At 67.6% G+C, this 57250-nt stretch carries 48 protein-coding genes, 1 tRNA gene and 5 pseudogenes (1 of these 54 cut by a window edge); 34 read left to right on the top strand and 20 right to left on the bottom strand.

Annotation, left to right across the window (positions count from 1 at the left end; genetic code table 11):
* Together AB0M67_RS34455 and AB0M67_RS34450 are read right to left on the bottom strand one after the other, a co-directional pair.
* A protein-coding gene (locus AB0M67_RS34455; RefSeq protein ID WP_365751509.1) for a right-handed parallel beta-helix repeat-containing protein crosses the window boundary here: on the bottom strand, nt 1-505 show its beginning. The gene continues 689 nt to the left of window position 1, outside the view; the window shows 505 of its 1194 coding nt (coding positions 1-505); the start codon lies at nt 503-505; its stop codon lies off the left edge, out of view.
* Nucleotides 506-1198: 693 nt separating this feature from the next.
* Nucleotides 1199-1396, bottom strand: a pseudogene (locus AB0M67_RS34450) (DUF3631 domain-containing protein); the annotation flags it as partial.
* 82 nt (nt 1397-1478) lie between these two features.
* Between AB0M67_RS34450 and AB0M67_RS34445 the strand changes: the two are divergent.
* Nucleotides 1479-2718 (top strand): annotated as a pseudogene (locus tag AB0M67_RS34445) (tyrosine-type recombinase/integrase).
* A gap of 251 nt (nt 2719-2969) precedes the next feature.
* Here the strand turns inward: AB0M67_RS34445 and AB0M67_RS34440 are convergent.
* Nucleotides 2970-3185, bottom strand: a complete 216-nt coding sequence (locus AB0M67_RS34440; RefSeq protein WP_365751508.1) for a DUF6243 family protein — start codon at nt 3183-3185, stop codon at nt 2970-2972.
* A gap of 496 nt (nt 3186-3681) precedes the next feature.
* On the opposite strand from AB0M67_RS34440, the gene AB0M67_RS34435 reads away from it, so the two are divergent.
* From AB0M67_RS34435 to AB0M67_RS34425, 3 genes and pseudogenes are all read left to right on the top strand, one after another.
* Complete coding sequence (locus AB0M67_RS34435) at nt 3682-5100, top strand: DEAD/DEAH box helicase (RefSeq protein ID WP_365751507.1); 1419 nt, start codon at nt 3682-3684, stop codon at nt 5098-5100.
* A gap of 81 nt (nt 5101-5181) precedes the next feature.
* Nucleotides 5182-5520 (top strand): thioredoxin domain-containing protein, encoded by a 339-nt coding sequence (locus tag AB0M67_RS34430; RefSeq protein WP_365751506.1) that lies wholly within the window; start codon nt 5182-5184, stop codon nt 5518-5520.
* Nucleotides 5521-6656: 1136 nt separating this feature from the next.
* Nucleotides 6657-6841 (top strand): annotated as a pseudogene (locus AB0M67_RS34425) (hypothetical protein); the annotation flags it as partial.
* Nucleotides 6842-7214: 373 nt separating this feature from the next.
* Here AB0M67_RS34425 and AB0M67_RS34420 read toward each other — a convergent pair.
* Together AB0M67_RS34420 and AB0M67_RS34415 are read right to left on the bottom strand one after the other, a co-directional pair.
* Nucleotides 7215-8096, bottom strand: coding sequence for a hypothetical protein (locus tag AB0M67_RS34420; RefSeq protein ID WP_365751505.1), 882 nt, complete (start codon nt 8094-8096; stop codon nt 7215-7217).
* Between the two features lie 183 nt (nt 8097-8279).
* The gene (locus AB0M67_RS34415; RefSeq protein ID WP_365751504.1) at nt 8280-8453 is read right to left on the bottom strand and encodes an HNH endonuclease signature motif containing protein; all 174 of its coding nucleotides are present in this window, start codon (nt 8451-8453) and stop codon (nt 8280-8282) included.
* Nucleotides 8454-9524: 1071 nt separating this feature from the next.
* Between AB0M67_RS34415 and AB0M67_RS34410 the strand changes: the two genes are divergently transcribed.
* From AB0M67_RS34410 to AB0M67_RS34385, 6 genes and pseudogenes are all read left to right on the top strand, one after another.
* A complete protein-coding gene (locus AB0M67_RS34410; RefSeq protein ID WP_365751503.1) occupies nt 9525-10625 on the top strand; it encodes a hypothetical protein in 1101 nt (366 codons plus the stop codon).
* 163 nt (nt 10626-10788) lie between these two features.
* Nucleotides 10789-11007 (top strand): annotated as a pseudogene (locus tag AB0M67_RS34405) (hypothetical protein); the annotation flags it as partial.
* A 401-nt stretch (nt 11008-11408) separates the two neighbouring features.
* Nucleotides 11409-12179 carry an HNH endonuclease gene (locus AB0M67_RS34400; RefSeq protein ID WP_365751502.1) on the top strand — a complete coding sequence of 257 codons (771 nt, stop codon included), beginning with the start codon at nt 11409-11411 and terminating at the stop codon, nt 12177-12179.
* Between the two features lie 712 nt (nt 12180-12891).
* Nucleotides 12892-14958: a GNAT family N-acetyltransferase gene (locus AB0M67_RS34395; protein ID WP_365751501.1), complete on the top strand. Its 2067-nt coding sequence runs from the start codon at nt 12892-12894 to the stop codon at nt 14956-14958.
* Nucleotides 14955-15434, top strand: coding sequence for an ASCH domain-containing protein (locus tag AB0M67_RS34390; RefSeq protein WP_365751500.1), 480 nt, complete (start codon nt 14955-14957; stop codon nt 15432-15434). Before AB0M67_RS34395 ends, AB0M67_RS34390 begins: the two co-directional genes overlap by 4 nt.
* A gap of 528 nt (nt 15435-15962) precedes the next feature.
* Nucleotides 15963-16418, top strand: coding sequence for an ATP-binding protein (locus tag AB0M67_RS34385; protein ID WP_365751499.1), 456 nt, complete (start codon nt 15963-15965; stop codon nt 16416-16418).
* 883 nt (nt 16419-17301) lie between these two features.
* On the opposite strand, the gene AB0M67_RS34380 is transcribed toward AB0M67_RS34385, so the two are convergent.
* Complete coding sequence (locus AB0M67_RS34380; protein WP_365751498.1) at nt 17302-17778, bottom strand: TrmO family methyltransferase; 477 nt, start codon at nt 17776-17778, stop codon at nt 17302-17304.
* A 34-nt stretch (nt 17779-17812) separates the two neighbouring features.
* A complete protein-coding gene (locus AB0M67_RS34375) occupies nt 17813-19204 on the bottom strand; it encodes a Tat pathway signal protein (protein ID WP_365751550.1) in 1392 nt (463 codons plus the stop codon).
* Nucleotides 19205-20005: 801 nt separating this feature from the next.
* On the opposite strand from AB0M67_RS34375, the gene AB0M67_RS34370 reads away from it, so the two are divergent.
* The 6 genes from AB0M67_RS34370 (at nt 20006) to AB0M67_RS34345 (ending at nt 24763) form a co-directional block, all read left to right on the top strand.
* On the top strand, nt 20006-20479 hold the full coding sequence (locus AB0M67_RS34370) for a hypothetical protein (protein ID WP_365751497.1): 474 nt from the start codon (nt 20006-20008) through the stop codon (nt 20477-20479).
* Nucleotides 20480-20607: 128 nt separating this feature from the next.
* Nucleotides 20608-21042 carry an ATP-binding protein gene (locus AB0M67_RS34365; RefSeq protein ID WP_365751496.1) on the top strand — a complete coding sequence of 145 codons (435 nt, stop codon included), beginning with the start codon at nt 20608-20610 and terminating at the stop codon, nt 21040-21042.
* An 8-nt stretch (nt 21043-21050) separates the two neighbouring features.
* A complete protein-coding gene (locus AB0M67_RS34360; RefSeq protein WP_365751494.1) occupies nt 21051-21455 on the top strand; it encodes a hypothetical protein in 405 nt (134 codons plus the stop codon).
* A gap of 195 nt (nt 21456-21650) precedes the next feature.
* On the top strand, nt 21651-22118 hold the full coding sequence (locus tag AB0M67_RS34355) for a LuxR C-terminal-related transcriptional regulator (protein WP_365751493.1): 468 nt from the start codon (nt 21651-21653) through the stop codon (nt 22116-22118).
* A complete protein-coding gene (locus AB0M67_RS34350; protein WP_365751492.1) occupies nt 22106-22549 on the top strand; it encodes a DUF6415 family natural product biosynthesis protein in 444 nt (147 codons plus the stop codon). The genes AB0M67_RS34355 and AB0M67_RS34350 overlap by 13 nt, the downstream gene beginning before the upstream one ends.
* Before the next feature lie 54 nt (nt 22550-22603).
* The gene (locus AB0M67_RS34345; RefSeq protein WP_365751491.1) at nt 22604-24763 is read left to right on the top strand and encodes a radical SAM protein; all 2160 of its coding nucleotides are present in this window, start codon (nt 22604-22606) and stop codon (nt 24761-24763) included.
* 58 nt (nt 24764-24821) lie between these two features.
* Here AB0M67_RS34345 and AB0M67_RS34340 read toward each other — a convergent pair whose 3' ends face one another.
* On the bottom strand, nt 24822-25442 hold the full coding sequence (locus tag AB0M67_RS34340) for a hypothetical protein (RefSeq protein ID WP_365751490.1): 621 nt from the start codon (nt 25440-25442) through the stop codon (nt 24822-24824).
* A gap of 75 nt (nt 25443-25517) precedes the next feature.
* Here AB0M67_RS34340 and AB0M67_RS34335 point away from each other — a divergent pair, with 75 nt between their 5' ends.
* The gene (locus AB0M67_RS34335) at nt 25518-26618 is read left to right on the top strand and encodes an aldo/keto reductase (RefSeq protein WP_365751489.1); all 1101 of its coding nucleotides are present in this window, start codon (nt 25518-25520) and stop codon (nt 26616-26618) included.
* Nucleotides 26618-27445 (top strand): endonuclease/exonuclease/phosphatase family protein, encoded by an 828-nt coding sequence (locus tag AB0M67_RS34330; protein WP_365751488.1) that lies wholly within the window; start codon nt 26618-26620, stop codon nt 27443-27445. The genes AB0M67_RS34335 and AB0M67_RS34330 overlap by 1 nt, the downstream gene beginning before the upstream one ends.
* Nucleotides 27446-27475: 30 nt before the next feature.
* Here the strand turns inward: AB0M67_RS34330 and AB0M67_RS34325 are convergent, their stop codons facing one another.
* Both AB0M67_RS34325 and mobC read right to left on the bottom strand, forming a co-directional pair.
* Nucleotides 27476-29194, bottom strand: coding sequence for a mobilization protein (locus AB0M67_RS34325; protein WP_365751487.1), 1719 nt, complete (start codon nt 29192-29194; stop codon nt 27476-27478).
* On the bottom strand, nt 29191-29706 hold the full coding sequence (gene mobC / locus AB0M67_RS34320; protein WP_365751486.1) for a plasmid mobilization relaxosome protein MobC: 516 nt from the start codon (nt 29704-29706) through the stop codon (nt 29191-29193). The genes AB0M67_RS34325 and mobC overlap by 4 nt, the downstream gene beginning before the upstream one ends.
* A gap of 256 nt (nt 29707-29962) precedes the next feature.
* On the opposite strand from mobC, the gene AB0M67_RS34315 reads away from it, so the two are divergent.
* A complete protein-coding gene (locus AB0M67_RS34315) occupies nt 29963-30334 on the top strand; it encodes a hypothetical protein (RefSeq protein ID WP_365751485.1) in 372 nt (123 codons plus the stop codon).
* A 287-nt stretch (nt 30335-30621) separates the two neighbouring features.
* Here the strand turns inward: AB0M67_RS34315 and AB0M67_RS34310 are convergent, their stop codons facing one another.
* Nucleotides 30622-31446: a winged helix-turn-helix domain-containing protein gene (locus AB0M67_RS34310; protein WP_365751484.1), complete on the bottom strand. Its 825-nt coding sequence runs from the start codon at nt 31444-31446 to the stop codon at nt 30622-30624.
* Nucleotides 31447-32059: 613 nt separating this feature from the next.
* Here AB0M67_RS34310 and AB0M67_RS34305 point away from each other — a divergent pair.
* A complete protein-coding gene (locus AB0M67_RS34305; RefSeq protein WP_365751483.1) occupies nt 32060-32272 on the top strand; it encodes an excisionase family DNA-binding protein in 213 nt (70 codons plus the stop codon).
* Nucleotides 32272-33366, top strand: a pseudogene (locus AB0M67_RS34300) (tyrosine-type recombinase/integrase); the annotation flags it as partial. The gene AB0M67_RS34305 and the pseudogene AB0M67_RS34300, both read left to right, overlap by 1 nt.
* A 332-nt stretch (nt 33367-33698) precedes the next feature.
* Here the strand turns inward: AB0M67_RS34300 and AB0M67_RS34295 are convergent.
* Nucleotides 33699-33769 (bottom strand) — tRNA-Gly (locus tag AB0M67_RS34295).
* Nucleotides 33770-34013: 244 nt separating this feature from the next.
* Between AB0M67_RS34295 and AB0M67_RS34290 the strand changes: the two genes are divergently transcribed.
* The 3 genes from AB0M67_RS34290 (at nt 34014) to AB0M67_RS34280 (ending at nt 35347) form a co-directional block, all read left to right on the top strand.
* A complete protein-coding gene (locus AB0M67_RS34290) occupies nt 34014-34196 on the top strand; it encodes a hypothetical protein (protein ID WP_249953161.1) in 183 nt (60 codons plus the stop codon).
* A gap of 70 nt (nt 34197-34266) precedes the next feature.
* Entirely contained in the window at nt 34267-34842 is a 576-nt protein-coding gene (dcd, locus tag AB0M67_RS34285; protein WP_365751482.1) for a dCTP deaminase, read from the top strand.
* A 7-nt stretch (nt 34843-34849) separates the two neighbouring features.
* Nucleotides 34850-35347 carry a phosphoribosyltransferase gene (locus AB0M67_RS34280; RefSeq protein WP_351394142.1) on the top strand — a complete coding sequence of 166 codons (498 nt, stop codon included), beginning with the start codon at nt 34850-34852 and terminating at the stop codon, nt 35345-35347.
* Nucleotides 35348-35460: 113 nt separating this feature from the next.
* Here the strand turns inward: AB0M67_RS34280 and AB0M67_RS34275 are convergent, their stop codons facing one another.
* The 4 genes from AB0M67_RS34275 to AB0M67_RS34260 form a co-directional block, all read right to left on the bottom strand.
* Entirely contained in the window at nt 35461-36486 is a 1026-nt protein-coding gene (locus AB0M67_RS34275; RefSeq protein ID WP_365751481.1) for a Yip1 family protein, read from the bottom strand.
* Between the two features lie 150 nt (nt 36487-36636).
* The gene (locus AB0M67_RS34270) at nt 36637-37860 is read right to left on the bottom strand and encodes a VCBS repeat-containing protein (RefSeq protein WP_365751480.1); all 1224 of its coding nucleotides are present in this window, start codon (nt 37858-37860) and stop codon (nt 36637-36639) included.
* A gap of 269 nt (nt 37861-38129) precedes the next feature.
* Nucleotides 38130-40433 (bottom strand): (Fe-S)-binding protein, encoded by a 2304-nt coding sequence (locus AB0M67_RS34265; protein WP_365751479.1) that lies wholly within the window; start codon nt 40431-40433, stop codon nt 38130-38132.
* Between the two features lie 232 nt (nt 40434-40665).
* A complete protein-coding gene (locus AB0M67_RS34260; RefSeq protein ID WP_365751478.1) occupies nt 40666-41178 on the bottom strand; it encodes a sugar transferase in 513 nt (170 codons plus the stop codon).
* Between the two features lie 262 nt (nt 41179-41440).
* Here AB0M67_RS34260 and dnaK point away from each other — a divergent pair, with 262 nt between their 5' ends.
* The 4 genes from dnaK to AB0M67_RS34240 are packed head-to-tail and all read left to right on the top strand — an operon-like array spanning nt 41441 to nt 45664.
* The gene (gene dnaK, locus AB0M67_RS34255) at nt 41441-43300 is read left to right on the top strand and encodes a molecular chaperone DnaK (protein WP_365751477.1); all 1860 of its coding nucleotides are present in this window, start codon (nt 41441-41443) and stop codon (nt 43298-43300) included.
* Entirely contained in the window at nt 43297-43959 is a 663-nt protein-coding gene (gene grpE / locus AB0M67_RS34250; RefSeq protein WP_365751476.1) for a nucleotide exchange factor GrpE, read from the top strand. Before dnaK ends, grpE begins: the two co-directional genes overlap by 4 nt.
* A gap of 48 nt (nt 43960-44007) precedes the next feature.
* Nucleotides 44008-45195 (top strand): molecular chaperone DnaJ, encoded by a 1188-nt coding sequence (gene dnaJ / locus AB0M67_RS34245; RefSeq protein ID WP_365751475.1) that lies wholly within the window; start codon nt 44008-44010, stop codon nt 45193-45195.
* Between the two features lie 4 nt (nt 45196-45199).
* Nucleotides 45200-45664, top strand: coding sequence for a helix-turn-helix domain-containing protein (locus AB0M67_RS34240; RefSeq protein WP_030353175.1), 465 nt, complete (start codon nt 45200-45202; stop codon nt 45662-45664).
* A gap of 86 nt (nt 45665-45750) precedes the next feature.
* On the opposite strand, the gene AB0M67_RS34235 is transcribed toward AB0M67_RS34240, so the two are convergent.
* Together AB0M67_RS34235 and AB0M67_RS34230 are read right to left on the bottom strand one after the other, a co-directional pair.
* A complete protein-coding gene (locus AB0M67_RS34235) occupies nt 45751-46728 on the bottom strand; it encodes a LuxR C-terminal-related transcriptional regulator (RefSeq protein ID WP_365751474.1) in 978 nt (325 codons plus the stop codon).
* A gap of 185 nt (nt 46729-46913) precedes the next feature.
* Nucleotides 46914-47933, bottom strand: a complete 1020-nt coding sequence (locus AB0M67_RS34230; RefSeq protein ID WP_326611189.1) for a helix-turn-helix transcriptional regulator — start codon at nt 47931-47933, stop codon at nt 46914-46916.
* A gap of 434 nt (nt 47934-48367) precedes the next feature.
* Between AB0M67_RS34230 and AB0M67_RS34225 the strand changes: the two genes are divergently transcribed.
* Entirely contained in the window at nt 48368-48688 is a 321-nt protein-coding gene (locus tag AB0M67_RS34225; RefSeq protein WP_030353182.1) for a hypothetical protein, read from the top strand.
* Nucleotides 48689-48875: 187 nt separating this feature from the next.
* Here the strand turns inward: AB0M67_RS34225 and AB0M67_RS34220 are convergent, their stop codons facing one another.
* Nucleotides 48876-49280 (bottom strand): TIGR03618 family F420-dependent PPOX class oxidoreductase, encoded by a 405-nt coding sequence (locus tag AB0M67_RS34220; RefSeq protein WP_365751473.1) that lies wholly within the window; start codon nt 49278-49280, stop codon nt 48876-48878.
* Between the two features lie 165 nt (nt 49281-49445).
* On the opposite strand from AB0M67_RS34220, the gene clpB reads away from it, so the two are divergent.
* Both clpB and AB0M67_RS34210 read left to right on the top strand, forming a co-directional pair.
* Nucleotides 49446-52079 carry an ATP-dependent chaperone ClpB gene (clpB, locus tag AB0M67_RS34215; RefSeq protein WP_365751472.1) on the top strand — a complete coding sequence of 878 codons (2634 nt, stop codon included), beginning with the start codon at nt 49446-49448 and terminating at the stop codon, nt 52077-52079.
* Nucleotides 52080-52232: 153 nt separating this feature from the next.
* Nucleotides 52233-52760 carry a YbjN domain-containing protein gene (locus AB0M67_RS34210; RefSeq protein ID WP_365751471.1) on the top strand — a complete coding sequence of 176 codons (528 nt, stop codon included), beginning with the start codon at nt 52233-52235 and terminating at the stop codon, nt 52758-52760.
* A gap of 89 nt (nt 52761-52849) precedes the next feature.
* Here AB0M67_RS34210 and AB0M67_RS34205 read toward each other — a convergent pair whose 3' ends face one another.
* Nucleotides 52850-53995 carry a pyridoxal phosphate-dependent aminotransferase gene (locus AB0M67_RS34205; protein ID WP_365751470.1) on the bottom strand — a complete coding sequence of 382 codons (1146 nt, stop codon included), beginning with the start codon at nt 53993-53995 and terminating at the stop codon, nt 52850-52852.
* A 185-nt stretch (nt 53996-54180) separates the two neighbouring features.
* Here AB0M67_RS34205 and AB0M67_RS34200 point away from each other — a divergent pair, with 185 nt between their 5' ends.
* From AB0M67_RS34200 to AB0M67_RS34190, 3 genes are all read left to right on the top strand, one after another.
* Entirely contained in the window at nt 54181-54474 is a 294-nt protein-coding gene (locus AB0M67_RS34200) for a hypothetical protein (protein WP_365751469.1), read from the top strand.
* A 345-nt stretch (nt 54475-54819) separates the two neighbouring features.
* Entirely contained in the window at nt 54820-55338 is a 519-nt protein-coding gene (locus AB0M67_RS34195; RefSeq protein WP_249953143.1) for a DUF2617 family protein, read from the top strand.
* A 54-nt stretch (nt 55339-55392) separates the two neighbouring features.
* A complete protein-coding gene (locus tag AB0M67_RS34190; protein WP_365751468.1) occupies nt 55393-57009 on the top strand; it encodes a polyamine aminopropyltransferase in 1617 nt (538 codons plus the stop codon).
* Nucleotides 57010-57250 lie beyond the last annotated feature (241 nt).

Genomic DNA, 57250 nt, shown 5'->3' with positions numbered 1-57250 from the left:
CGGTGTCGCGGTTGAAGCGCGTCACCGTGCGCTCGAACACGTTGCCACTGCCGCCGACGAAGATTCCGTTGTCCCCGGCGCGCTCGACGACGATTCCCTTGACGTGCCAGTACGACCCGTTGACGGCGAGCCCGCGGTTCGACGGACTCTCCGACTGGGCCGCGAAGTTCAGTACCGGCGTCTCGCCCGGATAGGCGGTCAGTTCGGTGCGGTCGCCCGAGGTGCCATCGGCGCCCTGCGGGATGGTGACGGTCTGCGAGTAACGGTACGTGCCGCCCCGCAAGTAGATCGTTCCGCCGGGTGTGATCCTTGCGATCGCCGAGGTGAGGGTCGTCGGGGCGGACTGCGTGCCCGCCGCGCTGTCGGTGCCGTTCGGCGACACGTACAGCGCGGCGGCGGACAACGCCTCGTGAGGTGCGGATACAGCCTGCGCGGTGGTGCCGGGGAGGATGAAGAGCGTGCAGGTCAGCAGGCTGACGCACGCCATGAGGGGCTTCACTTGCATCGGGTCTCCAGGTGGTTTGGGTCTGGTCAGGACTCAGCGGAGGTACCGGAGAAAGCGCTTGGTCAGGAACGGTAGGGACGCTCCATGGACACGTCAATGACCGTGTACATGATTATTGTTCAGTATCATGAACGGGCGGAGGCCGCTCACCTAGCTGGGGCCTGTCCGGATCTGGAGCCCGCCCACGAGGACCCGGGGGCCGCCCCTGTCAGTGGCGGCGTTGCAGCGTCCGCTCCAAGCGGCGCCGCTCCGGGCTCTCCCGTGCCCCGTCCGGCGGCTCGTCCGCCAGGATCCGGGCCGACGCCCCGACCGCCCGCAGGTCCTGACGAAATCGCCTGACCGATGGCACGTATCCGCCCAGCAGTGTCAACGGCCATGTCGTTCTCCCCGTAGGCGGCCAGGAGTTCGCCCCGCTGGCGGCCGGCGCGGATCGCGGCGCTTCCGGGTGTGGGTATCGGGGCGGTGGGTGTGGCTGGGGACAAGCGGAAGTACTCCGGGAAGGGGGTGCGCGCGGGTGCCGGCGGGCGTGGGGGTGTCGGTTGGCCGCTGGTGGGGCGGTGACTCGTACCACTCGTCACGTGCCTGTTCAGGGCAGGTCCGGGTGGAGTGGTGATGTCGGGTTGACTCGTTGTGGGTGCCGCACTCGTCCCCGTGCTGACCTGCGCGGGGACGGGTGCGACGAGTGGCGACGGGTTATGGGCCGGTCGTGGCGGAGGCGGGTGCCGGTTCCTGTGCGGGGCAGTAGCGGGCCCAGGCATCGAGGAACTGGTTGCGGGTGAACCCCTTGGCCTGGGCACCGCTGGGGAAACGGTGGTTGGCCGAGCTGATGCCGTAGTCCTTCAGCAGCAGTCGCAGGCCGCGCGGCGTGAGCCCATGGGTGCTGTATTCGGAGCGTGCTTGACGCGTTCATCGAGACCAACACCGTCCAGCCCGCCGTCCGCCGGGCCCGCGCCCACTACGGGAGGGCGGTTTGATGGCGAGGAGGAAGGCGGCGAAGCGCCGCTTCGGAGCAGTGCGGCAGTACGCGTCGGGGCGTTGGACGGCCGGCTACGTCGACCCCACCGGGCTGCGGCGGCGCGCGCCGGAGACCTTCGCGACCAAGACGGACGCGGACATCTGGCTGTCCCAGATCGAGGCGGATCTCACCCGAGGTGACTGGACCGACCCGGATACCGGGGCCGTCAACTTCGAAGAGTACGCCTTGCGCTGGGTCGACGAGCGCAAGCTCGCGGCCACCACGGACGAGCTGTACCGCCGCTTGCTGCGGCTGCACAACCTGCCGACCTTCCGGCGATGGGACCTTGACGAGATCACTCCTCCTCGGGTCCGTGCCTGGCGAGCCGAACGTCTGGAGACCATCGAGGCAGACACGACGGTCGCGAAGGCGTACAGGCTCGTGAAGGCGATTCCGCAGACGGCGACTGACGATGAGCTGATCCGGCGTAACCCGTGCCGGATCGAGGGGGCGGGCAAGGAGTCCGCCGACGAGCGGCCGGTGGCCACCGTGGAGCAGGTGGACGCCCTCGCCGACGCGATGGGTCCACGCTGGCGGATGATGGTCTACTTCGCCGCCTACGCCAGCCTCCGGCCGGAGGAGCGGGCCGAATTGCGGCGGCCCGACGTGGACCTCCCCGACGAGCCCGACCCATGCAGGCGGCGGGACGCCGCGCAGCACGAGCCCGTCCTGCTGCGCATCAGCCGGGCCGCGCCCGAACTGACCACCGGCCGCCGGGTGACCGGTGACACGAAGTCCGAGGCAGGGAAGCGCGCCGTCGTGCTGCCAGGCTTCTTGTACGTGGATGTACGGCGGCACCTCGACTGGTTTGCCGCCAAGGAGCCTGACGGACTGCTGTTCGTCGGCGAGCGGGGCGCCCCCTTCCGCCGCTCCACCTTTGGCCGGAAGTGGCGCAAGGCCCGGGACAAGGTCGGGCTGCCGCCCAACTTCCGCTTCTACGACCTACGGCACACCGGCAACACCCTCGTCGCCCAGTCCGGCGGCACGCTCAAGGACGTCATGGTGCCGCGCCGGCCAGTCGTCGGAGAAGGCGGCGCTGATCTACCAGCACTCGCCCATGGACCGGCAGAAGGAAGTCGCACAGGGTCTCGACGCCCGCGCACGGGCCGCGCGGAAGGACGCCGCGAGCAACCGCGGCGACGGGCGCCCGGACTCGGACAGCGACTCAAGTGGTGCGCCAGTGGTGTGCCACGCCTGACCCCCTCCGACACCCGCCTCGGGGGGCCGACACAGTGCCGTGTTGGCTGACCGCTGTTCACCATCCTGACGGGCACGTAGTGGCACGCCCATCCCCGGGTGGTCGGCTGAGACGCTGGTGGTCGGCCGAGAGCTGAGCGGGAGCGGCCGCGTTCGGTACGGCCGCAGACCCCCGGTACCGCAGCCGGGCCCGGACCGTGTGTCGCGGCCCTGGCCCTGCCCTGTGTGGTGCCGCCCTGCGACAGTGGTGCGTCAGCTCTGCGCGGTGTCATCGCCCGTCTGCCCGGCGTCCTCGGCTGCGCCTGCCTTCTCGCGGATCTTGCGCACCAGCTCCGCCTTCCGGTCGGCCGCTCCCTGGCGGTCGAGGTTGCGGTGCGGACCATTATTCTGCCGTTCGGCGCGGGACAGCCTTTTGCGCTGGCCGCCGCCCATGCCCACAGGGTTGTTGATGTTCTTGCTCACGGTCATAGGTTCTCCCGAAATGATGTGAAGTGATCTACGGATTCATCGGTGGGGGACGGGCGTGGCGACGTCGAGGGACGTCAGCAGGGGCCCATCACGCTCTCACTCGTAAATCGGCGTCCTGGCCTTCGGCCGAGTATGCGCCGTGCACGGACATGCTGGTCATGTATCAGTGCAAGCGTGAGACATCGATCCCGAACTCCCCGATCGCCCGGGCCCCGACCGTGCCCGCCATGCTCTCCAGCCGCGGGGCAATCGCGTCCAGCGCCCGGCCACCTACGGCAGGAACCCTTGTACCGCTCGGCAAGAGCATCCCGGATGTCGAGGGGCTTACCGGCCTTCAGCGCGTGACGAACCCCGGGCCGGGTGCCCGGCCGGGCCGCGGCACGGCCGGCGTGAGGCCCGCACTGGTAAGGTCGGGGCACGCTTGCGGAGAGCCTGGGCCCGTGCCGGACAAGGCACGGGCCCAGGTCCGTTCAGGGCGCCGAAACGAGGAACCCCCATGAAGGCGAAGCAATCGACCTCCGGTCGCTCCGGACCCGGCAGGTCCGACCAGGGGAGGGCCCCGCGGGGCGAGCTCTCGGTGCCGGGGACACTGGCGCCCGGCCTCCCGCCGGCCGGGTCCTTCGCGGAGCTGGCAATGCCGGTCGAGCTGATGGGGGTGCTGGCGGGGCTCGGGGTACGGGAGCCGTTCCCGATCCAGGCGGCCATCCTGCCGAGCGCGCTGGCCGGCCGGGACGTCCTCGGCCGCGCGCGGACCGGCTCGGGAAAGACCCTCGCCTTCGGGCTTGCGCTCCTCGCACGTACGGCGGGCCGGCGCGCCGAACCGAAGCGCCCTCTCGCGCTGGTCCTGGTGCCGACAAGGGAACTCGCGCAGCAGGTAAGCGAGGCGCTGACTCCCTACGCGGAGGCGCTCGGGCTACGCTCGGTGACTGTGGTCGGCGGGCTCGCGATCAGCCGGCAGGTGGCGGCGCTCCGGGCGGGTGCCGAGGTCGTGGTGGCGACGCCGGGACGGCTGGCCGATCTCGTCGCCCGGCGGGACTGCCACCTGGACCGGGTGCGGATCGCGGTGCTGGACGAGGCGGACCAGATGTGCGGCATGGGTTTCCTGCCGCAGGTCTCGGAGACCCTGGACCTGATGCCCCCCGGCGGGCAGCGGATGCTGTTCTCCGCGACGCTCGACCACAACGTCGATCAACTGGTCAGGCAATATCTGAGTGAGCCGGTGTTCGCCACGGTCGACCGGGCGGAGGGCTCGGTCGCGACGATGGAGCACCACGTACTGAACGTCCATCCCGCCGACAAGTACGCGACAGCTACCGAGATCGCGGCTCGGGACGGGCGGGTGCTGATGTTCCTGGACACCAAGCACGGTGTGGACCAGTTCACCCGCCACTTGCGGAGCAGCGGCATACAGGCGGGAGCTCTGCACAGCGGGAAGTCGCAGCCGCAGCGCACGCACACGCTGGCCCAGTTCAAGGACGGCGAGATCACGGTGCTGGTGGCCACCAACGTCGCTGCCCGTGGCATCCACGTCGAGCACCTGGACCTCGTCGTCAACGTGGATCCGCCCTCCGACCCCAAGGACTACCTTCACCGCGGCGGGCGCACCGCGCGTGCCGGGGAGTCCGGCAGCGTGGTCACGCTGGTCACGCCCGGCCAGCGCCGGGACGTGAACCGGATGATGTCGGACGCCGGGATCCGGCCCACGGTCGCTCAGATTCGCTCAGGCGAGGAGAGACTGACCAGCATCACAGGCGCGAAGCGCCCACCGGTGCAGGACGGGGCGAAGACCGGCAACGCGGCGTTCCGGGGTCTGGGTACCCGCGCGGGCCGCCCCCCGAAGGAATCCCGCAAGGCCGCGGAGGCGCGCACGATGGCGGAGGCCCGCAAGGCCGCCCGAGCGCGCAGGGCCCACTGACGGGCGGTACGCGCCGCCGCGGTCGGGAGACACAAGGAGGCACTTACTGCCTCGCATCGAGTGGAGCGTCAAGGAGTGCCGATGGCGAACGGAGTCCAACGACCCCAGGAGGACGCCGAGTTCGAGTTCATCCTGGCGAGGGCGGACGTGCCGGTGCTCGCGTACTTCTACGGGGTGTGGCCCAAGGCCGCTGCAGCGTGCAAGGAAATGGATGCCCTGGTGCGGGAGGTGGCCGACGTCTACCAGGGCCGACTGATCGTCGTTCGGGCCGACATCGCAAGGTGTCCCGGCCCCGTACGGCGGTACGGCGTCACCGGCGCGCCCTCCTTCGTGCTGATCGATCGGGGCGAGGCGATGGCGGCCGGGAGCGGTCCGATGTCCAGGACAGCGCTCGGGGAGTTCCTGGACGCCCACCTGTGAGCAGGCCGCATACTGGCCGACGAGGTTGTGCCCGCGGCGACCGGCCGGGGCACCATCGTGGCCGCAGATGTACGACTCTTCACCAAACCGGTGAGTGCCCTGGTGAGGTCTTGGTTCTTGGACTAGACAACAAACAACCCCCGGGCCACTGGCCTGGGGGTTTGTCGTGGAGCGGGTGACGAGAATCGAACTCGCGCTCTGAGCTTGGGAAGCAACGAGCCCTTGATCGCAAGTAATAACTCTGACCAGCGAAAACGCGGTACAGATGTGCTCCTGGTCAGCGGCCGGATGACGCCTGTGGTGACCGCTGTTTACCCCTATGAATGGCACGTAGTGGCACGCCAGCCCGGTAGAGGCGTGGGGCGGTGTCTTGCGAGCGGTATGCCGACGGCCGCCTCTACGGCTGTCGGTCCGTCGCGGCACCGGGCACCTGTCGGTCGAGATCACCAGCAGTGCGGGCGGGTGAACCATTGCCAGCTCGCGCACTCCGTCGGCTGTACCGGCATCTCCGCGGGCTTCGCCTGTTTCATCCGCCTCGGGGTCCAGAATTTGACGACCGCCACGGGGGACGCCGTCTCATGGTGCTTTTCCACGTCGTCGGAGCCCGCCGCGTCGGGGACCGTGGCCGACACAGCCGCGCCGGAGAGTGCGATCAACCCTACGGACGCCGCGATCACGATCCATGCACGGTGCTGCAGCGTGGCACGGCGTTGCGGCACTTATCGGGTCACCCTGCGCGGTAGAGCAGCGGCCTCAGCCTCGCGGCCTCACGTATGCGTTCGCCACATCTGACTCGCCAACAGTCCCATTGTGAGTGGCAGTTGGCGATTCTCCGTCCCTCGTCAACATGGCCAACATCCGGGGCATCTCGGCACCTACACTGACCCTGCTGACGTGCAGGTATGGGGGCGCGGTGCGGTCGATGGCTGGGCCAGTGGTGGTGACTCGCGCGGTTATGCCGATTCTCAGATCCCTTTCGAAGCCATATCACTTGGTCCCTGTACCCGCCGCCGTACGTGATCACTTGCTTTCCGGGTCCGGGGCTGTGGAACCGCTGCGTCGTGAAGTGCGTCGTGTCCTAGTGTGTTTCTGGGATGCGACTGACGCTGTCGCAAGGGGATCCGGTGACCGACGGGATGGCGCTACCGGAGCGGATCGCTGAGCAGCGGGCGGGGCTGGGGGATCTGCGTGCGCTGGTCGGGCAGTTGCGGTGCTCTCTGGTACTCGTGCCTTCCATGACGGCGGATTGTGGACCGCGGAGCTGAGCGGCGTGCGCTGGATCTGCGGGTTCACGGATGAGGACGCACTGGCTCGGTTCGCGCGGGCGCAGGACCACGGCGACGGGCGGGGCACCGGCCTGGGTCGCGATCAATATCGCGGATCCGGAATGGAGCGATGCTGTTTCCGCCGGTGACGATGTCGACGTTTCCAGGGCAAGCCTTTGCCGTCCCCTTGCTATCGGTTGGCTGGCTTCTTGTTGAGCTGGCGGAGTCTGTCTACGGGGGCGCCTCGGCGGCCTGACTTCTTCTTCCCGTAGATCCCGTTGGCTCCTCTGCGTTGGAGCAACGGGGCCTACGCATGGCTCCTGTGCTGGGGTTGTTTGCCCTGCGGCCCGGCCGGGACCGACGCCCCAGCGCCGCAGCACGGACGAGCTGCAGAGGAAAAAGTAATGCTTGTTAGGCGTCTGTCGGATCTCAGCTTGAACTGCTCTCAGGCTCATCGCCAGGCATAGCACTGAAATGCCAACGCCTTTGAGTCGAATTCCAGGACGAGTAGAGGGCGGCCCTGTTTTTAGTTCCTTGGGCTCGCCACAGTTGAGCATCACACGACCATATAATGTACGGGGGTGAATCGTATTCATTTATTAAAATAGTGAAGTCAAGATTGAAAAGTTCAGCCACCGCTTCTAGGGGGATGTATGCGTCGAGTAGTACCTTACAGCCTTTCTCTTCGGTCAATTGGAGGGTTGGGACTGGAATTCCTGGGCGTCGCCCTGGCTCCACGATTCCCGTTCCGGCCCCGGTCTGGATTTCTCGCCTGATAATTCGGCGGAGTCGAAAACGTGCCCATAGTCCAATTCTCTCAGCTGCCTGATTCCCGTAGGTTGTGGAAATCGCCTGGAGGAATGGGCTAAGGGAAGCCCCGATCAGGAGAGTTGGCCAGTCGAATGCTGCCCTCTCTACTTCTACTCGCTCATTTGTGTGGCGTGTGGGACGTTTCGGAGGATCACCCAGGATGTCTGAAAATAGATCCCCAATGTCTTCCGTTTGGCGACTGCGTCGCATCTGTTCTATAGAGTTTTGTCCCGATTGGCAGCGTTGTCGACCTATGCGATCTTGTGCATAGCGATGAAACCCTTCCGGGAAGCAGTCGGCGTTAACGGTGAAGAAATCCCTGAGTGTTCTAAGTGACTTTTGGTAGTTGAGTGCTTCGATTGTGCCTTTTTTTGTTACAAGCTTGTCGGTGACTTGATCCCAAGAGGAGAGGAGCTGCTCGGCTTTCGGCATTAGGGCCTTGCGCTTGCTTCGTTCCTTAATTGACATTTCAAAACCGAGCTCTTGCATCAGGTCGCGCACGGTGCACCTCTCTTCTGGTCCTGCAAGCATATTATGCCCGCCACTGATGCGCGAAGACTTGCCGCGTCTCGTGAAGATCCTGAGCCTGTATGCTGTGGTGATCTAGGAAGCACGGGGTTTTCTTTGACTGTTTGAGATCAGTCATCTTTCCCTGGGCGCGTCGGGGTATCGAGGACCATGCAGCTACGTGACTGGGAAGACATCCTGTGTGGCCTTCGCATCGATTTCGGTGTGCTCCTGAGCGCACAGCAGCATCAGGTTGTCCGCCTCGTCCCGCAGCGTCTCTTCCAGCGGATCCGCGCCTCGCGGTGAGCGCTCATGCGTGCTCTGCCCGACGATGTGCGCAATCTCGCCCAAGCGCACCGTCCGCCCTGACATTGGCCCGTCCAGCAAGTATGTGTTGCACAGCACGCAGCGGCCCCCACTGCGAACCCACACCTCCAGAGCCACCTGCTGGGCGGACCGGCCTCCTCTGCGCACCCTGCTGCCCGCGCTCATCGCTGCCACTTTCGTTCGCCCTCGTCCATCGGATCAGACGCTAGGTGACGTTCGCTCTCCTGGTGGAGCAACTTGACAAGAACGGGGCGATGCTCATAAGGCCACCGAGCAAAGAGCCATAGGAAGGACGACGGGTACGAAACCGTCCGCAGGGATGTGATCGGTGGCCCGCGCGAAGGACAGCGTCTTCTGCATTGGCGGGTGCGAGTCCCTCCAGCAGCGGCCCTCGCTCATGTGGTCGACGCGCTGACGCTCCAGGCGTTCATATCTATTTGGGCCTTTGCAGAAGCTGTGGAGGGCTGCGCTCAAGCCTATACGGAGGTGTCGCGTCGGCGTCCGGACTGTCTCTCGCGCGATTCTGGGCGCACGAGCCTCACGCAGGTCGGTTCCATGGAGGTCGAGGCGGCGTCCTGCGCTCAAATCCCATGCCCGACTGGCAGTCGGCATGCTGCGCGCAGTCGAGCAGGAGGTCCTTGAGAGGTTTAGACAACAAAGAAGCCCCCGGCCGCCGGCCTGGGGCTTTTTCATGGAGCGGGTGACGAGAATCGAACTCGCGCTCTGAGCTTGGGAATCACCCGGCACTCGGGCAGGAGTACTGCCTCTGACCTGCGAGAAAGTCTTTTGATGGATCTTCCCTGAACGCCTCCGGCGAACCCGTTATGACCGCTGTTCACCGTCTCTACTGGCACGTTGTGGCACGGCCCCGCGTGCAGTGCCAGGGAAGGCGCGCCCTGCGTCCGGATGTCGCCGTGCCGTCCAGCGTCGACGGAACCAGTCACCACGTCAGGTATGTCGCCTGCGACGGAGAGTGCCCCGTGCGCCGCCGTGCTGACAAACGTGGTGTTTAAGCCTGGTTCTCCGGCCCACGTCACGGGCTCGCCGGCGCAGCCTCTCGTCCCCAGTACGGGAAACCTTGATTACATCGCGCGGATGGCTGGCTACGATCTCTGCATGCTTAGCAGTGGGGAAACGTTCGACGCTGACATGTTCTATGCCTCGTCGAGGCGCTGGATGCACGAGGCTCTGCGGCACGCCTCAGCCGAGCCGCCTGCGTACGATCTTGCTGTTCATCATGCGCAAGTTGCGGCTGAACACCTGCTCAAGGGTTTTCTTCTCAACGTGCATCCCGCACTTATCGCAGACAACACCACGCTGCTCCTTCATGTGACGGGCGTGGTCAAGCATCGGACACGGCATGCTGGAGAGCGCAGTATAGAAACAGGCGCTTCTATTACCGCGAAAGACTCTCTAGAGTTGGCGCGAGAATTCACAAAGCGACTTGACCGGATCAGCGGTCAGCGATGGAATTCTGTGCTTCGAGCGCGAAATGGGGTAGCGCACCTTGGGATTATTAACGGGCCTACGGCCGAGGCCAACCTGGTCACATGCTTCGATATCGTCGATGCACTACTAGCAGAGCTAGATAAATCTACAGATGATTACTGGTCTACGTGGATTGGAGTTCGGGGCAGTCTGGGGAAGACTCACCTGGATGAGGTTACTCGTCGCATGCGTGCGCGATTGGCCAGGGCACGCGCGCGGGATGCGGAGAACTATGGAGGCCGGTACCCCGGCACGCGCAGGGAGCCACTGCAGTGGGATCAGAGAGGAATCTTCGGCCCGGGGAAGAGCGGTTACGGCATTCCGTGCCCCGCCGGAGGACACAATGGGATGCTGGTAGGGCACTCGATACAGCCGGGGGATGGAGGTACGAACGACATTCGTGACATCTTTGTGGCGCATTCATACTTTTGTCAAATCTGCGGCTTGACTGCCGACGTCGAGGAGTTTGAACCGTTGAGTCTCCCAATCAGTCTCGATGTTGGCGCGAAAGGACTAGTGGCCCCTCCGGTTGATCGCGACCCGCTTGAATGGGAAGCGAGCCTGGCTAGAGAAAGAGGGATTGCGGAAGATAAGCTTCGTGAAGAAATTTCCATGGGGCTCTGGTGTGGGTTCCCTGGCCTTGAATGTCCTTGTGGCAAGGGCGGACCCATGCCGGACCTGTGCCTTAAGCGTGACGCGCAGATCTGAGGTCGGCGGAATCTCAATTACCGAGTCAAACTCTGAGCGATCTTGGAAAACGTGGTTCACCGGGGCTTTCCGTTCGAACGGGTACGGATGGGGCGCAATCTCAGCTGATGATGTCAGTGGCCCTCGCTACTCTTGCCAGAACTTGGAGCGAGACTGGGTGGGGCTGAACGCGACCATGAAACGCGAGACACTCCAGGGCGGGAAACTGCGTAACGGGGCCCGTGAGGCCCGGCTCACGGCCTTCCGGTGGGCGACCCGCTACAACAAGACCCGACGAAGGCACTCCAGCCTCGGCCAGATCAGCCCCATCACCTACGAACAGCGATCATTGCGCTGGCCACCGCCGCATGACACCGAGTGTCCACGATCCCTCCTTGCGTAGCCCGGGCGCGGGGGGACCTGCGGTCGCGGACTCACGGTTGGTTCTGAAAGTTGGCGAACCTGCGGAGATGGAAGGCGGGCACCGCGTGGTGCCCTGCTTCCACCTGCTGGCTCGGATCAGCGTTCTCTGGGGCCCACTCGTCCGTGCCGTGAGCGTCGCACGAGGCGCTGGCATTCAGCCGATGAGTCAGATCGTGGCTGTGTGGGACCGCAAGCACTGCAGGGCGTCCATGCAGACTCGGCGCCACCCTTGCTCGCGCCCTCAGTCGTATTCCGGCCACAGTCTTAAAATGATCAGTGCGCGCAGGAATGATCTCCCGAAATGAGTGGCATACCTGTGGTGCGAAACCCTAGAATCAAATTTCCATGGATGGGCTAGATTATAGGGTTTAAGGGGGAGTAATGTTATGCCTTTTCTGCAAGAAGGAATCTCAAGGATCGCGTAGCATCGAGCATGTTGTGCCAGAATCGCTAGGCAACACCACTATGACGCTGCCTGCAGGTGTGGTCTGCGATAAATGCAATAACTATTTTGCGGTTAAGGTTGAGAAGCCGTTCTTGGAGTTGCCTGAGATTGTTGCTCTGCGTTTCCATCAGGCCATACCGAGCAAAAAGCGCCGCATCCCTCCCCTGGAAGGGACGATTGGCCCCCACCTCCCTGCGACGGTCTATCGATATACTGGTGGTGTTGTCGGCGGAGTGATTGACGTGCCGTGGGACGCCGTGCCCTACTTGCCCTACGGAGGCAAAGCTGTACTCAGTATTCCAGGGTCAAACGATGAGTGGCGAGTAGCGGAAGTTTCTCGGTTTATGGCGAAGGCTGCTCTTGAGTCGATGGCCGCGCGCTTGCTGAATGATCCTGTCGGCAGGCACTCTTTGGTTACCGATGTTCAGCTAGATCCTATCCGAGACTATGCGCGTTACGGTAAAGGGAAGCTTTGGCCGATTCATTCCCGTCGCATATATGGTGCCGATAAGTCTTGGGTTCTGCCCACAGGTGAGACTGTGCAACGTGTGTGGGAGTCGGATTTTCTTTATACTTCACGAGGTGAGGTCTATTACGTCCTTGTCGTTTTCGGTCTTGAGTTGGTTATTAATATACTTGGGCCGGTTTTGCGCGGATATCAAGCATGGCTTGGTGAGAATCATGGCGTGAGCCCCTTATATCATTAAGAATGCCTGATTTGGTGATGTGTGTGCTCGGTCAGTAGCGTCAGGTATGCGCATGAATCAAAGTGCTATCACTCACTGACAGGATCGGATTTACGGCCCGGGGAGGTCCGTCAGCCGGACTTCACTTTGAGATCGCCGACTTGGCGGATGGCGCCGATAACCGGGTCGTGCGTCGCCGGTCAAGAGCGGTCGCGAGCACTGTGGCCAGTACGTATAGCACGGGGCCATGCCGGTCTTGTGCGTCGTTACCACCCAGGCGAAAGTTTGGTCGTCAGCACGGTCCGGGTGTCGAACAGAGCTCTCGTGGCTGCGAGACGTCGGGCCCAACGCACCAAATTCGACGCCGACACCGGCGCCAAACTGAAGGACCTCACAGTCCGCGCTGGCTAGTCCTTGGAGCGGCTCCAGCTGATCTACCAGCACTCAACGGCGAAGCGTCAGCGGAGGCTCGCCCGGGGCATCGGCACCGAGGCCGGGCAGCAACTGCGCCAGGCAGAGGCGGAGGAAAGGCCGGCCGCAGAAGCGTGACGACACGGTGGCGTAGCGAACCCGATCGGGTTCGCTACGCCTGTAGCCGTGTTGGGACTACCGCTACAGCACTATGCGCCCTCGTGCCCCCTTGAAGGACGGCTTCCGTTGAGATCAGCTTTCCCTGTATGTACTGGCAGGGGAGTTGAGGCTGGTCTCGGTCGGCCCTTCTGGAGGGGGAGTAGTGGCGATCAAGTTGCTGTCAGTTGCGCCTGCGCAGAACGAGTTGATCGACAAGGCCATCACGCTGGGCAATCGCTACACCAAGACGTTAGGGCTCTTGAAGCCTCCCGCGTACAGCAAAGCAGCGGAAGACGGTGGACTACTCGTAGCCGTTGAAGCGGACGAGGTGATCGGCTACGCACTGTTCGGGCTCCCGAAGAGGAGTGCGCACATTCGCCTGGCCCACCTGTGCGTGGCGGAAGAGCAGCGCGGCAAGAGCATCGCGCGGCGACTGGTGGAAGAGATCAAGCAGAGGTATCCACAACGGCTCGGCATCAAGGCCAAGTGCCGTCGGGACTACAACCTCAGCGCCATGTGGACGAGCCTGGGGTTCCTACCACATGGCGAGGTACGGGGACGCGGCCGGGATGGAGAGATCCTCGACGGATGGTGGCTGGATCTCGGGCACCCCAACCTATTCACCGAGGTGGAGAGTGACGCCCTGTTGGTGGTGGCGATCGACCACGCGGTGTTCGCTGATCTCCGCGGACTCACCTATACAACCGATGTAGAAGAATCCCGCGCGCTGGAAGCGGGCTGGATGACGGACCTTGTCGAGCTCGCCTACACGCCGCAACTGGTCCATCAGATCCGCGATATCGCCGACACTGCCGAGCGCCAGCACCAGAGGGCGGCGCTGCCCGGACTGCGTCAGCTCACTCCCGCCTCTGCGGCCGTGGCTGAACGAACGGCTGAGTTGCTCAGCGCGGCGACGGATTCGCTGCCGGACCTGCCCGACAACGGGGCACTCCGTCGCTGCGCGCAGTACGTGGCTGAGACCTCGTGCGCTGGCCTCCGAGTGCTGGCTACTCGAAACCCTCTCCTGTCCCGCCTGGCGGACGTGGCTTGGGAGGTTGCCAGGGTTCGTGTCGTATCGCCCTCCACCGTGACGCTGCACGTGGACGAGCTTCGGCAGGCCCAGGTGTACCGCCCGGCCGACCTGATGGGCACGGACTTCCGGTCCACGGAGGTGTCCCCAGGCGCGGAGGATGAACTAGTCGCCTTCTTCAATCAGTCCGGCGGGGACGACGGATCGGCCTTCGCTGAACGCTTGCGTTCTCTGACCGCGGACACGGTCGTATGGCGCCGCGAGCTGCTGCGGGACGGGGAGGGGCACCCCGTCGCCCTCTATGCGTGGGCTTTGGACGGGCGGACGCTGATTGTCCCCGTGCTCCGCACCGCAGAGCACGCGCTCGAAGAGACCCTGGCCAGGCAACTTCTCTTCCTGCTCAAGCGCCTTGGGCGTGACTTCGGCGCGGAGATCATACGGATCACTGATCCGCATCCCTCCGCGGTCGCCAAGGCAGCTGCTGGGGACGACGGCTTCTTCGAGCACGACGGCAGGCTCGTGGCTCTGCTGGTGAATGCGTGCGGTACGGCAGCTGAGGTGGAGGCAGTGGCCGGCGGCCTCGCTCGTGAGCTGACCATAGAGGCAGCTACGCTGCAGGAGGGGATGCCTGCCGAGGTTGCCGCTGTGGTGGAGCGCGCCTGGTGGCCGGCGAAGGTCATCGACTCCGGGCTGCCATCCTTCCTGTTGCCGATCAAACCGCGTTGGTCCACCGAACTGTTCAACTTCCCGGCCATGCTCCTACCGCGTAGCCACGTCCTGGGCATCAGCAGGGAGCACGTCTATTACCGCACCTCAGGGCACCGAGGCGAGAGCGTTCCCGGTCGCCTCCTCTGGTACGTCAGCGAGGGTCCTTCCAGCGTGGAAAGCCAGATGATCGTGGGCAGTTCGCGGTTGGACGAGGTGCTCATCGACACACCCGGCACCCTCTTCTCGAAATTCGAACACCTGGGCGTATATGGTCGAGCTGAGGTACACGGAGCCGCTGACGCCTCCGGTCGTGCCATGGCGCTGAGGTTCTCGGACACCGAGATTTTTCCCGAGCCGGTAACGCTACGGCGATTGGCCTCGCTGGCCAGGGAGCTGGGACTACCTTGGTCGTCGAACTCGCTGATCTCGCTGTCGAAGATCAGTAACAAGCTGTTCCAGGCGGTCTACAAAGAGGGGCACCGAAAGACGTGAACGATCCGGAACGCGCGATGCTGCTGTCCGTCCACCCGCGCTTCGCCATCGCGATCCTGGCCGGCAGTAAGACGGTGGAGGTCCGCCGCCAACGCGTCGCCGCGCCTCCCGGAACACCAGTCCTGCTCTACGCGACCGCGCCCACCATGGCCCTGGTGGGCATGGCGCGCATCGCCTCAGTCCACGTGGCCTCTCCCAAGGAGGTCTGGTCGGCACATCGTGCTCAGACGGGGATCACTCGACGCGAGTACGACGCCTACATGAGCGGCGCCGCCCAGGCGAGTGGCCTCACGCTGGCGGATCCCGTGTCCTTCTACGAGCCAGTAACGCTCAGCGCGTTGCGTGCGAAGGGAAGTTTCCATCCTCCGCAGAGCTACCGCTACATGAAGGGCGATGACCTGCGGCAGGTAGCCGAAGCCGGACCCGTGGTGGTGACGGCCCTTCGTGAGGCGCTGGGTGATCTGGCGCCCGCTTAGTGGTCGGCTCCGGAAGTCCTTCGATGGGTCGGCTCTCGAACAACGGCCAGGGGGAACGCATGGCATGCGGCCGTGCGGGCTTCACTCCGCGGCAGGCTTCGGCGATGCCTTCGAGTCAGTCGCGGATTGTGCCTTGCTGCTCGAACTCGTGCTCGGAGCTAAGGAATCAACCTACCCTTGATTGTGGCTCAGCGAATGAACAGCGAGAACGCTGCCCAGGTGGATGTTTGGGCCTCCATGCCTGTGGCCCGAACTGATCGTTCTTGGCCCTTGGGAATGGCGCGTAGCGGCAAGGGGGGCTCCAAGGCCGCCGTGCGGGGGGCTCGTGGTGGCCCAGTCCCGCTTGCGGCGAGCAAGCATCGGCGCCGACGGTGACGTGAGCCTGCAGGCCCGCGTCCCTGCCTATCGCCACAGAGGGAGCAATTGTCAAATCCTGTGGATGAGGTGGTGTGACTGGATGACCGGGCCGGGGATGCCTGCCTGCCCGGTTCTGGCCTTGATGGCGGTTGGGGGTGCGGGGGTGTCGTCATGTTGATCGTGATGGCGGGGTTGCCCGGCGCGGGGAAGAGTTCGGTGGCCGAGACGTTGGGGCGGAGGCTGGCTGCTCCGGTCGTCTCTGTCGACCCGATCGAGGCAGCGATATGGCGTGCGGGGGTGGCGCGTGACCAGCCCACCGGTCTGGCGGCGTATGTCGTGGCCGAAGCCGTGGCCGGCGGTGTGCTCGCCCTTGGCCAGACGGTGATCGCCGACGCGGTCAACGCAGTGGAAGCGGCGCGGGAGCAGTGGCGGTCGCTGGCGCGTCGTCATGGCGTGCCGGTGGCGTTCATCGAGGTGGTGTGTTCGGATCCGGTAGTGCACTGCCAACGTTGGAAGGCCGCTCCCGCGGGATCGATGGCTTCTTGGAACCGAGGTGGGCGGCGGTGGAAAGGCTGCGGGAGGAGTTCGCCCCGTGGACCGATCACCGCTTGGTGCTGGAGGCTGTGATCGACGTGTCGTCCAACGTGGCCGCGGCTCTTGAGTTCCTGGCGGCGGTTTCCTGACCTGTGTGGGCTCAGGGCAGGATCGTGGGTGCGTCAGGCGGCAGTGGCCTGCCCTTGCTCGACCAGGACGCCGTTCTCGAACCGGGCGCTGGCCCGGACCACGGGGGACCAGGTGGGCTCCGGTGATCGCGCGCCAGCGGTCCTGGGCGGACTCGACGAGCTTGAACACCATCGCGAGGGCGGCGGCCGGGACTCGGTGGTGCCGTCGGCGGTGACTACGCTGAGCACGGGCGTGCCTTTCCGACCCGCGCGCCAACGCGGGCCTGCTCGGTGACCATCACAGGGATCAGTCGGCAAGGTACGCCCTCCGCATCCTGCCGGAGCTGATCCACAGGTCTTGAGCATTGCTCCGTCCAAGACCGCCCCTGCCCCGTCCAACTCGTTCTGCGCGAGGGCACCCCGTAGCTGCTTGCCCACCGACTCCGCGCAGATGAAGGGGCGTCCCAGCCACCGCTCTCTACCAATCGGTGAACACTGGCCTTCGAGCGCGGCGGGCGTTGAGGTGCAGCATGTGCCCCAGTGACGCGCACAGCGGGTCACGCCGAGCCGCCGACGAGCGCTTCATCACCTCCGTGCCGGCCCCGGCCGCGGGGTGGCTCTCCCGCTGGCTGGAGGCGAGCATTAGGTGATCCGCGATCTCGACGGCCTTGTTCTCGATCCCCCACGTTCCGCCGACCTGCGAGTCATCGCGAAGGAGTTCGGCGTACTCCTGGTGAAACCGGTCCGAGTCTGGCTGTCCCGGCCGCGAGCGTGGCGTTGGTCCTCAGTCGGTACACATCCGGCATGCGCTTCCCCACTTCGGTCTGCCCCGAAGCCGGATGAGACCCCTAGTGAGTCGCGGTGGTCCAGTAGTCCGTCAGCATCTCGCCGGGCCAAGCGGGCTCATGGATCGGGCCGCGCGGCCCCATTTCTTCGAAGTATGGCGAGAGGTCGTAGATTTTCGTGCCGACCACGGCATCCAGGTCGGCCACGTGCAGGCTGAGCCCGTCGATCTTGAGAAGTCGCGGGAAGCTCTGCGCGAGCTGGTTGGGACGCCGGTGGTTGCGGTGGGCGAACGTCCCCGTGGCCGGCCACTGCGTGTTTCCTCGAGGGCTACGGGCGTGGTACTCGATGTCGGCGGGCGATGCCTGGTCGAAATGCCACACGACCACCAGGTGGGAGAAGGCTTCCAGTCCCTGGACGGAGTCGAGGGGAAATGCGTCCTCATCGAGCTGGATCACTGACTCGATGCCGCCCCAGTAGTCATCGGCGACGTCGGTGCGGCCCGCGACAACTTCCCCGATCGGCTTGATCTCCAATGCCATGGCCTCAACCTTCGGCTCGGTCTTAACGATGTGGTCAATCTACTTGGGCGAGATACGAAGCCGCGCGGGCGTCGAGCACGCCCACTGCCGGGATGCCGCGCTTGCGGTAGGGCGACAGCAGGTGCCGCATGTCGACAACCCTTTGCCGAGCCCGGCCGGAGTAGATCCCGTCTTCCATCGCGTCCAGGACGCTGGACCACGTTGCACACGCTTCTTCGACACTGCCCTGGGCAATCTGCGTGGCGCCCATGTACCCGAGAGTGACGGCATGCGTGCGCCGGAAAGCGGCTCCGCGCGTACGCACGGAGCGCCGGAACTCCTTGACGGCCCCCTGGTGATCACCAAGGTCCCGTAGGGTGCACGCGGTCTCGTGCGCCAAGGACGCCTCGCCGAAAAAGAAGGTCCGACTCGGCTCCCTGATCCCGTCATGGGCGTTCGACAGGTCATCCTCAGCTCGCAGCAGCGCCTGTGCTGCCTGCGGCTTGTGGCCGTTCGCGGCAAGGGTGCGCGCATGTACCACGCCGAGAAGTGCACGCTCGCGGGGTGTGGCTGCCGCGTACCGCTCGCCGTGCACCGAGACCCGCGCGATCTGGAGAGCTTCACGGCGAAATCCAAGGTCAAGCGCTTGGTGCGCCATGGCGCGCAGGACGTGCCCGCTCAAGGGGGCGTCGCCCGACCGAGCAGCGAGCTTCACCGCGGTATTGAAGCGAAGGAGCGCGATGGCGTGCTCACTGTTGTCGAAGGCCATCCAGCCCGACGCATAAGCGAGTTCGGCAGCGGCCGAAAACATCCCGCGTCGTGTCGCCTCGTCGACGAACCGTCCCCGGAGGAAGTCGCGGACTTCGTGCTTCAGATACTCATCGACCGCCCGCCTGCCGTGGCCGCCGCCACGCCGCTGGTCCATCCGGGAGAAAGCCAGGGTGAGCTCTCGTACGGTGTCGACGTCTCCATGACCGACACGTTTTCCCGTCGAAGGCTCCTCGGCCGGAGGCCGCAACATGGTGTCCCACCATGCCTCGTCCGGCAGGATGAGGGCCGCTGCGGAGTACACCCCACCTGCCAGTAGCCGACGCCGATCCGTGTCAACGCTACTCCCCAAGTCGTTCAGCGCGATCAAAGGATCGACACGCCAGTCCAAGACCCCCGGTCTTGGTGAGATGGAAGTTGTGAACCCGGCCTCCTGTGCCGTGATCTCACGCTTCAACCGACGAGACAATGCCTGGCACAAGATAGCGGGCGCGACCCCCGTCGGCTGCACGCCTCCCACCCACATGCTCACGTGGGAGCGCCCGATCTTGGAGTTCTCCCGCACTTCGCCGTTCAGCGTCTCAGCGGCAACCCTGTTGTACGAGGCCGCCGCCTGGGCTCGCGACCAGCATGCTTCTTCCAGCAGTGCGGCCAGCCGCTCGTTCCTCTCACGCGCCATGCTGTGCCCCCGCCGCTGAAAGCAGTCCTTGACCACTTTGACCAGACCTGCACCCGTCAGCATCTCGGGAACGGGTGCAGATCCAAAGTAGTGCTCAACTGACCTGTAGTGCGGATGAAGTGGTGGCAAGTCACCTGCGAAGCGGTGTCCAATCGGTAGAAGGCCGTGCCGAGCTGCAGGAGAGAGTCCCCGCAATGGCGGTCAATCCTGCTGGCATCTCACGCGCTTGAGCATGACGGCGGTCAGTAGGAAGTCGGCGGACGGATTGGCCTCGTCTGCGGCGAGGTAGCTGTGCGGCCGGGCGGTGGCAAGGCCCCGGAGGCAAGAGTCACCAGCCACACCGAGGCATCCGGCACTTTCCCCTTCAACTGCCCTCCCCTTCGCAGTGCGCTTGATCTATGCCAAGTGCACGGAGTTGACGAGGAATGGGCCACACGGACCCATCCCGCGTACGTCGGCGGCAGACAGCGATCTTTGACCACCTTGACCACCTCCGGGCCCTTGACCCCATTCCAGCCACGACGAATTGGGGGTTCGCTCTTGTAGCCGGCTACTCGACGAGCGGGAGCACCCCTTATGAACTCCTCAACTGGCACATCCGGCGGCGTAAGCGCCTGGCGCCTGGCCGCCGTTGAGCACCGCCAGAGCCGTAGGGCCCTGAGGGGGAGGCCGTATATGCATCTTCCTCTCGCCTACCGGTTGACCGAGTTCCTGGACAGAGCGCAGCACGTTTATGGCTGGCCGTCATACCCGTCAACGGAATCCTGGAGTCCGGCCCGGTCCCGCAAGTCGCCTGACTGGATGGACGCCGAGCGGCGGCTCGACGAGTGGTGGCACCCTGACCGCGTCCGCATCACGCCGGACCCGCTCGTACGACTCGGGACAGCGCGCAAGAGGGTCCTCAATCTGCGTCTGGCGTATCTCGAAGCCCACGGCCGGATTCCGCGCGTGTGCCTCTACGCCCTCGCCCCGCTCCGGGGGCAGCCAGCATGCTCATTCGCCATTGCCCGTGAGTACGCCGATGGCATGGGGTGGCGGGTCAGCGCCGAGGGCTGCATCACGGACCGGCTCAGCACGCCGGCCCCGATACGCCGGCCCGGATGGACCTGGGCGCTGCGCATGGTCCGCGCCGGACACGCAGACGGAGTCGTGGCCCTGACGCATACGGCCGTCAGCCGACATCTGGCCGAGTACGAATTCAACCTTGACCTGATGGACTTTTACGGCGGTTTCGTCGCCCTCGTGACGCCGGAGACCGCGGGGACGAAGCGGTGAGGCCGCACGTGGCGACCGTCCCCGAGCGATCAGGCCGAGGAGCCGAACACGAGGCGGAAGGCACCGCGGGACAGACCAGTACCGCGTGCCGCACGCTCCGCGGTACCAGTCCTCTGGGAGATCCACCGATGAGCCCTGCCACCGTTGCCGCCTCGGAGACCGCGAAGCCGAGGCCAGTGACGCCGCGCTGCTTCGACGTAGCGATGAGCCCAGCGCGGGCCCGCGCCTCCCAGGCACGGCGGCTCACCATAGCTTTCATGCGGCTGTGGGGCCTCCCCGAGTCGCTTGGGGACGACGTGCGGGTGGTCGTCTCCGAGCTGGTCACGAACGGGATCGAGCACGGGTACGGAACCGTCGGTCTGCGCGTGCGGCACACCGACGACGAACTTCGTATCGAGGTCACTGACGAGAACTCGGCCCCCGCCCGGCTTCAGGATGCTGACGGCGAGGATGTGTGTGGCCGAGGGCTGGTCCTCGTCGCTTCTCTGGCCGATGCGTGGGGCGTCAGTGACAACGGCCGCACCACCTGGGCGGCATCCACCCTGGCAGGTAAATCGTGGTGACCGCCGTCATGCACGAGACCCCACGGCTGAGCGGCGACTTCTCCAACGACGACGCGACAGCCAACAGGCTCTTCCTCGGGCTGCGGCGCTCCCTGGCCGCCGAGGCGATCACCGACGAGCTGTACGAAAACCTGGAAGCCGTGCTCGGGGAGTACGCCGTCCGTCCTTCCCTTGCAGAAGGCGAAGTCATCGCGAATCGGCTGAGGGAGACGGCCACGAAGCTCGTAGAGGTGGTCCCGCGCCTCATCAGGCCGTACTCCGTGGGCCAGCAGCGCGACGCAATAGACCAGTTGTGCGCCGTGATCGACCTGAGCGCCGAGCAACCCGTCCGGGAAGACGCGCACGGTCACCTCGTGCGCTTCGCGAGCTGCATCCTCACCCTGCTCGACCAGATGGGAGACGTGGCCTCATGACGCGTCTCCTCCCCTCACGAGTCGGGCGGACACTCAGCCATTTCTTCCTCGCCCTGCCTAGCGTGCTCGTTGTCCTCGCGGTCCTGCACCGGGCGCGACGCCGACGCCCCGTTATGCACCGCCAAATGGCCGCCGACGAGGTGCGGTGCGCCGCGCTGTGCCAGCAGATCATCCACCCAAGCGAGGAGTTGAACCGTGACCACCGCGAGCGTTGCCAGAGTCGTCCTCGCGCCCCGCGAGCGACAGGTTCTTGAGGGCCTGGCCGACGGCAGCACGATTGCCGTGGTCGCCCTGGACCTCAAGATCCGCGAGAGTACCGCCAGGGGATATCTCAAACTGGCGAAGACCAAGCTGCACGGCGTAAGCGACACCACCGCCGCCCTCACCATCGGCTACGCCACCAAGGCTCTCACCCACCCGCTGCTGCTCGACCCCGACACGCTGTGCCTGCCGCGTGAGAAGCGCGACCTGGTCGCGCTGACCGCGCGGGGCATGACGCCCGCCCAGATGGCAACGAAGTTGGACCGGCCCGTTACTGACGTACGTGCGGACGGCCGCGAACTCCTCACGCTCCTCGGTGCCCGCAACCGAACCCACCTGGTCACCCGCGCCTGGCAGTTCCAGATCCTCTCCACCGACCTGGTGGCCACATGGCTGCGCTGACCCCCACCGGCCCCGACAAGGTCGAGGTCCTGGCGAATATCGACCTGACGCTCGCCTGGAACTTGGAGGGCCCCGACCTCCCAGCCGTCGATATCGCGTTGAGCCTGATCGAGCAGTTCACCGAGTACGGCCGGACCGTTGCCGACGAACTCCGCACGCTGCTCCTCGGCATCCCCGCAGACTCGGACGCGGTGATCAGCGCGCGGGCCGCCCTCGGCGAAGCCTCCCGGCGGCTTCACCTCCCGCCCCCGTCCAGCACGCCACACGCGGCCGGGCAGCGGGCCCAGAACCTTGCCCGCCTCGTTCAAGGGCTGGTCCGGGCAGCCGGGCGGGTCGCCGAGGAACAGGCGCGCGTCCGCAGGCCCCGGCCGACTCCGTGGGGGAGCCGGCTGCCGGCCCGCTCAACCACCTGTCCGCCGGACGGTGCGTAACAGCGCCGGACATTCAGCGGCGCTGGAATCATTTCCTTCTGAAAGGCGAGAAGCATGACCGACGAACGCCCCATCACCTCCCAGGCCCGGCGCCTGGCCGACGCCTTACGATTAGTGGCCCCGTCGCTCCACCCTGACGCCGACGCGGCATCGGCTCTGGAACCCCTGCTGATCACCCCGAACAAGCTGAGGGAGTGGCTGGAGGAGCACTGCGCTCCGTACTCCGGACGGATTCGCGTCACCGGTTCGCTGGACCGGCGGCTCGTGTGTGTTGAGCGGCCCGACGGCCGGTGGGTCGTCGCGGACCTCTCCGGCCGGCCGCACGACTCGCGAGCCTGGCCCGCCTGGGCTCAGCGGCACATCGCCCTCGAAACTCCGGCGGAGTGGCTCTCTCTGGCCGACATCGCCCCGGAGGCTGTCTACCGGCTGTCGCGGCCACGCGTGCTGCTGGCCGCTCTCTACCACCCGGAGTACTTCCCCCTGCCCCGCTTCCCGCTCGGCATCAGCGATGTCGCCCGCGCCGCGAGGCTTGCCCTGATGGGTGAGGTGACCCTCGCTGACATGCAGCTCGGCACCACGCTCACCGACCTGGTCAAGCGGGTCAGCGAGGATACGCCCGATATCCTCGGCGTCTCCGCGACGTTCGGGCAGCACGACCTGATGACCGAACTTCTCGACGCGGCGTACTCACTCGCCGAGCCGCCGCTCGTCGTCGCCGGGGGCAGCCTCACCGCCCGCAACGAGGGCCTGCTCCTGGAACGCTACCCCGAGCTGCTGATTGCCCGGGGCGCCGGGGAGGCGACCATCCAGGACCTCGTGGCGCACTGGCACGGTGACATCGCCCGCGACCAGGTCCACGGCATCGGCTACAACGGCGCGGCCCGCGGCGAGGGCACGCTCACGATCGGCCGGCGCCGTACCGCCAAGCCGGTCAGCCGCGCCCAGAGTGACTTCCTGCCCGAACTGGACCTGCTGCCCGCGACTTTCGAGCACCATGGCGTCGCCCAGCTCGAAGCCTCACGAGGCTGCACCAACTTCTGCTCCTTCTGCCCTCGCGGTCACAAGGGGCAGTGGGCAGGCGGTACACCCGGAGACTTCGGCTGGATGCTCGATCACATGGGCACGGTCTTCGACCGGTACCCGGACATCTCCCGGACCCTGTACCTCGTCGACGAGGAGTTCATCGGCCGGGGCCCGGACGCCGTCCCCCGCGCCCTGCACATGGCCGACGTGCTCCACGGCTGTGGATTCACGTGGGAGACGAGCTGCCGCATCGACCAAGTCACTCACCCCGGAAGGGACTTCGCTTGGCACGTCGAGCGGGCCGTCATGTGGCGTGCTCTGGTGAACAGGGGCCTGCGCCGCTGCCTCTTCGGTGTCGAGTCCGGCATCGACACGATCCTTCAGCGGTTCAACAAGGAGACCGGCGGCGAGCAGAACGCGCTCGCGATCCGCACCCTGTCCGCGCTCGGCGTGCCGACCCGCTTCACGTACATCACCTTCGATCACCTGATGACGTTCGAGGAGCTGAAGGCGACGTACGCCTACCAGGGCCGTACGGATCTCTTGGTGCGCCCGGTCCCGGACATGCCCGTGGAGGAGATCGTCAACGGCGTTCGCGACCCCGAATGGGTCGACGCGCACGGTGCCGGCCGGGCGTTCCACGCCGGCATCTCCTACATGCTCGTCTCCATGGAGTGCCTGATCGGCGCCGCCTACACCAAGCAGGTGCGGAAGGCCGGGCTCGCCGGGGAAGTCCGCCCTTCCATGGGGCGGCAGGACGCCGAGTTCGCGGACTGGCGCATCGGGGTGTGCAGCCGGTCGGCGCAGCTCTGGGTCGACCGGAACTTCGCCCTGGACTACACGCTCAAGTCGCTGGAGAAGATCCTCGACGGCGAGCCGCGCCTTCAGGTACGGGCTGCCCGTGTCGTCCTGAAAGATGCCGCCTACACCGTCCTCGGCGGCCTGATCACGGCGACGGAAGGCGAGCCCGCCACCCGTCTGCCGGGTCGTGCACCCGTGCTGGAGGAGAGGATCCGCGCCCTGCTGGACATCGAGATCGCCGGGTTGCGGGAACGGATGGCGCGGACCGTGTTCGACGTGGCCGGGGTGCTGCCCGCACGGCACGCGGCCACGCTGCGGCACGAGCACGGCCGGTGGGCCCGCAATGAGGAGTGGAGCCTGATCAACGCGGCGGACCCCTGTGGCACCTGACCACGGCAAGAGGGGCGGCCGCGGCCAGGCGCGCCGGGACCGCCCCTCAAGGTGTCCTTCAGGAACCGGCCTTCTCGGGGATCGGCACCCAGTTGAACTCCGGGCAGTACCGGGCGTACGTCACGAGTTTCCACTCCGCGTACGCGCGCAGGTCCCCGGTTTCGCGGAGCAGGTGCTTGACCCAGGTGTGCGCGATGCGCTCTGCGCGGGTCATCTCGGCGTCGATCTGGTCGAGCATGCGGCACGCGACCGCGAAGTCCTCGACGGTGAGCGCGCTCAGGTCGATCTCGATGCCGGCGATCTCGAAGGAGAACACGAGCCGCGTGGTGGAGAACGACGTGTACCGCTCGCCGAGGAACTTCGCGCGTCCACCGTCCACGAGGCTCCGCATCAGCCCGTCGCGGCGCTCGACGGGGAATCCGATGCCCAGGTCCAGGTCGGACATCTCCAGGTTGAGGCGGGTACCGAAACTGCCGACATCGCGAGGCGTGCAGCCGGTCCACTCCTGGATCAGGGCGGACGCCTCGCCTCGCACCTTCAGCAGGTGCTCGTCATGGACGCGCATCGACGCGTAGAACTCGGTGGCGCGCTCGAATTCCCCGGTGGGGAAGGCTGCCGGGTCGGCCCACTTCGCGGCGGTGATGGCGCTGAGGTCCAGTTCGGTATGTGGGTTCGTCACACGCGGCACCGTAGCCACAACACCCATCATTTCCCGGGACTTTGACAGTAAATGCACCGAAGAGAGGTAGCGGAGATGAGTGACATCCCGAGCACACAGCCGTACCGGACGCTGACGGGCGGGCTGACCGTCCACCCCATCGGGATCGGATGCTGGGCCATCGGCGGCCCGGACAACAACCTGGGACTGCCCATGGGATGGTCCACGGCGGACGACGACGCCTCCCTCCGCGGTCTGGAGACCGCCTACAGCCTCGGCGCGAACCTCTTCGACACCGCCGATGTCTACGGGCACGGCCGCTCCGAACGCCTCATCGGCCGACTCGTCGCCACCGTGCCGCGCGACAGCGTCGTCCTGTCCTCCAAGGTCGGCTACTTCACTGGCACCGCCGCCCACGCCTACGAGCCCCGGCACATGCACCACCAGCTCGAAACGACGCTGGAGAACCTGCGCACGGATCACCTGGACATCTACTTCCTGCACAACGCCGAATTCGGCGAGGACGACCGGTACCTCGACGGCGCCATCGATATGATGCGCACCTTCCGGAGCGCGGGCCTGATCAAGACCATCGGCATGCGCGGCCCGCACCGCTTCGCCACCGAGCGCGTCAACGTCCCCAAGGAACGGCGCGAGGACAAGCACGCCCGGTTCCGCCAGCTCTTCGACCGCGTACGACCCGACTACCTGGCCGTCCGCTTCAACGCGCTCACCCCGCCGCCGCCCGCCGGGCAGCAGGACATCTTCGCCTTCGCCGCCGAGCACGACGTCAGTGTCCTGATCAACAAGCCCCTCGCACAGGGCCTGCTCACCGGTAAGTACGACCCGGCCCGGCCACCCGCCTTCGAGGAAGGCGACCACCGGCTCCGCAAGGCATGGTTCACGCCGGGCGCCCTGCACATCATCGAGGAGGGTCTGCGGCCCCTGCACGAGCGGTTCGGCGCGTCCACCGCGGACCTGACCCACGTCGCCCTCCACTACTGTCTCCAGCACGCGGACAACGCCGCCGTCCTCGTCGGCTTCACCCACCCCGAGCAGGTCACCCAGAACCTCACGACCCCCGGAAAACCCCTCAACCGCGAGGACATCGCCTTCGTACGCGAGACGGCCGGACATCTCCAGCAGCGCCTCGACGCCGCCGGAGAGGTCTTCCTGGACGAGAAGGACGCACCCTAGTGAACGACGACGCCACCCAGCTCTCCCTGCTCGCCCCGGCAGAGCCTCGGCACACCGCGTCCACCACGCACGCTCGGATCCTCGTCTTCAACACCCAGCACGCCTCCGCCGCCCGCGCGTACCGGCAAGCCGAGTGGATCAGCCGACAGGACTCCGCGGACCTGCTCGTACTCACCGAGGTCGGCTCCGGGCCCGGCGGCACGGCGCTCGTCGAGGCGCTGCACCATTTCGGCTACCCACACGTCATCGCCCCCGTCGCGGCACAGGGCGACTACCGCACGGTGCTGGCCTCCCGCACCGTGGCACTCGAACCGGCCGACGCCGGGGTCTGCTTCCTGCCGCACCGGGCGCCGGCCGCCGTCGCCACCATCGGCCACCGGAAGGTGGGCGTCGTCGGCCTGTATGTGCCCTCGCGCGGACCGAAGGAACGCCGCAACGAGGACAAGCGGGAATTCCAGGAAGCGGTCACCGCCGCTCTGCAGGGCCTGGACAAGGTCTTCCCGGACATGCCCGTCGCCGTGGCCGGGGACCTCAACATCGTCGAGCCCGGCCATCAGCCGCCCCACAAGGTGTTCGGACGCTGGGAATACGCCTTCTACGACTCCTTCGCCTCGGCCGGATACACCGACGCCTTCCGCCACCTCCACCCCGACGCCGTCGAACACTCGTGGTTCGGCCGCAGCGGACAGGGCTTCCGCCTCGACCACGCCTTCACCACCACCACGCACGCCCCCCTGATCCAGGCGTGCGCCTACGACCAGACCCCACGGACCACGTCGCTCACCGACCATGCCGCCATGACGCTCACGTTCTCCCTGACGGCCTGAACCGCCGTCCACGCCAAGAGGCGGAGGTCTTCACCGGCGACGTCCGGCCTGCTCCGCCAGGCCGTACCTCGATGTAGAGGGCCTCGGAGGAACCGGATCCTGTGCTGCGGCAGGTACGGTCCGCGCGCTGCGGGCCAGGGCTGCCAGAGCCCGTCCACTGGGAGCGGGACGGTGCGCTCGGCGCTGGATGCGCCAAGCGAGGACCTGAGCGGGGGATCGGGCATCGTCCAGACCTCGATGGGCGGTGGCCTGTGCGAGGAGAGCGGCGGGTTCGTGTCCTGTGTTCTCGGCCTGTGCGAGGGAAGCCGCCAGGGCGGCCCAGGCGGGGTCGTCCAGGATCTGCTGCGCGTGGGCGGGAATGGCCGCGTGTACGTGCTGGGCGTACCGCTCGACCGCTGAGGTCGGCGGCTTGCGCTGGGCCATGGCGGTCAGCACCGGGGGCGCCGTCTGGTCGTACGCGGTCCGGAGGTGGATCAGGGTCTGCTGGGCGGCCATTACTTGCTGGTCGTGCCGGCGGAGCTGGTGCCAGCGGGCGGCGGCGATGACGACGAGGAGGGCCGCGTCGAGGAACATCGCCAGTGCGGCTCCGTCCTTCGGGGCGGGCTCGCGGAGCATGGCCCGCACGGCGCCCCGTAGAGCACGGGCCTGCTGGTGCTCGGCCCGGATACGGGATCGGGTGGCACGTTCGAACACGGCCGTCGCCTGGCGGAGTTGGGGCCGAACCGACCCGGGCGCGATGAGGGGGAGTACGTCCAGGGCTTCGCCGAAGGCTGCGAGATGGGCCTGGGCACTCTCGTCGTCGCCGCGCTCCAGGCGGTGGGGGATGAGTTCCGCAGCGGCGGTGGCCTGGTGCCAAGGGCCGGGCCTGTGTCGGCCCCGTGGCTGGTCGACGGAGTGTGGTTCGGTGGCGGTCAGCCGCTCCTGGATCTTGGGGAGTGACAGGTCGGGGGAGAGTACGGAGCCGGAATACCAGATGGGCTCGTCGGCGCCGTTGGTGTCGCCTTCGAGGGCGACCTTGTAGCCACGGACGTCGCCGGAGGGGAAGTGCTTGACGTCGATCAGGATGCCGTCGGTCGCGGACAGCAGATGGATGAACTCCTCGGTGCTGGCGGCTGCGGCGACGGCGGTACGGACGGTGGTACGCAGGCGTTCCCGGGCGGTCTGCTGGTGGCCCTTGCGGAGGGCCTTCTCCTGCTCGGCGCGGGTCGGCCGCTGGGCAGCGGTGCGGTCGCCTCGTACGACTTGGCGGAGGCCGTATTCCTTCTCGATGGTGGCGAGTTGGCGGTCGGCGGTCAGGTAGTCGTTCCAGTGGCGGGCGGTGCGCAGATCCGCACGGACCTTGGTGGCGGCGATGTGGACGTGGTCGGGGGCGTGACGGACGGCGACCCAGCGGCAGCCGTCGTGATCATCGGCCGGGGCGATACCGGTGGCCGCGACGACGCGGCGGGCGATGCCGGCCCATTCCTCGTCGCTGAGGATGCGGTCGGTCTCGGCGGCGCGGATCGAGCAGTGCCACACATGCTGCTCGGGAGCGCGGCCGAGCCGCTTGGCCTGCGCGACATGCAGGTCGAGGTCCGCGACGAGGAGCTTCCTGGCGGCGTCGAAGTCGTCCGCGCGGCCGGGATCGGGAGCGAAGCCGTCCCAGGAGGCGACCAGGTGCGGGTCGGTGTGGTCCTTGGCCTTCCTGGTGTCGAACAGGTAGCGGATCAGGCCGACGGTACTTCTGCCGCTGCTGATCTTCGCGATCATTCGGCCGCCTTCTTTGTGGCGGCCCGGTTCGTGGCGTCCGCGATGTGGCGCACGGAGGTGCCGACCGAGGTCAAGGTGCGCTCGGCCTGGGCCAGGAGGGCGGTGTCCCCAGGGTGTGGACAGCCGTCCGAGTTGAGCTTCTTGGCGATCTGGTTGACGTTCCGGCCGATCGCGGCGACCTGTCGGCGCAGGGCGTTGAGTTCGTCGATGTAGTCGTCGAGCTGAGTGCGCTGGCCGGGCAGGGCGAGGTCGCCGTGGATGTGGGCCATGACGACGGCGCCGACGTAGTGGGCGCCGGTGATGTTCAGAGAACGGGCCTTGGCGAGGATGTCGGTCTTCTCGTCGGTGCTGTAGCGGACGTCGACGCGCTCTTTACGCTGCTCGCCTTTGCGCTTGCGGCGGCGGGCGACGCGGTGGAGCGCGGCTTCTTCGGCGGCGCGTGGGAGTTGCGGCTCCGGGACGACGAGCTGCTTCTCCTCGGGCACCCCCTGGTGCCCGAATGCCTCCGCCACCCCCGGGGCGGAGGCTTCCCCGTGGGGCCGGACCTTGGACGGTCCAACGGGATACCTTGCTCCGCTTGGTGCTTGGGGGCGATTCATTTGCTGTCGACGTCTGCTGGGGGGTTCGTGCTGCACGCCGTGCATAGGTCTCTTTCCGAGGTGGGGAGTTGGGCGTCGAACGTTGACTGGTCGTCGGCCCTGGACGGTTGGGCTGACCGGACTCGGCCAGGGCCTTCATGGGTGAAGGGCGAACGGGGAGGATTGCTGCATGGACCACGTCGTTGACCTCGATTCGGCCGCCGCCGAGATCACCGCGCGTCTCTCTGCCTGGAGTGCGGCGGGACTCGCTCCTTGTCCCATTACCTGGCGGGACAGCCTTGCCCCTTGGCCGCAGCCGCTGGAGACCGACCGGACCCGTGTAAGCGATCCGGATTCGATCGGTCTGCGCGTCCAGGGCAGTGATGGATGGGCCGAGCTGCACCTTGTCCTGTATCGCGGAGGCTGGGCAGACCTCGACGCGCTGACCGATGACGAGGTCCGCACCGAAGGTCCCCGGATCAGCACCCCGGCGGAGTTCGGCCGTCTCCTCGACTCCGCCATCACGCGCTTCGCCGGTACGCGTTGGCAGCCACCGGCATGAAGCATGATGCTGGTTCAAGGGACCCGGGCACGGCTCGTCGCACAGGCGCCGGGATCGACTGCGTTGCATGCCCGCCCCCACTGGCCTGGTCCCGCAGCTCCGAGCTCTGAGGAGTGAGCCCGGGGACCGACCGTATGCCGTAGACGGGAAGCCCCACCAACCTGCGGATTCCATGGCTCTTCGGGGACCGGTCCCCGACTGCCCGTCAGGGGGACCGTCCCCAGGGGGCCGAGCAATGCGGGGACCGGTCCCCACTGTCCCCGCACCTCGCGGACCGGCCGAGGGCGCTACACCGTCGGGACCGGTTCATCGAGGGCTGCCAGCAGAGCTGCCAGGTGCGCCTCCGAGCGGGTCATCTTGGCGCTCGCTGACCCGCCACTGGGGCTGGCGGCTGAGTGCGGCGCTACTGGGGCGGGGCTCCGCTCGCGAGTGATCCACGCTCGCCAGTCGGCACCCCATGCGGCACCCGAGCGTGGAGACCCGCCGGTCCGGAAGGCCCGCCACTTGTCGTCCGCCACTCGTATGCCCTCTTCGCCAAGGCGGGTGAGGTGCCCCTCGCTCCGCAGCCAGGATTCGCTGCCCGCGTCGATCTGCCATTGAGAGGCGGGGATGGGTGCATTGCTGCTGTACCTACTGGTTCCTATTTGTTCACTTCTGTTCTGGGGGTCGGATTCTGCTCCCCCGATGTATCGAAATCCGGCACCCCCCGGGGTTGGATTCTGTACCCCGGGGTCGAATTTCGGCCCGTCCGCATTGCTGCTGGAGGTATCGGATTCCGGCACCTCGGGGGTTGGAATCTGGCCCTCCTGGTGAGTCGAATTTCGAACATCTTCGGTCATGAAACGGGCGGCTTCTGGGAGGCGGTAATACGTTTCCCCGCGAGGCCCTTTGCGTTCGTCGAGGCGGACTATCTCGCCGCTGGCGACCAGTTTGTCCAGCGCGTCCCGAACGGCGCTGCGCGACGCGTTCGCGCGTCGCATCAGGGCTGGGACGGAGGCATAGGCCGTGCAGGTGTGGTCGATGCAGCGATCGGCGATCAAGGTGAGGACCATGCGGGCAGTGCCTTTGCTGAGGCTGTGGTCCCATACCCAGACGCGGGCATTGTGGCTCATGGTTAGGCGGCTCCTCGAAGCAGGGGGTGGTGGCGGTGGGCTGCGAATCGCCGCGACGGCGGTGCTGCCGGCGGACGGAGCTGGCGCACCGAAGGCCGATCTGGGCGGCTTCATTTCAGCGATGGGACCAAGAAGGAAGCCACATCGCCTCGCGCAAGTCCAGGGTTACTTCGCACAAAGCGAGCAGCCGACGGCGAACGCCGGAGGAACGCGGTCCAAAAACGATAGACCCGAATCGGCCGTTCACCAAGAAGTTCATGCCGATGGCGCCCGTGACCGAGCTACCTTTGGCTTCAGGTCTGCAAAATGTGGGCCGGATCCGCAACTCCGGTACTCCCGAAATCTGCTGGGAGTCGAGGCAACATAGACGCACATCGCCGGTTAACCAAACCGGCGATGCAGAGGTATCACTACGGGACACCGAAATAGTCCCAGCGGGGGCAGTGCGATAGCTCGACGCGGTCGCGATGCCCGTACGTCTGCCTCAGTGGGCGTGCCCCCTCATGGGCGCATCGGTTGTTGACCCGCCGCCTCGTAGAAGGAACACCCTTGCCCCGACCCGCAGTGATCACCACCCCAAGGTCCGCCGACACGTGGGAGGAGGCGGTCTCGAATGGCTGACCGCCTTCTCGGCGTGGCCGAGGCAGCCGAACGCCTCGGCGTCGGTGAGCGGTTCATCCGTCGCCTCGTCTCCGAGCGCCGCATCCGGTACGTCAAGGTGGGCAAGCACGTCCGCATCCCCGACACTGCGCTGGACGCTTACGTAGAGGCGCGGACGGTCGAGCCGGTCCGCACTCGCCTCTCCGGATTCAGGACTGCGGCCTGATGCCCCGTCCGCGCCAGAAGGCTCCGCGCCGCACATTCGGCGCGATACGACAACTGCCCTCGGGGCGCTATCAGGCCCGCTATCCCAGCACGGCCGATGACACCCTGCGGCCTGCGCCGGAAACCTTCGAGACCAAGCGCGATGCGGAGGCGTTCCTCGTCCAGGTCCAAGCGGACCAGATGCGGGGCGACTGGCTCGACCCGACCGCCGGCGAGGTCTCGTTCGCCGACTACGCCACGCGCTGGATCGCGGAACGCGGCCTGGCCCCGACCACGGCTGAGTTGTACCGCCGGCTGTTCCGGCTTCACCTTGAGCCGACGTTCGGCGAGATGAGCGTCAACATGATCAGCCCCGCTCGGGTCAGAGCCTGGCGGGCGGAGCGGTTGTCCGCCACCGGTGCCACCACGGTGGCCAAGTCGTACCGGCTCCTCAAGGCCGTGATGGAGACCGCAGTCGAGGACGACATGCTGCGCAAGAACCCCTGCCGTATCCGTGGGGCAGGTCGCGAGGACGCGGACGAGCGGCCGGTAGCGACGGTCGAGTAGGTCTTCGCCGCGGCGGAGGTGATCGGTCTGCGCTGGCGCCTCATGGTTCTGCTCGGTGCCTTCGCCTCGATGCGGCCCGAGGAACTCGCCGAGCTCCGCCGACGGGATGTGGACCTCGACTCCGGCGCGCTCTGGGTTCGCCGTGCCGCACCGGAGCTCAATACAGGGCGCCGTGTGATCGGCGCTCCCAAGTCCCGGGCGGGCCGACGAGAGATCGTGCTGCCGTCATTCCTCCACGAGGACGTCCGTCGGCACCTGGAGTGGTTCGCCCACCCGGGTCCGGACGGGCTCGTCTTCGTCGGCGAGAGGGGCGCGGTACTGCGCGGCACCACGTTCGGCCGCAAGTGGCGCAGGGCCCGGGACAAGGTGGGGCTGCCCGAAGGCTTCCGCTTCTACGACCTACGGCACACGGGCAACACGCTGGCGGCCGACACCGGTGCCAAGCTCAAGGACCTCATGGTCCGAGCCGGCCAGTCCTCCGAGCGCGCGCAACTGATCTATCAGCACTCCACCAAGGAGCATCAACGCAGGCTCGCCGCCAACATCGATCGATGTGCGCCGCCAACAGTCGGCTGCAGCCTCGGGGAGTGGTGGGGCGACCGTTCACCCGCTGGTGCCGCGTCCGCCCGGACCGTCCGCCCCACGGGCTGCGCGGCGTTGATCGCGCAGGAGCAGACAGTCCGCACTGTGCGTGTGACGCAGGGCACTTGAAAGTGATCTCGCGATGCGGGACCCGGTAGTGGAGCGCTCGCCCTCAGGGGTGACGGATCCACTATTGATGCAGATGGGAGGGGCCGTTATGGCACGCGAATGGCACGAGCCCTAAAAATGGTCTAGACAATAAACAAGGCCCTGGTCTCTGACCAGGGCCTTCGTCGAAGAGCGGGTGACGAGAATCGAACTCGCGCTCTGAGCTTGGGAAGCTCATGTTCTACCATTAAACTACACCCGCGAGGCGAGCCGCTGACCGGCTTCGCATCGTCGGACACTCTACCTCATCGCGGGCCCCAGGCGTATTGCGCCATGGGGCCCCTCGCGTTCCGGGGCGGCGTGGAGGGGTGTCGGTCGTGGGGTGGATGTGGGGGTGGTGGGCGGGAGTTGGGGCGTAGGGTCGGGGGGTGGAGTGCCGTTGACGGGTGGGTCTTGTTCATCCCCTAGTGTGGGCTTTCGTCCGCGTTTGTTGGGGAAGGGACCTGATGGACTTGATGGAGCGCACCGTCGTCCGCTGTGCCGAAGGGCATGTGTTCAGTACCGCCACGTTTCCGATGCAGCAGCTCGATTCCGGACGGATCGGCCCCGGGCGGCTCATCCGGTGTCCGCGGTGTGCGCGGTTGCGGCATGCCGTGCCCGTAGAGGCCGTGGCGGTGGAGCGGCACTGACCGTAGTGGCTCAGAGCGCGCGGGGCTGCCCGATTGGGGCGGGCTCGCGCGCTCTGCGTATCCTCGGGGCGTGCTTCTCTCAGACAAGGACATCCGGGCCGAGCTCGAAACCGGACGCGTACGCCTCGAACCGTATGACGCGTCGATGGTGCAGCCCTCCAGCATCGATGTGCGGCTCGACCGGTTTTTCCGGGTGTTCGAGAATCACCGCTATCCGCATATCGATCCCGCCGTCGAGCAGGTCGATCTGACGCGCACCGTCGAGCCGGACGGGGACGAGCCGTTCATTCTGCACCCCGGGGAGTTCGTGCTCGCCTCGACGTACGAGGTCATCTCGCTTCCCGATGACATCGCCTCCCGGCTGGAGGGGAAGTCCAGCCTCGGGCGCCTCGGGCTGGTGACGCATTCGACCGCCGGCTTTATCGATCCCGGGTTCTCCGGGCATGTCACGCTCGAACTCTCGAATATGGCGACCCTCCCGATCAAGCTCTGGCCCGGCATGAAGATCGGGCAGCTGTGTCTGTTCCGGCTCAGTTCGCCGGCGGAGTTCCCGTACGGCTCCGAGCGGTACGGCTCGCGTTACCAGGGGCAGCGGGGGCCGACCGCGTCCCGCTCGTATCTCAATTTCCATCGGACACAGGTGTGATGCGGGGATGACCGAGACCCGAGAGAACCTCACGTACGAGAAGTTCGGCCGCGCCGTCCGCGAGCTGGCGCAGACGATCGCCGACGACGGGTACGAGCCCGATGTCGTGCTGAGCATCGCGCGCGGTGGTGTGTTCGTGGCCGGTGGGCTCGCCTATGCCCTGGACTGCAAGAACATCCATCTGGTCAATGTGGAGTTCTATACCGGGGTCGGGACCACGCTCGCGATGCCCGTCATGCTCGCGCCCGTTCCCAACGTGATCGACTTCTCCAACAAGAAGGTCCTCATCGCGGACGATGTCGCCGACACCGGCAAGACGCTGAAGCTGGTGCACGACTTCTGCATAGACCATGTCGCCGAGGTGCGCAGCGCCGTCATCTACGAGAAGACCCAGTCCCTCGTGAAGTGCGAGTACGTCTGGAAGCGCACCGACGACTGGATCAACTTTCCCTGGAGCGTCGAGCAGCCCGTCGTCCGGCGCGGCGGGCAGGTCCTCGACGCCTGACGCGCTGATACGGCGCGTACCCGAGGTACCCGAGGTACCCGAGGTACCCGAGGTACGGCGAAGGGGCCCGGCAGTCTCCTGTCCGGGCCCCTTACGCGTGGTGCCGGGGTCCGTTACAGCGTGCCCAGCTTCAGCAGTGACAGCAGCGCGATCAGCTGGATCGCCGACGCGCCCAGTGCCTTCGGCCACGGCAGGTCGTGCGACTTGCTCACCATCACCGTGAACAGCGCGCCCGCCCCGATCCAGGTCAGCCAGCCCAGCACCTGCACCAGCGAGTTCTCCCCGCCGAGGAAGAGCGCGAAGACCAGTCGCGGTGCGTCCGTGATCGACATGATCAGCATGGACAGACCCACGGTCGGCTGCCAGGCGCCGTCGCCGCCGAGCTGGCGGGCGAGCGTGTGGGTCACCGCGCCGAGGATCAGACCGCCGAAGACGAAGGCGATGCCGGTGGTCAGTACGTACGGAATGGCCGTGGAGAGGGTCGCGTTGATCGCGTCCTCGCGGGCCGCGTCGAAGCCGAAGATCGCCAGCAGGCCGTAGACGAACGTCACGATCAGGGCGGGGCCCCAGACCGGGTAGTCGCGCATCCGCAGGAACGTCTGGGAGGGGCGCAGTACGACGCCGCTCAGCAGTTCCTTCCAGTGCAGCCGGGGGCCCGCGGGGGCCGCCGGCGCGCCGGCGCGGTAGGCGGTGCCGTCGCCGTACGGGTCGTCGTTGACGCTGAACGCCTGCGTATGACCGGGGTCGTTGGCGTACGGGTCGCCGGGCCGGCCGCCGTGTCCACCCTGCGGGGGGTGGCCATGCTGCCCACGTGGTCCGTGCGGGTCGTGTGGGTCGTGTGGGTCGTACGGGCCCGGCTGGCCCTGCCGGCCGTACGGGTCGCCGAAGTACTCCGGTTCGCCATGACCACCGCCATGACCACCGCCGTGCCCGCCGCCGTGCCCGCCACCGCCGTATCCGTTCGGTGCGCCGCCCGCGGGAGGCCACTGCTGCCGCCCGTACGGGGGCGCGGCTTGGTGCCCGCCCCCGTAACCCGGGGGCGGCGGCGCCTGCCGTCCGTACGGCTGTTGCTGCTGCCGCTGCGGTTGTTGTTGCGGGGTGCGGTTGTCCCGGCCGCGTCCGATCCTGAATCCAGCCACGCGATCGAACGTACCCGGTCCGGGCGGGTCGGGTAGCTGAGGTGGCGTAACGGGGGGTCCTTTGCGGCCGAGCTGTGACATCCCCTAAGGGAACCCCGTGGGGACAGCCCCCGGTCCGCCGGGGAGCTCTCGCGACCTCCCCCGCCCTAATCAGAGGAAGATCGACGTACTGAACGTGATCACGGGCCGGTCGGCTCCCGACGCGTACAGCGCGATCAGATCCGTACGCTCGCCCCGGTGGGTGCGGGTCACCAGATCCTGGCGGCCGTCCCCGGTGAAGTCGGCCGCGCGGAGCAGTTCCGTCACGGCCCGGCCCGACCCCGACGGGAGCCTGGGCGCGGTCGGGAACCGTACGGCCTTGAAGCGGTACGTGCCGCCCGCGCGTCCCGGCCCCGCCGGGCCGCCGAGCAGCAGCTCGCCCTTCGCGGAGTGGCCCGGGGCGCGGGCCCGGGTCGAGTGGACGAGGTCGTCGTAGCCGTCACCGTTGACATCGGCCTTGGGCTCGGGCGCTTCGAGGACCGGGCCGCCGCCGGGGATCGGAGCGGAGGCGGCGCGCGGGGCACCGGTGCGGCTGAAGGGGCCCCGGAGATAGCTCACCTGGCCCGCGCTCGCGGTCACCGCGAGGTCCATCTCGCCGTCGCCGTCGAAGTCGCCGCAGACGGGGTGGTCGGGCCACTCGTCTCCGGCGCGGGCCTTGGCGGGGATCCGGAGGACGACCGCCCTGCCACCGTCACCGCCCGCGCCGAGGCCGTCGGGACCGCCGAAGAGGATCTGGAGCGGTACGGGCGGGGTTCCGATCCCGTCGTACGGCGGGTCGGTGGTGACGATCAGATCCCCGAACCCGTCGCCGTCCAGATCGCACGCGGCCTCGGCGTCGAACGCCGAGGGCAGCACGCCGTCGACGCGGGCGCCGTGTTCCCGCGGGCTGAGGAGCCGGCGTACGGCCGGATCAAGACCGCGGGCCGTGGCGGTGCCATAGACGATCCCGATGCCCGCGTCATCGCCGTAGATGTCGCCCGGGGCCTTGACCAGGTCGTTCAGTACGAGGTCACGGTAGCCGTCACCGTTGAAGTCGTCGGGGAGACGGCTGCCCTTGCCACGCGGTACGGGCCGACGAGGCGCGCCGGAGCGGCCGGAGAGGGGCGCGGTGTCGCCGTTCTTGCCGGCCGTCGTACCCGTACCCGTGCCGGTGCCCCGGTCCTGGCCGCCGCCTCCGCCCGGGCCCCCGGAGGCGGTGCAGCCCGTCAGCAGCAGCGCCGTACAGACGGCCGCACACAGCGCCGCACACGCGGCCGTACGGAACCCACGTCCGCGTCCGCGCCTCACCGCGGCCCCGGCCGTCACCGTCGCGGTCGCTGTCACGCGTATGCGCATGCCCCACTCACCCGTCGACCCGTCCACCCGCCGCCCGTCCACCCGCCGTCCTCCGCCTGCCCGGTACCTCTCGCCGACCTCAGTCGTCACATGGTGCCCCAGTCCTCGCCCATTCAGCGGCCGAAAGCGGAGCCGAATACCCCACACAGCGACACCCCACACCGCGACAACACACAACGACACCCCACACACCGAGCGGCCGGACCCGCCCCGAGGCAGATCCGGCCGCTCCCCTGCTCCTGCTCGTACTCCTACTCCTACCCGCTCAGCTACTTCACCGGCTGAGGTTCCGGATCCGGGTCCGGCGCGCTCTCCCGCTCCTCCGAGCCCTCCGGCCCCGCCGGCGTCCGTACCGAGTCGAGCAGCAGCTGCGCCACGTCCACGACCTGGAGGGACTCCTTCGCCCGGCCGTCATTCTTCTTGCCGTTGACCGAGTCGGTGAGCATCACCAGACAGAACGGGCAGGCCGTCGACACGATGTCCGGGTTCAGTGAAAGAGCCTCGTCCACCCGCTCGTCGTTGACGCGCTTGCCGATCCGCTCCTCCATCCACATCCGCGCGCCGCCCGCGCCACAGCAGAAGCCGCGCTCCTTGTGGCGGTGCATCTCCTCGTTCCGCAGACCGGGCACCTTCGCGATGATCTCGCGCGGCGGCGTGTAGATCTTGTTGTGCCGGCCCAGGTAGCACGGGTCGTGGTACGTGATCAGACCCTCGACCGGCGTGACCGGGACCAGCTTGCCCTCGTCCACGAGGTGCTGGAGCAGCTGCGTGTGGTGGATGACCTCGTACTCGCCGCCGAGCTGCGGGTACTCGTTCGCGATCGTGTTGAAGCAGTGCGGGCAGGTCGCGACGATCTTCTTGGCCGACTTCGGCTTCTTCGTCGAGGCGTCGTCATCGTCCTCCCCGTACGCCATGTTCAGCATCGCCACGTTCTCCTGGCCGAGCTGCTGGAACAGCGGCTCGTTGCCCAGGCGGCGGGCCGAGTCACCCGTGCACTTCTCGTCGCCGCCCATGATCGCGAACGTGACGCCCGCGATGTGCAGCAGCTCCGCGAAGGCCTTGGTGGTCTTCTTGGCCCGGTCCTCCAGCGCGCCCGCGCAGCCGACCCAGTACAGATAGTCGACCTCCGTCAGGTCCTCGACGTCCTTGCCGACGACCGGTACCTCGAAGTCGACCTCCTTCGTCCACTCCAGGCGCTGCTTCTTCGCCAGACCCCAGGGATTGCCCTTCTTCTCCAGGTTCTTGAGCATGGTCCCGGCCTCGCTCGGGAAGGCGCTCTCGATCATCACCTGGTAGCGGCGCATGTCGACGATGTGGTCGACATGCTCGATGTCCACCGGGCACTGCTCCACACACGCGCCACAGGTGGTGCAGGACCACAGCACGTCCGGGTCGATGACGCCGCCCGTGGCGAAGCCGCTCTCGGATTCGGCCTCCAGCGTCCCGATCAGCGGGCGTTCGGCCTCCGCGAGGGCCGCGGCGGGCACCCCGGCCAGCTGCTCCTCGGTGGCCTTCTCCTCGCCCTCCATCGTCTTTCCGCCGCCGGCCAGCAGATACGGCGCCTTGGCGTGGGCGTGGTCGCGCAGCGACATGATCAGGAGCTTCGGGGAGAGCGGCTTGCCCGTGTTCCAGGCCGGGCACTGCGACTGACAGCGACCGCACTCCGTACACGTGGAGAAGTCGAGGATGCCCTTCCAGGAGAAGTGCTCGATCTGGGAGACGCCGAAGACGTCGTCCTCGCCCGGGTCCTCGAAGTCGATCTCCTTGCCCGCGCTCGTCATCGGCTGAAGGGCGCCGAGGGCCGTCCCGCCGTCCGCCTCGCGCTTGAACCAGATGTTGGGGAAGGCGAGGAAACGGTGCCAGGCGACGCCCATGTCGGTCTTGAGCGCGACCGTGATCATCCAGATGAAGGACGTCGCGAGCTTGATCAGCGCGACCAGGTAGACCAGGTTCTGCAGGGTGCCGAGGCTGAGCCCGTCGAACGCCGCGACCAGCGGGTACGAGACCAGATACGCCGCCTGGTACGAGTCGACGTGGTGCAGCGCGCCCTCCAGCCCGCGCAGGACCAGGATCGCCAGGCCGATGATGAGGATGACGGCCTCGACGAAGTACGCCTGGCCGAAGTTGGAGCCCGTGAAGCGGGACTTGCGGCCGGCGCGGCTGGGGAGCGAGAGCTGCCGGATGACGATCAGGGTCAGGATGCCGAGCGTCGTGAGCAGACCGATGAGCTCGACGAAGACCTCGTACGGCGTCCAGTTCCCGATGACAGGCAGCAGCCAGTCGGCCTTGAAGAGCTGCCCGAAGGCGTTCACCAGGGTCAGTACGAGCGAGAAGAAGCCGATGGCGACGAACCAGTGCGCGACGCCGACCACGCCCCAGCGGTTCATCCGGGTATGGCCGAGGAACTCCTTGGCCACGGTCAGGGTGCGCTGGGCGGGCTCATCGGTCCGCGTGCCCGCGGGGACGGGCTGGCCGAGCCGTACGAAGCGGTAGATCTGCGCGATGGCTCGGCCGAACAGCGCCACACCGACGACGGCGAGTACCAGCGACACGATGATCGCGGCGAGTTGCATTGGGGGCTCCTCGGGCCTGCGAGGGTGGGAAATCGGCCCACTCTTCCACGGGCTTCTGCGTTACGGGGACGGGCTACTGGCGTGCTGCTGCTTACCAACCACCGGTGCTGCCGGCTGTTGCTGTTCACTCGTGCTTACTAAGCGGTAACTTAATCGTTTCGTGCTGAGGTTACCCACTTATCCAGCCGCAATGTAGCGGCGAAGCCGGTGATCTGCGTCGCTCAGGGGGCCCTCAGGGAAATCTGGCCGCCCTCAACGCGCGTCCGGGCGTGCGGGCGAGGATCGAGAGGTCCAGGCCGATCCAGTGGTGCTCCACATAGTGCTGGTCGAGCAGCGGTGTCTCGTCCCACGGCAGCCCCGAGTGGCGCCGTACCTGCGCGAGACCGGTCAGGCCGGGCCGTACGAGCTGACGCCAGGGCGCCGACCCCGCGGGGGAGCCGGCCTTCAGGGGCGCCGGCCCCACCAGGGACAGCTCGCCGCGTACGACATGGGGCAGCCGGGAGAGCAGGTCGAGCCGGAACAGACGGGTGCGCAGGGAACTCAGCAGGAAGGGGTGGCCGTTGAGTCCTGTGCGGTAGTCGCGTACGAAAACGCCCCCGGCCGGCCGGGACAGCGCGAGGGCGAGGGTGGCCGCCCCGAGCAGGGGCGCGGTCAGCACCAGGAGGGCCGAGCCGAGGGTCAGATCAAGCAGGCGCTTGGGCTCCGGGAGGTGGGGCGGGCGCCATGCCGGGGGGCGTCGCTTCAAGATCACACCTGACCGTTCTGTTCGCTATATCTGCTCTATTGCATTCAGGGGTAGTTCGTTAATTTTGGTGCTTTTGCCACGGAACGATCGCATGGTGGAGGTGCCGGGATCGGGTAAGCGGGCCCCTCAGGCGCGTCCGGCGGCGCCCGGAGAGCCGGGCCGCGCACGATAGTTGAGTCCCATCGACTCAGGTCCTTTGACTCCCTGGGATCTGTGATGCATCCTTGAGCCAGTTCCACTCAAGTCAGCTGGAGGAATCGAAATGGCACGTGCGGTCGGCATCGACCTGGGCACGACTAACTCCGTCGTCAGCGTTCTCGAAGGCGGCGAGCCCACCGTCATCACCAACGCCGAAGGCGCCAGGACCACGCCGTCCGTCGTCGCCTTCGCCAAGAACGGCGAGGTGCTCGTCGGCGAGGTCGCCAAGCGCCAGGCAGTCACGAACGTCGACAGGACCATCCGGTCGGTCAAGCGCCACATGGGCACCGACTGGAAGATCAACCTGGACGGCAAGGACTTCAACCCGCAGCAGATGTCGGCCTTCGTGCTGCAGAAGCTGAAGCGGGACGCGGAGTCGTACCTGGGCGAGAAGGTCACCGACGCGGTGATCACCGTCCCCGCGTACTTCAACGACTCCGAGCGTCAGGCCACCAAGGAGGCCGGCGAGATCGCGGGCCTCAACGTGCTGCGTATCGTCAACGAGCCGACGGCGGCGGCCCTGGCCTACGGGCTCGACAAGGACGACCAGACGATCCTCGTCTTCGACCTCGGTGGCGGCACCTTCGACGTCTCGCTGCTGGAGATCGGTGACGGCGTCGTCGAGGTGAAGGCCACCAACGGTGACAACCACCTCGGTGGTGACGACTGGGACCAGCGTCTCGTCGACTTCCTGGTGAAGCAGTTCGCCAACGGCCACGGCGTGGACCTCTCCAAGGACAAGATGGCTCTCCAGCGTCTCCGCGAGGCCGCGGAGAAGGCGAAGATCGAGCTGTCGTCGTCGTCCGAGACCACGATCAACCTGCCGTACATCACGGCGTCCGCCGAGGGCCCGCTGCACCTCGACGAGAAGATCACGCGCTCGCAGTTCCAGCAGCTGACCGCGGACCTGCTCGACCGCTGCAAGACCCCGTTCCACAACGTCATCAAGGACGCCGGCATCCAGCTGTCCGAGATCGACCACGTGGTGCTCGTGGGCGGTTCGACGCGTATGCCCGCCGTCGCGGAGCTCGTCAAGGAGCTGACCGGTGGCCGCGAGGCCAACAAGGGTGTCAACCCCGACGAGGTCGTCGCCATCGGCGCCGTGCTCCAGGCCGGTGTCCTGAAGGGTGAGGTCAAGGACGTCCTGCTCCTCGACGTCACCCCGCTGTCCCTCGGTATCGAGACCAAGGGCGGCATCATGACCAAGCTGATCGAGCGCAACACGACGATCCCGACGAAGCGTTCGGAGATCTTCACGACGGCCGAGGACAACCAGCCGTCCGTGCAGATCCAGGTCTACCAGGGCGAGCGCGAGATCGCGGCGTACAACAAGAAGCTCGGGATGTTCGAGCTGACCGGTCTGCCGCCCGCGCCGCGCGGTGTGCCGCAGATCGAGGTCGCCTTCGACATCGACGCCAACGGCATCATGCACGTGGCCGCGAAGGACCTCGGCACCGGCAAGGAGCAGAAGATGACCGTCACCGGTGGCTCCTCGCTGCCGAAGGACGAGGTCAACCGGATGCGCGAAGAGGCCGAGCAGTACGCGGACGAGGACCACCGCCGCCGCGAGGCCGCGGAGACCCGCAACCAGGCCGAACAGCTCGTCTACCAGACGGAGAAGTTCCTCAAGGACAACGAGGACAAGGTTCCCGGCGACATCAAGACCGAGGTCGAGACGTCCATCGCCGAGCTGAAGGAGAAGCTCAAGGGCGAGGACACCGCCGAGATCCGTACCGCCACGGAGAAGGTCGCGGCCGTCTCCCAGAAGCTCGGCCAGGCGATGTACGCCGACGCCCAGGCGTCCGGTGCGGCCGCCGGCGGTGCCGAGGCCGGTGCGGGCGCCGGACAGGCCAAGGCCGAGGACGATGTCGTCGACGCCGAGATCGTGGACGACGAGAAGCCCAAGAAGGACGGTGCGGTGTGACGGAGGAGACCCCGGGCTTTGAGGAGAAGCCCGACGTTCCCTCCGGCGCGACCCCCGAAGATGCCGCGTCGAAGGGCGCCGAGTCCGACTCCGCTGCGGAGTCGGGCCCGGCGGCCCCGGGCGGGGACGTACAGGAAGTCGCCCTGACGGCGCAGCTGGACCAGGTCCGTACGGCGCTCAACGAGCGCACCGGGGACCTCCAGCGGCTCCAGGCCGAGTACCAGAACTACCGCCGCAGGGTGGAGCGCGACCGGGTCACGGTCAAGGAGATCGCTGTCGCGAGTCTGCTGACCGAACTGCTGCCGGTCCTGGACGACATCGGCCGGGCGCGCGACCACGAGGAACTGGTCGGCGGGTTCAAGTCGGTGGCCGAGTCGCTGGAAGCGGTCACGGTGAAGCTGGGCCTCCAGCAGTTCGGCACGGAGGGCGAGCCCTTCGATCCGACGATTCATGAGGCCCTGATGCACTCGTACGCGCCGGATGTCACGGAGACGACGTGCGTCGCGATCCTCCAGCCTGGGTACCGGTTCGGCGAGCGGACTATCAGACCCGCCCGGGTCGCGGTGGCCGAGCCCCAGCCGGGGGCCCAGCCCAAGGCCGCGGACGAGGGCGCCGAGTCCGCCGACGACAAGGAGAGCGGTGGCCCGGACGAGGGCTGACGCGGCGGTGGGCAGTGGGGTAGCAGGCGGAGAGGAGGGACGTCGGGAATGAGCACGAAGGACTTCGTGGAGAAGGACTACTACAAGGTTCTCGGCGTCCCCAAGGACGCCACCGAGGCCGAGATCAAGAAGGCGTACCGGAAGCTCGCGCGCGAGTTCCACCCGGACGCCAACAAGGGCGACCTCAAGGCCGAGGAGCGCTTCAAGGAGATCTCCGAGGCGAATGACGTCCTCGGGGATCCCAAGCGGCGCAAGGAGTACGACGAGGCGCGCGCCCTCTTCGGCAACGGCGGGTTCAGGCCCGGTCCCGGCGCCGGGGGCAACGGCTCGTTCAACTTCGACCTCGGGGACCTCTTCGGCGGCGGCCCCGGGGGCAGCCAGGGCGGACCCGGCGCCGGCGGCTTCGGCGGCGGGCTCGGGGACGTCTTCGGCGGGCTCTTCAACCGGGGCGGCACCGGGACCCGTACGCAGCCGCGCCGCGGCCAGGACATCGAGTCCGAGGTGACGCTCAGCTTCACCGAGGCGGTCGACGGGGCCACGGTCCCGCTGCGGATGTCCAGCCAGGCGCCCTGCAAGGCGTGTTCTGGCACCGGCGACAAGAACGGCACCCCACGGGTCTGCCCGACCTGTGTGGGCACGGGACAGGTCTCGCGCGGCAGCGGCGGCGGCTTCTCGCTCACCGACCCCTGTGTGGACTGCAAGGGGCGTGGGCTGATCGCCCAGGACCCGTGCGAGGTCTGCAAGGGCAGTGGGCGTGCCAGGTCCTCCCGGACCATGCAGGTCCGTATCCCGGCGGGCGTCAGTGACGGGCAGCGGATCAGGCTGCGCGGCAAGGGCGCTCCGGGCGAGCGCGGCGGCCCCGGCGGCGACCTGTATGTCGTCGTCCATGTCGACGCCCATCCCGTCTTCGGCCGCAAGGGCGACAACCTCACGGTCACCGTGCCCGTCACGTTCTCCGAGGCGGCGCTCGGCGGCGAGGTGAAGGTGCCGACCCTGGGCGGTCCCGCGGTCACCCTCAAGCTTCCGGCGGGGACACCCAACGGCCGTACGATGCGCGCCCGCGGCAAGGGCGCGGTGCGCAAGGACGGCACCCGTGGCGACCTGCTGGTCACCGTCGAGGTCGTTGTCCCCAAGGACCTCGACGCGCCCGCGCGGGACGCGCTGGAGGCCTACCGGAAGGCGACCGCGGACGAGGACCCGCGGGCGGAGCTGTTCCAGGCGGCGAAGGGAGCATGACCTCATGGACGGGCGGCGGCGGCAGTCTTCATCGTTCACCCGGGCGTATCAGCTGACCGAGGAAACGCCGGTGTACGTCATCTCGGTGGCGGCACAGCTCTCCGGGCTGCACCCGCAGACGCTCAGGCAGTACGACCGCCTCGGTCTGGTCTCCCCGGACCGCACGGCGGGCAGGGGACGCCGCTATTCGGCCCGTGACATCGAGCTGCTGCGCCAGGTGCAGCAGCTGTCGCAGGACGAGGGCATCAATCTGGCCGGCATCAAGCGGATCATCGAGCTGGAGAACCAGGTCGCCGCTCTCCAGGCGCGGGTCGCCGAGCTGTCGGCGGCGGTGGACGGCGCGGCGACGGCGATGCGGCAGCGCGAGGCGCAGGTGCATGCCTCGTACCGCCGGGATCTGGTGCCGTACCAGGATGTGCAGCAGGCGAGCGCGTTGGTGGTGTGGCGGCCCAAGCGGCCGACGGACTGAGGACGGCCGACCGACTGAGCACGGCGCCGACGGACCGAGCCCGGCCGACGGACCGAGCGTGCTTCCCGCGGTCCCGGCGGCTCGCGTCAGTCCAGCCTGCGTTCCTCCGCCGCCGCCTCGGAGCCCCACCACACGCCGAGGGCGAACAGCGTGTCGACCCCCACGGCCTCGTAGAGCTTGTTCAGATCGGTGTTGACGGTACGGAGGCTGACTCCGAGCTCGCTCGCGATCTGCTTGAGCGCGCGCCCCTCCCGCAGCTTGTTGAGGATGCGGCGGGACCGGCTGGTGGTCAGCGTCTCCTGCTCCCGCCGCCGGAAGCGCCCGCCCATCCAGGGCTCGGCCCGTTCCCACTGCTGCTCGTAGACATGGTGGAAGAAGGCGAGCATCCCGGGGTGCGTCACCTTGAAGGCGACGTCCCTGTTGGGTTCGCCCCGGTGATCGGCGATCACGGCGACCTTGTTGTCCACCAGGATCATGCGCTCGAAGTCGGTGGCGAGGGTACGTATCTCCGCGCCGTGTCCGCTCGCCGCCGTGGCCCATTCCTTCTCCCCGGGCCTGGTGCGAGCGGTATTCGGATAGAGAGTGCGGTAGGCGACCCCTCGCTGGAGGACCGCCACATCGGCCAGGAGCGCCTTGCGCAGCGTATCCGCCTTTCTGTCCTGCGGATGCGCCGTACAGATCTGTGAAGTCGCGGAATTCGTCGCCTGAACGATGGCGGCGTTGACGAGCTCGATTCGGTCGAGGAATTCGATGCCGTTTCCGCTCGGCGACTCGATATTTCTCATCTCGCGGTGCAGCTCGGAGAGCCGGCGCATGCGCTGAAGATGATGGGCGATGCCCGCGCGCTCCTCGGCCAGCGCGGTCTGCTCCGCGTGCCACAGGTCCGCCGAACTCCACCGGTCGTCATGCGGGTTGTGCACCGCCAGGCCCAGAGCGGCCAGTTCCGTCAGCCCGGGTTCCGCGCCCGTGACCTGTTCGCCCTGAATGAGCCGGCGCAGCAGGGCGTGTGTTTCCTCTGATATGTCGAGCGATGCTTCGTTGTGCAACGCTATGTCGGATTTCATATGTCCCTCCTGCGAGCTTCCGCAGTGCACATCAGTGCAGGCGTCTTTCGCTTGATCCGCGCGGGCCGGCCCCGCATTCTACAGAGAGTGACGGAAGGTACCGGAAGGCGACATAGTGCGCCCGGACGGAATTGAGGCGCCCCTTCGCGGGGGCCGCCGGGGGCGGCTGAATGGCAATTCCTGAGTTAATCCGACTCGGCGCCCTGGTCCAGGATTCCCGACTGCGCGATGAGATATCCGAGTTGGGCGCGGCTGCCGCTGCCGAGGGTGGTGGCGAGTTTGGCTATGTGCGCGCGGCAGGTGCGTACGTTCATCCCGAGGCGGCGGGCGATGGCCTCGTCCACGTACCCCTCGATGAGGAGTTTGGCGATGGACCGCTGGACGCCGGTGATGCCGACGGGCGTGGGTTCGTAGGAGACCTGTTCGGTGAGCGGGGTGGCGCGGCGCCACAACTGCTCGAAGACCTGCGCGAGATAGTCGACGAGCCCCGGGTGGCGCAGTTCCAGCGCGACCTGCCGGTCGGAACGGGCCGGTATGTAGGCGACGGTGCGATCGAAGACGATCAGCCGCTCGATGAGTTCTTCCAGCGTCCGTATCTCCACCTTGCCCTCGGCCAGCCGCTCCGCGTAGGCGAGTGTGCCCTGGCTGTGCCGGACGGTGTGCTGGTAGAGGGTGCGGATGCTGACACCGCGGTCCACCACGGAACGGCCCCGCTCCAGGGCCTGGGCGAGCACATGCGCGCTGCGCCCGCCACCGGGCTGCACGGTGAGTACTTCGGTCCGGCATTCGGCGGTGGAGAGGTCGAGCGCGGCGTTGATCCGGCTGTCGCCCTCCAGGACGGTGATCGCGTGTGTGGTGGGCGGGTCCTGGGCGCTGATGGTCATGAACGGCTCGAAAGAGTCGGTCAGTTCGACGGCGAAGTGCCGGCGTTCCTGGATCTCGCGCTCGATGGGGTGAAGGCGCTGTGCGAGTGCCGCGGAGGGCGGAACTGGGCGTAGCCAGTCGGCATCATCGGGATCGGGGTGGAGGAGGGGGAATTCCATGAGGCAGGGAGCCGCCGCGGCTTCACTGCGGGCGATCCGTCCGGAGCGCAACGCGCTGGCGTAAATCCGTCTGCCGTCATCACACAGCTCAGTCACAGCGTGGGGATGTGTCTGTTTTGTGTTGTTTGCTAGCAAAGCTCCACCCCCCAGGGTCCTGAACATACAGGAACATGATGCCTCGTCCCGGTGGTGTTGACGTGTCCGGGTGAGACATCGTCTAGATGGCGGGGGAGAGGAATCCATCAAGTGAGGACGAAGCCGACTATGTACAAGAGAATGCTTCGCGCGGTGGTTGTCACTGCTTTCTCTGCGGCTCTGGCCTATGGTGCGCTGGGTGTTGGGGCGGACATTGGCTGGAACCCAACGCCTGCCGGATCTGTCGCCCAGGGTGTGGAGTCGGGCGACATCGGGTGGAAGTCGGGCGACATCGGGTGGGGCGCGCCTGCCGCATCCGGGGACTCGGGTGACATCGGCTGGGGCCTGAAGGCCGCTGGATCCACTGCTGTGAGTCCGGGGTCCGGTGACATCGGCTGGGTGGCCCCGCAGGCAACTCCAAAGGACATCGGCTGGATCGTCACGTCGGCCGACACCAGCGCATGACTGTCCCGCCGGACGACCGGGTCTTCCGGCGCGAGATGGCCACGGCCTACCGGTCGGGGTGGCACTTCATCGATCTCGTCACCGCTATTCCTCATCGCGGCGACTCGCTGATGGTCACCCTCTTCGGAGAGCCGATCGTCGTCGTACGCGAGGAGGACGAGGACGTCCGTGCCTACCGCTGCCTTCGGAGGCCGCGGGGGGCTCCGCAGCCGGTCCGGTGCGCCATCCGATACGACATGATCTTCGTCAACCTCGACCAGCGTGACCACCAGCTGGTCGGGTCGAATACCACCATCGCCACCCCCCGCAGTGCCTGAGCGATTCCCCCGTCGTTGTAAATCGCTCAGGCGCTTCCCCCACACAGCGGCGCCATCGTGGACCTGAAACACGATGGCGCCGTTGTGCTGTCCGCGTCCGTTTTCGCGCCGGACTCCGCGGCCCCCGCCGACTTCCCGGCCCAGGCGGCCATGGCGGCCTTCGCGGCCGGGCCCGGGGCCCTCACGGTCAGACGCGGCCGAGCGCCCGTTCCAGGGCGATCTCGATGACCACCCGATCCGGGTTGGGTCTCGGCGCGCGCTCGTAGCGCTCCTCGTAACGGCTCTCGGCGTCCGCGACCACCTCCGGCTCCGTACGGACCGTCGCGCGGCCCTCCAGCGTCGCCCAGTGGCCCCTCTTGACCTGACACACGGCCACCCGCGCGCCCTCCGGTCCCGCCGCCAGGATGTTGGCGACCTTCGTGCTGTTCTTGTTGGTGATGACACGGGCGAGTCCGGCCGCCGGGTCATACGTCACGCCCACCGGCACCACATGCGGACTGCCGTCCGGGCGCAGGGTGGTCAGGGTGCATACGTGGCGCTCGCTCCAGAAGGCGAGAAAATCGGGGCTGGGATCGCGTACGTCGTGGGCCATGCCGGAAGCCTAGAGCCGCGGACGCCCCGGGCCGGGCAGGGCATGGAAACCCTGGGAGTACGGCCCCGTTTCAGTCTTGAGTGGCATAGACTCAACTTTGCGCACGTTCTCAGTGTCAGGGTCGGACGGAGACCCGAGGTCTGTGCAGGAGAGGAGAGGGCGTACGTGGACGCCGAGCTGACCAACAAGAGCCGGGATGCGATCAATGCCGCCACCAACCGGGCCGTGGCGGCCGGGCATCCCGATCTGACCCCCGCGCATCTGCTGCTCGCGCTGCTGGAAGGCCAGGACAACGAGAACGTCACCGACCTGCTGGCCGCCGTCGAGGCGGACCAGGTCGCGGTACGGTCAGGAGCGGAGCGGCTGCTGGCCGCGCAGCCCAGCGTGACCGGTTCCACGGTCGCGCCCCCGCAGCCCAACCGCGAGCTGCTCGCCGTCATCAACGACGCGGCTCAGCGGGCCAAGGAGCTGGGGGACGACTACCTCTCCACCGAGCACCTGCTGATCGGCGTCGCCGCCAAGGGGGGCCAGGCCGGGGAGGTGCTCGACCAGCAGGGGGCGGGCGCCAAGAGACTGCTTGACGCGTTCGAGAAGGCAAGGGGAGGGCGCCGGGTGACCACACCCGACCCGGAGGGTCAGTACAAGGCCCTGGAGAAGTTCGGTACCGATTTCACGGCCGCCGCCCGCGAGGGCAAGCTCGACCCGGTCATCGGCCGGGACCAGGAGATCCGGCGCGTGGTGCAGGTGCTGTCACGCCGTACGAAGAACAATCCGGTGCTGATCGGCGAGCCAGGCGTCGGCAAGACCGCCGTCGTCGAGGGGCTCGCACAGCGCATTGTCAAGGGCGACGTGCCGGAGTCACTGAAGAACAAGCGGCTGGTTTCGCTGGACCTCGGTGCGATGGTGGCGGGCGCGAAGTACCGCGGTGAGTTCGAGGAGCGGCTCAAGACCGTCCTCTCCGAGATCAGGTCGAGCGACGGCCAGATCATCACCTTCATCGACGAGCTGCACACCGTCGTGGGCGCGGGCGCCGGCGGCGACTCCGCCATGGACGCCGGGAACATGCTCAAGCCGATGCTGGCCCGCGGCGAGCTGCGGATGGTCGGCGCGACCACACTGGACGAGTACCGCGAGCGGATCGAGAAGGACGCGGCGCTGGAGCGGCGCTTCCAGCAGGTGCTGGTCGCCGAGCCGACCGTCGAGGACACCATCGCGATCCTGCGCGGGCTCAAGGGCCGGTACGAGGCCCACCACAAGGTGCAGATCGCGGACGCGGCGCTGGTCGCCGCCGCGACGCTCTCCGACCGTTACATCACCTCGCGCTTCCTGCCCGACAAGGCCATCGACCTGGTGGACGAGGCGGCCTCCCGGCTCCGGATGGAGATCGACTCCTCGCCCGTCGAGATCGATGAACTCCAGCGCTCCGTCGACCGCCTCCGTATGGAGGAGCTGGCGCTCAAGAACGAGTCCGACCCCGCCTCCAAGCAGCGGCTGGAGAAGCTCCGTCGCGACCTCGCCGACCGCGAGGAGGAGCTGCGCGGCCTCAACGCACGCTGGGAGAAGGAGAAGCAGGGCCTCAACCGCGTCGGTGAGCTGAAGGAGCGCCTGGACGACCTGCGCGGCCAGGCCGAGCGCGCACAGCGCGACGGCGACTTCGACACCGCCTCCAAGCTGCTGTACGGCGAGATCCCCGGCCTGGAGCGCGAGCTGGAGGAGGCCGCCGAGGCCGAGCAGGAGGCCGCCAAGGACACGATGGTCAAGGAGGAGGTCGGCCCGGACGACATCGCCGATGTGGTCGGCTCCTGGACCGGCATCCCGGCCGGCCGGCTGCTGGAGGGCGAGACACAGAAGCTGCTGCGCATGGAGCAGGAGCTGGGCAGGCGGCTGATCGGCCAGAGCGAGGCGGTCCAGGCCGTGTCCGACGCGGTACGCCGTACCCGCGCCGGAATCGCCGACCCCGACCGCCCCACCGGCTCCTTCCTCTTCCTCGGTCCGACCGGTGTCGGCAAGACCGAGCTGGCCAAGGCGCTCGCGGATTTCCTCTTCGACGACGAGCGGGCCATGGTCCGTATCGACATGAGCGAGTACGGCGAGAAGCACTCCGTGGCGCGGCTCGTCGGCGCGCCTCCCGGCTATGTCGGCTACGAGGAGGGCGGCCAGCTCACCGAGGCCGTGCGCAGGCGCCCGTACTCGGTGGTGCTGCTGGACGAGGTGGAGAAGGCGCACCCGGAGGTCTTCGATGTGCTGCTCCAGGTCCTGGACGACGGCCGGCTCACCGACGGCCAGGGGCGGACGGTGGACTTCCGTAACACCATCCTGGTGCTGACGTCGAACCTCGGCAGTCAGTACCTGGTCGAGCCGACCACCTCCGAGGAGACCAAGAAGCAGCAGGTCCTTGAGGTGGTACGGACCTCCTTCAAGCCGGAGTTCCTTAACCGTCTCGACGATCTGGTGGTCTTCTCCGCCCTCTCGCGGGACGAACTGGCCCATATCGCCAAACTCCAGATCGACCGGCTGGCCCGCCGCCTCGCGGAACGCCGGCTCACCCTGGACGTCACCCCCGCGGCGCTGGAATGGCTGGCCGACGAGGGCAACGACCCGGCCTACGGCGCCCGGCCACTGCGCCGACTGGTGCAGACCGCGATCGGCGACCGGCTCGCGAAGGAGATCCTCGCGGGCGAGGTCACGGACGGCGACACGGTCCGGGTGGACCGCTTCGAGGACGGCCTGATCGTGGGTGCGGCGACGACCGCGGCGACGGGGACGGCGACGGGGACGGAGTCCGGCAAGACGCTGTGAGCGTCCGGGACGCGGGGGCCGGCACGCGCGTGACCGCGCACCGGCCCCTCCGGGCGCCATGTGTGCCTTGTTCGCCGGATCGGCGGGCCGGGGTTGCCAGGGCCTCCCCGCTATGGGGGAGGATGGCAGGAACCGTACGAAGGGAAATTCACGGTGAGCATCGACCCGTCCTCGATTCCGAATTTCGGGGGCCAGCCCCAACCGCAGGGTGCAGGACCGGCGGGCCCCGTCGTCCCCGACCAGGATCTGGTCAAGCAGCTCCTCGAACAGATGGAGCTGAAGTACGTCGTCGACGACGAGGGTGACCTCGCGGCGCCGTGGGAGGAATTCCGTACGTACTTCATGTTCCGCGGCGAGGACGACCAGCAGGTCTTCTCGGTGCGGACGTTCTACGACCGGCCGCACCCGATCACGGACAAGGCGAAGGTCCTCGACGCGATCGACGACTGGAACCGCCGCACCCTGTGGCCCAAGGTCTACACCCACATCCACGAGGAGGGCGACGGTCCCCCCACCGTCCGGCTCATCGGCGAGGCCCAGATGCTGATCGGCATGGGGGTCAGCCTGGAGCACTTCGTGTCGTCCACGGTCAGCTGGGTGCGCGCGTCGATCGAGTTCGACAAGTGGCTCATCGAGCAGCTGGGCCTGGAGCCGGGCGACGAGAAGCCCGAGGACGCCTGAGCCCAGCGCACCGCGCCGAACGAGAGCCCGGCCGGCGCCGCGATCGTCCGTGATCGCGGCCCTGAGCCGGGCTTTCGCGCGGACACGCCCTACAGCCGGCGCAGCCGTGACACGGCCTCCTCCAGAACGTCGGTCCGTTTGCAGAACGCGAACCGTACGAATGGCGCGCCCTGCTCCCGGTGGTCGTAGAAGACGGCGTTGGGGACGGCGACCACGCCGCACCGTTCCGGCAGGGCGCGGCAGAAGGCGAAGCCGTCGCTCTCCCCGAGCGGCCGGATGTCGGTCGTCACGAAGTAGGTGCCGGCCGGCCGGTAGACCTCGAAACCGGCCGCCGCCAGACCCGCCGAGAGCAGATCGCGCTTGGCGCGCAGCTCGGCGCGCAGCGCTTCGAAGTAGCTCTCCGGCAGCCGCAGGGCCTCGGCGATCGCGTACTGGAACGGGCCCGACGCCACATACGTCAGAAACTGCTTGGCCGAGCGCACCGCCTTCACCAGCTCCGGCGTTCCCGTCACCCACCCCACCTTCCAGCCGGTGAACGAGAAGGTCTTGCCCGCGGAGCTGATCGTCAGGGTCCGCTCGCGCATACCGGGGAACGAGGCGAGCGGGATGTGCTCGCCCTCGAAGACCAGGTGTTCGTACACCTCGTCGGTGACCACCAGCAGATCGCGTGCGACGGCGAGTTCCGCGACGGCGGTCAGCTCCTCGCGGCTGAGGACGGTGCCGGTGGGGTTGTGCGGGGTGTTGAGGAGGATGAGGCGGGTGCGGTCGGTGACGGCGTCCCGCAGCTCGTCCAGGTCCAGGTGGTACGCGCCGTCCCGGGGGCGCAGGGTGACCGGTACGCGGGTGCCGCCCGCCATGCCGATACAGGCGGCGTACGAGTCGTAGTACGGCTCCAGCGCGACCACCTCGTCACCCGGCTCGACGAGGGCGAGCAGCGCGGCGGCGATCGCTTCGGTGGCGCCCGCCGTGACCAGGACCTCGGTGTCCGGGTCATGGGCCAGTCCGTAGCGCTCCAGCTGGTGTCCGGCGATCGCGGCGCGCAGTTCCGGGATGCCGGGGCCCGGCGGGTACTGATTGCCCTTGCCCTCGCGCAGCGCCCGTACCGCCGCCTCCCTGACCTCCTCGGGGCCGTCGGTGTCGGGGAAGCCCTGGCCGAGGTTGATCGCGCCGGTGCGTACGGCCAGCGCCGACATCTCCGCGAAGATCGTGGTACCGCCGAGCCATTCTTTGGTCATGGCCGCCATCCTGTGCCGAACCTCTGGACTTGCTCAAGTCGGCTTTGGCCGCGGGGCGCCCGGGGGACACCCACATCACGCGAGAAGTTCACGCGGGAGGTTCACGCAGGAAGCCGGTCAGTGCGGAGCCGGTCGCGCGACGGCGCGGGGCTTCGTTACGGGGGAACAGAAGGACGGTGAGGACGATGGTGGGCGTAGGAGTGGTGGTCGTACTGATCGCGGTCGCGTTCGTCGGGGTCGTGGCGAGTGTGGGCAGCAGGGACAAGCGCAAGAAGCCGCGGGTGAAGGTGAAGAACCGGGCATCGAGCACCTCGCTGAAGAAGAAGGGCGCCAGGCGCCGTGCCGACGGCAGTTGGTGGGCCGGCGGCGGCGGTGGTTCGTCGTGCGGCGGTGGGAGTTCCTCGTGCGGCGGTGGTTCGTCGTGCGGGGGCGGTTCGTCATGTGGCGGTGGCGGGGGTTGCGGCGGGGGAGGCAGCTGACACGGGGCAGCTGATCCGCGGTCACGACCATGCCCGGTGGGAACGAACTCCCGCCGGGCATATCCGTGTTGGAGGCGCCGGCCGTTCGGACGGCGGCCCGGCGGGCCTTCACCGTCCCTTTTCGGTTGAACAGTTGAACCCTTGGGCCCCCGACGGGATGGAAACCCCTTCAAGTTGGGTAAAAACACTGTGAGCGTCGCGTACTTCGTGATTCCCTCGCTGTTGAGAGCTTCCAGCCCTCGGACCTGATACGGAACCGAGCAGGCGATCTCCCCCCACAAGCCACTCGCACATCGTCCGGGACATCCCCGGTTCACCCGTCAAGCGTGTTTGCGGAGCCGACCCATGCTCACCACCCTCAATACCGCCTACACCGACACCCGCGCCGCTGATCTGGCCTGGGCGTTGGGCCGGGAGCCGGTCCCCGCCCTGGCCGTCCTCGACCTCGATCTCGCGGGCGCCGGGCTCCAGCTGAGACTGCTCGGCGCCTCTCACCAGGTGATTCTGGAGGAGGAGCGCGGCACCTGCTCCGAGACCGTCGCCTGTATCCCGGGCAGCAGCACACCGCTGCCACTCGGCGTCTCGAAACGGCTCGGGGACTGGGAGTACGAATTCGCCGCCCGCGTCGAGACGTTGTCCCAGGGTTCGTTCGCCGGGCGCGCGCAGGAACTGCTCGCGCTGGTGGCCGACCACCCGAACGGATTAGCGGGGACATTCCCCGGCGCCCCGAACGCCTTCACCGCGATGCTGGCACAGCGCGACGGCGGGCAGGTCCGATGGCGTACCTGGCATGCGTATCCACAGGAAGGCCGCCTGGTCGTTACCCGGACGCGGGTGGGGGTCCGTATGCCTGCCGTGCTGTAGATGCACCCGTGTGGGTGACAAACCGCAATGAATTCGTGACGTAGCGTTACGAACATGATCGAGCAGTCCGTGTCCTCGCCGCCCCGGGGCGGCGTGCGGCTTCCCGTGCGCGCGGGCGCCGGGCGTTACGTGATCCTCACCGTGGTCTTCATCTGCGCCGCGTGCGGCCTGGTGTACGAGCTGGAGCTGGTCGCGCTCGCCTCGTATCTGATCGGGGACTCCGTCACGCAGGCCTCGGTCGTCCTCTCGGTGATGGTCTTCGCGATGGGCGTCGGCTCGCTGCTCGCCAAGCGGCTGCGGTGCCGCGCCGCGTTCGGATTCGGGCTGCTGGAAGCGGCGTTGGCGCTCCTGGGCGGCCTGTCCGCACTCGTGCTGTACGCGAGCTTCATATGGCTGGGGGAGTCCCGCTACGCACTGGTCGGCTTCTCGCTGGCCATCGGTGTCCTCATCGGCGCGGAGATTCCGCTGCTGATGTCGCTCATCCAGCGGTTCTCCCGCCAGGACGCGGAGGGAACGGTCGCGGATCTCTTCGCGGCCGACTACGTGGGCGCGCTCGTCGGCGGGCTCGCCTTCCCGTTCCTGCTGCTGCCCTGGCTCGGCCAGCTGACGGGCGCGCTGCTCACCGGCGCGGTGAACGCGGTGGCGGGGGGCGGGCTGGTGCTCTGGCTCTTCCGGCGCGATCTGAGGCCGCGCTCACGCTGGGTGCTGGTGATCGTCAATGTGCTGGTGCTGGCCCTGCTCGGCACGGCGGCCGTCCTGGTGGACGACTTCGAACGAGCGGCGCGGCAGGCCGTCTACGGCGACCAGGTGCGGGTCGCCGTCCATACAGGCGCCCAGGAAGTCGTCATCACGGGCGGGCGGAGCAGGCCGTTGGAGCTGTACCTCGACGGGCGGCTGCGGGTCAGCGCGCGCGACGAGTTCCGCTACCACGAGGCGCTGGTGCATCCCGCGATGCGCGGCCCGCACGCGCGGGTGCTGATCCTGGGCGGGGGCGACGGACTGGCCGCGCGTGAGGTCCTGCGGTACCGGGACGTCCGCGAGGTCACGGTGGTCGAGCTGGACCCGGGCGTCGTCCGGCTGGCCCGCACGGATCCGGCGCTGCGGGAGCTGAACGGGGAGGTGTTCGGGGACGGGCGGGTGAGGGCGGTGTACGCGGACGCGTTCACGTGGTTGCGGGGAGCGGTGGACGCCGGAGGCGTCGGGGGCGGGCCGTACGACGTGGTCATCTCGGATCTGCCGAATCCCGGCGTGACGGCGAGTACGAAGCTCTACTCCGAGGAGTTCTACGGCCTGGCCACGCGCGTGCTGGCGGACGGCGGGCGGCTGGCGGTGCACGCGGGGTCGCCGGAGGCGGAGCGGCATACGTACTGGACGGTGGACGCGACGTTGCGGGCGGCGGGGTTCGGGACCACGCCGTACCACGCGACGGGGTGGCCGTCGGGCTTCGCGGCGGGCCCCGACCGGGTCAAGGACGGCACACCGGCCGTGAGCGACTGGGGGTTCGAACTGGCGGAGGTGGGCGCGACCCCGCCCCTGGGGCTGGCGCGGGACGCGCCGAGGCTGCGGTCGCTGGAGGGGGCGATGCTGGTGGCGGGGGCGCGGGGGGTGGAGCGGACGCGGGTACGGGGGCTGCCGCCGTCGACGCTGGTGCATCCGCGGTACGGGGGGTAGCGCCGTCCGGCGGTGCGCCTTCCGGTGGGGGGTCGTGGTGCGGGGCGGGGCGCCTTCCGGCGGGGGGTCGTGGTGCGGGGTGCGGTGCGCCTTCCGGCGGGGGGTCGTGGCGCGGGGTGCGGTGCGCCTTCCGGCGGGGCGCCTCCGGCGCGGGGTGCGTTGTGGTGCCGGGGGTCGGGGCCTCCGGAGGTACATGTCCGGACGGCATGATTTACGGCGCGACTCTGCCCTGTCGTTGGTT

This window comes from Streptomyces sp. NPDC051662 (assembly GCF_040681655.1).
Classification (GTDB): Bacteria; Actinomycetota; Actinomycetes; order Streptomycetales; family Streptomycetaceae; genus Streptomyces.
Note: the sequence above shows the minus strand (reverse complement) of the source record. Positions and strands in the feature narration are given on the sequence as shown.

Excerpts from the sequence above, each read along its gene's own strand:
- AB0M67_RS34370 (WP_365751497.1), top strand. The coding sequence starts at position 20,006 with ATGGACGCCGAGCGGCGGCTCGACGAGTGGTGGCACCCTGACCGCGTC.
- AB0M67_RS34400 (WP_365751502.1), top strand. The coding sequence starts at position 11,409 with ATGTTATGCCTTTTCTGCAAGAAGGAATCTCAAGGATCGCGTAGCATC.
- AB0M67_RS34240 (WP_030353175.1), top strand. The coding sequence starts at position 45,200 with ATGGACGGGCGGCGGCGGCAGTCTTCATCGTTCACCCGGGCGTATCAG.
- AB0M67_RS34360 (WP_365751494.1), top strand. The coding sequence starts at position 21,051 with ATGCACGAGACCCCACGGCTGAGCGGCGACTTCTCCAACGACGACGCG.
- AB0M67_RS34305 (WP_365751483.1), top strand. The coding sequence starts at position 32,060 with ATGGCTGACCGCCTTCTCGGCGTGGCCGAGGCAGCCGAACGCCTCGGC.
- AB0M67_RS34315 (WP_365751485.1), top strand. The coding sequence starts at position 29,963 with ATGGACCACGTCGTTGACCTCGATTCGGCCGCCGCCGAGATCACCGCG.
- AB0M67_RS34310 (WP_365751484.1), bottom strand. The coding sequence starts at position 31,446 with ATGAGCCACAATGCCCGCGTCTGGGTATGGGACCACAGCCTCAGCAAA.
- AB0M67_RS34440 (WP_365751508.1), bottom strand. The coding sequence starts at position 3,185 with ATGACCGTGAGCAAGAACATCAACAACCCTGTGGGCATGGGCGGCGGC.
- AB0M67_RS34220 (WP_365751473.1), bottom strand. The coding sequence starts at position 49,280 with ATGGCCCACGACGTACGCGATCCCAGCCCCGATTTTCTCGCCTTCTGG.
- AB0M67_RS34365 (WP_365751496.1), top strand. The coding sequence starts at position 20,608 with ATGAGCCCTGCCACCGTTGCCGCCTCGGAGACCGCGAAGCCGAGGCCA.
- dnaJ (WP_365751475.1), top strand. The coding sequence starts at position 44,008 with ATGAGCACGAAGGACTTCGTGGAGAAGGACTACTACAAGGTTCTCGGC.
- AB0M67_RS34195 (WP_249953143.1), top strand. The coding sequence starts at position 54,820 with ATGCTCACCACCCTCAATACCGCCTACACCGACACCCGCGCCGCTGAT.
- dnaK (WP_365751477.1), top strand. The coding sequence starts at position 41,441 with ATGGCACGTGCGGTCGGCATCGACCTGGGCACGACTAACTCCGTCGTC.
- AB0M67_RS34325 (WP_365751487.1), bottom strand. The coding sequence starts at position 29,194 with ATGATCGCGAAGATCAGCAGCGGCAGAAGTACCGTCGGCCTGATCCGC.
- AB0M67_RS34430 (WP_365751506.1), top strand. The coding sequence starts at position 5,182 with ATGGCGAACGGAGTCCAACGACCCCAGGAGGACGCCGAGTTCGAGTTC.
- AB0M67_RS34235 (WP_365751474.1), bottom strand. The coding sequence starts at position 46,728 with ATGAAATCCGACATAGCGTTGCACAACGAAGCATCGCTCGACATATCA.
- AB0M67_RS34200 (WP_365751469.1), top strand. The coding sequence starts at position 54,181 with ATGGTGGGCGTAGGAGTGGTGGTCGTACTGATCGCGGTCGCGTTCGTC.
- AB0M67_RS34270 (WP_365751480.1), bottom strand. The coding sequence starts at position 37,860 with ATGCGCATACGCGTGACAGCGACCGCGACGGTGACGGCCGGGGCCGCG.
- AB0M67_RS34435 (WP_365751507.1), top strand. The coding sequence starts at position 3,682 with ATGAAGGCGAAGCAATCGACCTCCGGTCGCTCCGGACCCGGCAGGTCC.
- AB0M67_RS34385 (WP_365751499.1), top strand. The coding sequence starts at position 15,963 with ATGTTGATCGTGATGGCGGGGTTGCCCGGCGCGGGGAAGAGTTCGGTG.
- AB0M67_RS34290 (WP_249953161.1), top strand. The coding sequence starts at position 34,014 with ATGGACTTGATGGAGCGCACCGTCGTCCGCTGTGCCGAAGGGCATGTG.
- AB0M67_RS34265 (WP_365751479.1), bottom strand. The coding sequence starts at position 40,433 with ATGCAACTCGCCGCGATCATCGTGTCGCTGGTACTCGCCGTCGTCGGT.
- AB0M67_RS34205 (WP_365751470.1), bottom strand. The coding sequence starts at position 53,995 with ATGACCAAAGAATGGCTCGGCGGTACCACGATCTTCGCGGAGATGTCG.
- AB0M67_RS34380 (WP_365751498.1), bottom strand. The coding sequence starts at position 17,778 with ATGGCATTGGAGATCAAGCCGATCGGGGAAGTTGTCGCGGGCCGCACC.
- AB0M67_RS34190 (WP_365751468.1), top strand. The coding sequence starts at position 55,393 with ATGATCGAGCAGTCCGTGTCCTCGCCGCCCCGGGGCGGCGTGCGGCTT.
- AB0M67_RS34345 (WP_365751491.1), top strand. The coding sequence starts at position 22,604 with ATGACCGACGAACGCCCCATCACCTCCCAGGCCCGGCGCCTGGCCGAC.
- AB0M67_RS34225 (WP_030353182.1), top strand. The coding sequence starts at position 48,368 with ATGACTGTCCCGCCGGACGACCGGGTCTTCCGGCGCGAGATGGCCACG.
- AB0M67_RS34280 (WP_351394142.1), top strand. The coding sequence starts at position 34,850 with ATGACCGAGACCCGAGAGAACCTCACGTACGAGAAGTTCGGCCGCGCC.
- AB0M67_RS34230 (WP_326611189.1), bottom strand. The coding sequence starts at position 47,933 with ATGTTCAGGACCCTGGGGGGTGGAGCTTTGCTAGCAAACAACACAAAA.
- AB0M67_RS34350 (WP_365751492.1), top strand. The coding sequence starts at position 22,106 with ATGGCTGCGCTGACCCCCACCGGCCCCGACAAGGTCGAGGTCCTGGCG.
- AB0M67_RS34335 (WP_365751489.1), top strand. The coding sequence starts at position 25,518 with ATGAGTGACATCCCGAGCACACAGCCGTACCGGACGCTGACGGGCGGG.
- AB0M67_RS34375 (WP_365751550.1), bottom strand. The coding sequence starts at position 19,204 with ATGGCGCGTGAGAGGAACGAGCGGCTGGCCGCACTGCTGGAAGAAGCA.
- AB0M67_RS34410 (WP_365751503.1), top strand. The coding sequence starts at position 9,525 with ATGGCTGGCTACGATCTCTGCATGCTTAGCAGTGGGGAAACGTTCGAC.